Source organism: Actinomyces sp. 432 (assembly GCF_009930875.1).
Classification (GTDB): domain Bacteria; phylum Actinomycetota; class Actinomycetes; order Actinomycetales; family Actinomycetaceae; genus Actinomyces.
In genome coordinates, this window is sequence record NZ_CP025249.1 from 692,058 (window position 1) to 749,728 (window position 57,671).

Sequence of the window (57,671 nt, forward strand, 5' to 3'; positions counted from 1 at the left end):
TCCTCGGCGCGGGCCCGCCACTGGGCCGCCTCGGCGCGCAGGGCGGCGGCCTCGTCGCGACCGCCGGCGCGAGCCGCGGCCGAGCGGGCTACGGCTAGGGCGTAGCCGGACACCGCACCAACTAGCAGGCCGATGAGCAGGAGCAGGACGGGGAGCGCTGTGGACATGGGACCACCATGGCACGGGGCACCGACATTAATGCCGAGCGCTTAGCCGGTCCGCGAGGCGCCCGGGGGCCGGTGGCGCCCGTCGTGCCGGGCGGACTCATCTACACTCGCCCCGTGGCACTCACTATCGGAATCGTTGGACTGCCCAACGTCGGCAAGTCGACCCTGTTCAACGCCCTGACCCGGGCGACCGTTCTCGCGGCGAACTACCCTTTCGCCACGATCGAGCCGAACGTCGGCGTCGTCCCCCTGCCGGATCCGCGGCTGGACGCCCTGGCGCAGATGTTCAGCTCCCAGAAGGTCGTGCCCGCCACCGTCTCCTTCGTGGACATCGCCGGGATCGTGCGCGGCGCCAGCGAGGGGGAGGGGCTGGGTAACCAGTTCCTCGCCAACATCCGTGAGGCCGACGCCATCTGCATCGTCACCCGCGCCTTCGATGACCCGGACGTGGTCCACGTAGCCGGGAAGGTGGACCCCGCCTCGGATATTGAGACCATCTCAACCGAGCTGATCCTGGCCGACATGCAGACCCTGGAGAAGACGATCCCGCGCCTGGAGAAGGAGGTGCGGGGCAAGAAGACCGACGCCGCCGTGCTGGAGGCCGCTCAGGCTGCGCTGAAGGTGCTGGAGGCGGGTGAGCTGCTCTCGGCCGCAGCGGCGGGCAAGGCGCTGGACGCCGAAATCCTGCGCGAGTTCCAGCTGATGACCACCAAGCCCTTCATCTACGTGTTCAACCTGGACGACGCCGGCATGCACGACGCCGCCCGCCAGCAGGAGCTGGGTGCGCTGGTGGCGCCCGCGGAGGCGGTGTTCCTGGACGCCCAGTTCGAGGCGGAGCTGGTGGAGCTGGAGCCCGAAGAGGCCGCCGAGATGCTGCGCGAGAACGGTCAGGAGGAGTCCGGTCTGGACAAGCTGGCGCGGGTGGGTTTCGACACCCTCGGCCTGCAGACCTTCCTGACGGCGGGGGAGAAGGAGTCGCGCGCCTGGACGATCCACAAGGGCTGGACCGCGCCGCAGGCGGCGGGCGTGATTCACACCGACTTTGAGAAGGGCTTCATCAAGGCGGAGATCGTCTCCTACGACGACCTCATGGAGTACGGCTCCCTGGCCGAGGTCCGCGCCCACGGCAAGGTCCGTATGGAAGGCAAGGACTACGTCATGGCCGACGGCGACGTGGTCGAGTTCCGCACGGGACTTACGTCTGGGAGTAAGAAGTGAGCGAGCAGGCCGCAGTGACAGTCCCCAGCGACGACGAAGCGCCGGACGGCAAGGTCGTCGACTATATCTCCGGCATCCAGGTGCCTGCCAAGCCTGAAGAGATGCTCGCGGTCCAGCCGTTCGCCCGCCAACTCGTCGAGGACTACGGCTACCCCAAGGTGCACATCCGCACAAGGCCCCAGTGGCACGTGAAGGCGCGCCCGTCGGACCGGGCGAAGACTTATCCGGTCGACATCGCCGTCTTTAGCGGCGACCAGCATCGCGACGAAGACTTGTTCCTCGTGGTCGAGTGCAAGAAGCCGGACCGCCGCGATGGCCGGGACCAGTTGGAGGACTACCTCCGCCTCTCCCGCGCTTACCTCGGCGTCTGGACCAATGGGGACGAGCGCCTCTTCCTACGAAAGCGGGAGGCCAACGGTAAGGTCACCTTCGACGAGATCCCTAACATCCCGCGCTACGGGCAGCGCGTCGAGGACATCGGCCTGTTCAAGCGCGAGGATCTACGACCGACCCATAACCTCAAGGCCGTCTTCCGCTCGATCCGTAACTACCTGGCGGCGAACGCCGTCGGCATGACGCGCGACGAGCCCCTAGCTCAGCAGATCATGAACCTCATCTTCTGCAAGATCTACGACGAGCGATTCACGCGACGCGACGCTGTCGTCACCTTCCGGGCGGGCGTGGACGAACCCGTTGCCGACGTGGCGGCGCGCGTGAAGGAGTCCTTCGCTCACGTGGTCAAGCAGTACAGCGATGTCTTCGACGACACGGACAAGATCGAACTCGACGACCGCTCCATCGCCTACGTTGTAGGCGAGCTCCAGCAGTACTGCCTGATCGAGTGCGAACGCGACGTCGTCGGCGACGCCTTCGAGACGTTCATCGGACCCTCCCTCAAGGGCGGCCAGGGGCAGTTCTTCACGCCGCGCAATGTCACGCACCTGGTGCGGGCACTTGTGCGCCCGAAGATCCAGGACATGGTGCTCGACCCAGCCTGCGGCTCGGGCGGCTTCCTCGTCGAGGCCCTGCGTGGCCTGTGGGACCTCGTCGATGACCGTGCCGACGAGCTGCAGTGGCCCGACAGCGAGCGCGAGAGCGAGAAGCAGAAGGTCGCAATCCGCCAGCTGCGGGGGATCGACAAGGATGAGTTCCTCAGCAAGGTGGCCAAGGCCTACATGGCGCTACTCGGTGATGGTCGCGGTGGGATCTTCTGTGAGAACTCGCTGGTGCCGATGAGGGACTGGGGGCTCAAGGCTCGCCAGGAAGTCTCCGTCGGCGAGTTCGACGTCATCATGACTAACCCGCCGTTCGGTCAGAAACTCAAGGTTACCGAACGCACGACCCTGGCCCAGTACGACCTCGGCTCCAAGTGGCGCAAGGCCAAGGGTGGTGTCGGCTACGAGAAGACGGATAAGGTCGCGGACTCGCAGACCCCGCAGATCCTCTTCATTGAGCGCTGTCTCGACCTGCTCAAGGATGGCGGCCGCATGGGCATCGTCCTGCCGGAGTCGATGCTGTGCAATCCGTCTCACCGCTACATCATGCAGTACGTACTGAGCCGGGCGACGATCCACGCGGTCATTTCCGTGCACGAGAACCTCTTCCAGCCGTACACCCACGCCAAGACCGCCGTCGTGCTCTTGGAGAAGGGTGCTGAGCCCTCTGGCGAGTCGCACGACGTGTTCATGGCCGTCGCCCGCTGGTGCGGGCACGATTCACGAGGCCACTCAATCCCGTTCGACGACCTGCCCAAGATCGTCGAACGCTGGGAGAAGTATGCGGACGGTGAGGCGCTGGACTTCGACCACCTCGGCTTCGTCGTTGACTCCGCGCAGATCACGGACATGATCTACCTCCCCAAGTACTACAACCCCGAGGTCCGCGAGTCGGTTGAGCGCCTATCGAAGACCCATGACCTCGTGCGCCTGGGTGATCTGGTCACCCAAGGCGTGCTGTCAGTCTCGACCGGCGACGAGGTGGGCAAGCTGGCCTACGGCACGGGCTCGATCCCGTTCATCCGCACCAGCGACATTGCAAACTGGCAAATCAAGGGCGACCCCAAGCACGGCCTCAGTGAAGCTCTATACGAGTCGCTGGCGGATAAGCAAAATGTCGCCCCTGGCGACATCCTCATGGTCAGGGACGGCACCTACCTCGTCGGCACCTGTGCCATCGTGACTGACCTGGACTGGAAGATCGTCTACCAGAGCCACATCCTCAAGTTCAAGGTCCTCGACGAGAGCAGGATGGACCCCCACATGCTGCTCGCTCTGCTGTCGTCACCTGTGGTCAAGTCTCAGATCTTCGCCAAGCGCTTCACGCAGGACATCATCGACACCCTGGGTGGTCGCTGGGCTGAGCTGGTCCTGCCGGTGCCTAAGGACTCCAAGCGGTGCAAGGAGATCACCGACTCAGTGAAGAAGGCGATCCTGTTGCGGCGCGAGGCCTCCGAGCTTTCGTGGCAGGCCGTCCAGAAGGTCGCGCCGAAGGTGGAAGGGGACCTCGAGCTGCTCGACGACGAGGCGGGGTACGGCTTCGGTATCCTGAACCAGTAGTTCAGATATCGTCTGAACTCGGGGTCGAGTTCCGGTTCAACGTGTAGCGAGTCGGCTTAGTCGTTGTACGCCCTGCCGCGGCGTCCGATCGGGAAGACCTCGATCGTGCCGATGTCGTCGTGGATGAGCGCGAGGATCCGGTAGGAGCCCACGCGGTAACGATTCGTCCGAGCGGTTCGCAGTCAGCCCCTTGCCAAGGCGGGGATCGGCGCACCCATCGAGGTTGTTCTTGATCCAGGTGGCGAGGATCCTGGCGTCAAACCGGTCCATCTTCTTCAGTTGTTTGTGGGCCCGCATGGTCAACTCGACTCGGTACGGGCTGGAACTGGCGGCGCAGGGCGCGCTGCCGGTGACCTGGACATGATCAAGCCCATCCAGGTGGCATGGGTGCCAACGGTGTGATGGCGGTGGCTTACGATCACTCCTGAGAGCCGATGGCATCGGCCGCGACGTAGTGCCCCCGGCGGCAGGCTAGGCGGGCCTCGACGGGACTGCCGCAGTCCACGTGCACCGGATCTGGCGCAATCGGTGCCACGTTCGGCAGATACTTGAGCCCCCATTGCTGCAGCGCCGCCAGCACGAGGGCGAGGTCGCGTCCCTTGGCGCTGAGAGTGTAGGCGTGCCGTTGCCTTCGTCCCGGCTCCTGGTAGGGCTCGACTTGCAGCACGCCATGCTCCACGAGCTTCCTGAGCCGCGCCGACAGGATTGAGCGCGGGCACCCGAGGCTCTCCTCCAGGTCGCTGAACCGGTGTATGCCCTGGAAAACATCGCGAAGGATCAGCAGGGTCCACTTCTCGCCCAGCAGCTCCAGGCTGGCCGCGATGGGGCAGGTGGTTTGCGGTCCCGTCATGGTGTCTGACACTCCCTGATCCTTTGCGGCTGCCGACGGCGCCGGGGCGCTGCGCGTGCACGCGGTGCCCACGATGTGCTTATGTGTGTGGCGTCGATGCGGGCGGAACAGGTTCGTCGGCTCGCCCGCAGGCGCAGCCGCACCCGTGCGCGCTCGCCGACGAAGCCGACGCGACTCTGAGTTCATTTTTGATACCTAATGATCGTAGCACCGAGGCCCGCGGCTCGCGACCAGGATGTGAAGGCTGCGCATGAGGAAAGAGGTATGGCTGGGAGGTATGGCTGGACTGTCCGGTTGACAGTGAAGTCGGCGCAGGCTAGGTTCGGTATCTGGACTTAGATGGTCTGCTCCTTCTCGGCGGCTTCCTCGCCGGGAGCATGACCGGGACAGGAGCACACGTGATGAAGGCCTACGCGCTTACCTCTTACCGCAACGGCGGGACGCTCGAGTGGATTGAAGTGCCCGAGCCGGTGGCCGGCCCGGGGCAGGTGGTGGTTGATATCCGTGCGGCGGGCCTCAACCCGCTGGACCGCATGATCGCAGCCGGGCAGTTCCGGCAGCTCATCAGCTACCGGCTGCCGCAAGTGCTGGGACAGGAGCTCGCCGGCGTGGTCACCGAGGTAGGCCCCGGCGTGGAGAACTTCACGGTGGGCGATCACGTGTTCGGGCGTCCGGGCATCAACCGGATCGGCACCTTCACGCAGTCCATCGCAGTCGACGCCGACGACCTCGCCCCCATGCCCGCCGAACTCGGCTTCGCCGAGGCGGCCTCACTACCGCTCGTGCTGCTCACGGCCGCGCAGGCCTTCATGGAGAAAGCGCGAGTCAAGCCGGGGGACAAGGTCTTCATCCAGGGCGGCACCGGGGGCCTCGGCTCAATCGCCATCCAGCTGGCCAAGCACCTCGGCGCCACAGTGGCAACCACGGTGAGCACCAAGAACGTCGACCTGGCCCGCGAGCTGGGGGCCGACGTCGTCGTGGACTACCGGACCCAGCGGTACGAGGACCATGTCAAGGACTACGACGTCGTCCTGGACACCCTGGGAAAGGAAGAGACGCTGCGATCCATGAAGGTGCTTCGGCCGGGAGGCACCATGGTCTCGGTGGTCGGCGCGCCTGACTCCGAGTTCGCGGCACAACTGGGTAAGCCGATCCTGAAGCCGGTCATGTGGATGATGAGCCGCGGGGTGCGCCGCGCCGCCAAGCGGCAGGGAGTCGCGTACAAGTTCCTCTTCATGCGCGCCGACGGCAGCCGCCTGGCACAGCTCACCCCCGCCATTGAGGACGGCAGCATCAAGCCGCTGGTGGGACACACCTTCGAGCTGGGTGAACTGGAGCAGGCCATGGAGCTGTCCGCCTCCGGGAAGGCCGCCCCGGGCAAGATCGTGGTGGAGGGCGGAGCGTGAGCACGGTGAAGTACTTCGACGGTTCGTACGTGGACGCGCCGGTCGAGGGCATGACCACACCCCAAGGCGCGTACTTCGCGTACCGGGCGGTCGGCTCCGACAGCGGGGTGCCACTGCTGCTCCTGAATCACCTGGCGGCCACCCTCGACGGCTGGGACCCGCGGCTGGTCGACCAATTTGTGCAGGACCGCCCGGTCATCGCGGTGGACTACCCCGGCATGGGCGGCTCCTCCGGCTCGGCGCCCACCACCGTTGCGGGAATGGCCGACGGTGTGATCGAGTTCCTCGTTGCCGCAGGGCTGGAGCAAGTAGACGTCCTTGGTCTCTCGCTGGGCGGATTTGTCACCCAGCAGCTGCTGCTGACCCACCCGGAACGTTTCCGCATGGCCGTGCTCGCCGGCACCGGCCCGGCGGGAGGCGCCGGCATCACCCGGGTACCGGGCCTGACCTTCCGGGCCATGGCGCAGGCGGCCGTGACCCGCAAGGACGCCCGTCACTACCTGTTCTTCCCCGTGGCCGCCTGGGACAGGGCGGATGAGTTCCTGGGCCGTGTGGCTGCCTTCAAGCATCCCGACAGGGCCGCGCGCGTGCCCGGCCTCCTGCGCCAGCTCAAGGCCGTGCGCAGCTGGGGCCGGCAGGAGCCGCAGGACCTGTCCCGGATCGGCCACCCGGTCCTGGTGGTGAACGGCGACAACGACCTCATGGTCCCCAGCTCCAACACCTTGGACCTGGGACGGCGTCTGCCTGCCGCCAGGCTCGAGGAGCTCTACCCCGGTGCCGGTCACGGCGCCATCTTCCAGGAGCCCGACCTTTTCGCCTCGCAGGTTCGCGCCTTCCTGGACTGACGGAACCGCTTTGCCTGCACAGATTCCTTCGTCGGAGGGACCCGGTGAGCCTTCCGGTTCACCGGGTCGGACTTAGCTGCCGTCATCGCCGGTGTCTGGCAGCGGGATTATCTGTAACGCCGCTTCCTGGCTTGCAACGCTACTTCGGGGTTAACAACGCCTGTTAACGGCCTGCTGAAGGGCTCTGAGGTATACAGCAGGCCGTTAAGTAGCGTTGTTAACGTCCGTCGGCGCAACAGACACCTCAGCCCCGACACAATCACCACACCCCGAACCGGATGAGCCTTGTCGGTTCTTCGCATTTGCGGGTGTGGTGGAGGCGTGCCCCGGTGGAGGTTCGCAACATGGGCAGGTGATGATGCCTCACGCTCGGCGGCGATGCGTCTGGGTGGGGAACGGCATGAGATGCGAGGGCTGCTTGGTGCGTTGCACGACCTTGGTGCGTGTTGCACTACCCCGGGGTGGTCGTGGAACACGCACCAAGGTCGTGGACAAGCACCAAGGTCGTGGAACGCGGCCCGGGGCGTGCAGTGGGTGCGAAGGTCGTTCAACGCACCGTTTGCCTCTCGCCAGGGGCGCCAGGCATCTGATTCTGATCGTCGAGAACGCCGGCCGCTTCGGCTCGGCGCAGCAGAGGAGTTGGCCGCCGTCAGCCAGCACGCAGACTGCGCCCAAAGCCCCGAGAGCCCGCACCCCGCGGCCACGATTCAACACCTCCACCGGCGCCCCGACCAGTCAACCCCACCAGTGCACTCGCAAACGCGAAGAACCCGTTTGTCTGGGCTCGTGATGCTCATCGGAGAAGATCGCTCATGCCGCTGAGCTCCGCGGCATGGGCGAGCTGACCTACCTCACCGGCTGCGGCGCCGTCGTGCCCGAACAGATCGACGGCATGTTCGTCGGCTGGCCAATTCCAATGCGCTGACGGGCGGAGGAGCAAAAGGGCCGCCCGCGGGTCTCTGAGAACGTTCGCCCGCATCCCTGCCGCGGCAAGCGTCTGCGGCTCTACTCGGCGGGAGGTCTGCGCCGCAGGGTCTTGAGTTCCGCGCGCCGTCGCTTGGCCGCCAGACGACGCCGCTGGGAACCGCGGGTGGGCTTGGTCGCCCGGCGCGCCACCGGCGGCGCGAGTGCGCCCCGCAGCAACCCCGCCAGGCGCTCCCGCGCCGCCATCCGATTGCGGTACTGGGAGCGGTGTTCGGCCGCGGTAACCGTGAGCACCGTCCCGGTCAGGCGCTCGCTCAGGTTCTGCAGGGCTCGCTGGCGCTGCCGCTCGTCAAGCGTCGTCGTCGCCAGGTCCAGGCTCAGCTGGACGCGGGAGTCGGCGGTGTTGACGCCCTGGCCGCCGGGGCCGGACGCGTGCGTGAACTGCTCGCTCAGCTCCGCCGCCGGCACCGTCAGCCCCCGCGGACAGCCGGGGCCGGGCGGGATCAACAGGTCCTTCATGCGACCAGTGTGCGCCGGGCCTACCCTGGGCGCATGCCTCCGGCCCGCCAGCCTCCGCCCGTATTCACCGCCGCGGGCCGGCATGCGCTCGCCCTGGTGGCCCGCGAGGCCCGCGCCGACGGCGTCCGCGAGGTCCTCGCACCCCGCGTGCGCTGCACCGCGATGGTCATCCCCTTCGAACTCGAGGGCCTGCGCGTCACCGACGTCGGCTGCGGCCCCACCGGCCTGCTCGACCCCGGCGCACTCGCCACAGCGCTCGCGGCCTGCACGCGCCCGCCGCTCATCCTGCATGCCGAGACCTTCGGCAACCGGGCCGACGGCGAACTCCGCACCGCGCTCGCGGCCGCCCGCCGCACCGGGGCGCGCATCGTCGTCGACGCCACCCACACGGTGCTGGAGCGTGCCGATGAACTGCTGGCGGACGCCGGAACTACGCACCATCCCGACGCCGACTACCTGGTCGCCAGCCTGCGCAAGCTACTGCCAATCCCTCTCGGCGGCGTGGTCCACGGGCTCACCAGTCCGCCAGAGCTCGCAGACGACCCCCTTAACGCGGACCTGGCTGCCGTCGCCGAGATCGCCGAACGCCGCCCCGCTGTGCCCGTGCTTATGGACGCCGTCGAGGACCTGCTTGACGTCGCCTGGGCACCCGCACCCATGCCGGGCCCTTACCGCGCCAGGCTCGCCCTGCCGGAGTTCAATCCCGAACTCTCCCGCCGTCGCGCTAGCCTGGCGCGCCTGCACGCCGCTGTCGCCGACCTGGACGTCGTCAATCCCGGGGCCGCCCACCCGCCCGTCATCGCCCATCCCCGCGCCGCCGCCATCCGGGCGGAACTCGCACGTGCCGGTTTCTCCCTGCCCCTGCACTGGGATGGAGCCACCGATGGGCTCGTCGCGCTGCCCGACGACCCGCAGGCGATCAAGATAGTGCACCGTTCGGCGGGTTCACGCCGCTCCTGACTCGACGTTCTTGCTCGGCTAGGGGCCACAACGTAGCGGGTACCAATTATTGGTAGAATGGGGCTCATGGCAACGAACACCTCCGTCAGCCTCGACGATCACTTCACCGGATTTATTGCGCACCAGGTCGGATCTGGACGCTACCGGTCCGCGAGCGAGGTCATCCGCGCCGGCCTGCGCCTGTTGGAGGATCGGGAGACGGAACTGGCGGCATTACGTGAAGCGCTTGCGGAAGGCGAGGCCAGTGGGCCTGCTGAGCCCTTCGACTTCGATGCCTTCATCGCCTCCAAAACCTCAAAGACGGCATGAGCATCTATCGGCTGACCCCGGCAGCGCGCTGATCCCAACTGCTACACCCGTAGGACACCGCGCCAGCCGCGCGCACCGTAGTAGGAGTCGGCGCCGTTGTGGTAGACGAAGACCCGGCCGAAGCGCCGGTCGCCGAACAGCGCCCCGCCCAGGGCACGCACGTCCGCCGGCGTCGCCAGCCAGGTCGAGGTCTTCAAGTCGAACTCCCCGAGGCTCTGCAAGTGGCGGTACTCCGCCTCACCCATGAGCCGGGCGCCGAAGGCCGCAGCCTCGCCCGCGGCGCTGCCCCGCGGCGGGTTCCGCTTGCGGGAGCGCAGGGCTTCATCATCCAGGCAGAGGCTGCGCCGGCCGGCGGGGGACTCGGCCGAGCAGTCGTAGAAGACGAATTCGTCCGCCTGCGCGTCATAGTCGACGACGTCGGGCTCCCCACCCGTGTCCTCCATGCGCCTGAGCACGGTCAGCGCCTCGGGACGCGCGGCCAGGCGCGCGGCGACCGCATCCCAGGAGATGCCCTCGTGCCGGTGCGGGTATGCCGCGAAGCGGTCTCTGAGCACGTCGATCATGTCGTTTCCTTCGTTCGGATGTGCCAATGGCCGGACACATTGTCGCTTACGCGGACGGGGCACGGCGGATGCGCCGGCGCGAGCCACTCCTCGGCCCGTCACGCGACGGCAACACGACAGGTCTCTAGGATCGCCCCCGTAGCAAGCACACCAGGAGGAAGCATGATCAGGGTAGCGATCAACGGATACGGCAACCTCGGGCGCGGCGCCGAGCAGGCCATCACCAAGAACGAGGACATGGAGCTCGTCGTAGTCTTCACGCGGCGTGACCCGGCTACGGTCGCCACTCAGGGCGCGCCCGTCGCCCACGTGGACGACATGCCCGCCTGGGCCGACAAGGTGGACGTCTGCCTCAACTGCGGCGGCTCGGCCACCGACCTGATCGAGCAGACTCCGGCTGCCGCCGCGCTGTTCAACACGGTCGACTCCTTTGACACCCACGCCCGCATCCCCGAGCACTTCGCCGCCGTCGACGCCGCCGCCAAGGCTTCCGGGCACGTCGCCCTGATCTCCACCGGCTGGGACCCGGGCCTGTTCTCCATGCTGCGGGTCCTGGGGGAGGCCGTCCTGCCAGACGGCGCCACCACCACCTTCTGGGGTCCCGGCGTCTCCCAGGGGCACTCCGACGCCCTGCGCCGCATTGACGGCGTTGTGGACGCCAAGCAGTACACCCGGCCGGTCGAGGCGACCGTCGCCGCGGTCAAGTCCGGCGATGACGTTGAGCTCACCACTCGCTCCATGCACACGCGCGAGTGCTATGTGGTGGCCGAGGCTGGCGCCGACCTGGCCCGCATTGAGCGGGAGATCAAGGCGATGCCCAACTACTTCGCCGACTACGACACCACCGTCAACTTCATCACCGCCGAGGAACTGGCCGCCGAGCACGCCGGCATCCCGCACGGCGGCACCGTGGTTCGCCGTGGTCACACCTCCGATGGTGTGGCCGAGACCGTGAACTTCGAGCTGCAGCTCGGCTCCAACCCGGAGTTCACCGGTTCCGTGGTGGCCGCCATGGGGCGGGCGGTGGCGAGGATTGCTGCCCGCGGCGAGTCTGGCGCGCGCACCGTTTTTGACGTGACGCTGGCAGACCTGTCCGCCAAGTCCCCGAGGACCTGCGCGCCCACTACCTGTGAGGCGCGATCGGGCGCGGGCGTTCCACCGACTGACTGCTCACGCAGGTGAATCGGCGTGATCGCCCGCGCCCATGGGCCGATAGCAATGGCGGTTGCGAAAGCGTTCGACGTTCCCGACCGTGATGACGTGACCGTCTGGGGCCGAGGGGGCGCCGCGCGCCTTCCTGTGCGTTCACGGGGCGGGTGGCTCGCGGCGCGATGCCGAGGTATTCGCTTCGCGGGCCGCCCAGGACGGCCGGCAGACGGTCGTCTGGGATGTGCCGATGTCGATCATCATGGGGGAGCGGGATGAATTGGTGCCGCGCGAGTCGGCAGAGGACTTCTGCCGTCGCTTCGTCGCTGGCCTGACGGTTGTTCCGGGCACCCACTGGCTGCACGCGCCAGGAGAGGTGGACGCAGTGGCCCAGTGGGAACGGCTGCGGCTCCAGCAGGGCGCAAGGGCGCGTTCGCAGGCTCTCCCTGCTGAGTGAGGTGTCACGGATTGCACCACTTTTACCCCGCGCCGACCTGAACCGCGGAGGCAAACCGCATGATCGCGCTGCTACATCCGGGAAGCATCACCACCGTCGGCTGAAAGTGGTGCAATCCGTGCCATGGTTCACGGGTATCGTCAGGGGGGCCGCTGACCCGGCGATTGTCCGGGATCCGCTACCCGGCAATTGTCGGGGTGCCGCTGATCCGGCGATTGACCGTGGGGTCGTCAGCTCGGGACTCGTAGCTGCGGCGGTCAACGGGCTCATTGCAGCGGTTTGAAGGTGGGGCGGTCGGCGAATGCCGGCAGGAGGTGCGTCTTTGGCCGCGAGTCGAGCGCGCGAGCGAGTGCGCCAGAACCGTTATCTTGGTAGCTTCACAGTCGCAGGCGCTCCCGAGGCGCCGTGCTTCCGTCCCGACAGTAGACAGGATCCAGACATGAAGACTCCTCTCCTGAAGACCACCACCACGGCCGCTGCGCTCGTGCTCGTCCTCGGCCTGGGCGCTTGCGGCAGCAACAGCTCGAGCGACGCCGAGCAGTCCGCCTCCCCGGCAGTCGCGGACTCGGCAACCGCAGCCGAGGGAGGAAACGACTCTGAATCGGATCCGGGTGCGGACGCGCCACTGCCGCTAGAGGACGTCAAGGTCGGGGGCTCTTTCACCGGAACTCTCGACGGCGAGCCATTCGAGATCGAGAATGCCGGGGTGGCCTGCGGCTCACAGGACGGCCAGACCACGATCGGCGTGGGCCCGACGGATTCCGTGATTTCGGACGCGGGGGTGCGCTCGGTGTCCCTGGCTATTGACGACGCCTCAAGCGAGGTACGACTGATCACCATCGTCCCCGGCGATGACGCGTCCCTCAACTACACGAACATTGAGGGATACCGGAGCCAGGCGGGAGACGTGCAGGTCGAGGTAAGCGAAAAGACCTACACCGTCACTGGTGAGGCCGCCCCGAGCGGCTCGACGGAGACGAAGAGCATCGACTTCGTCATCACCTGTCCCTGACGTACCCGGGCGGTGCGGGCACCCGGGGAAAGCGCCGCGCACGCGGAGAGCGTTGCGGCCGCGCATTGCCGCCGCCGGGCGGGGCGCGGATGGAGCTGTGTGCCCGGGGTACCTGCGCAGCTGGATACCGCCGGGGCGCGGCGGCTGGCCGCGTCGCAGCGCGGTTCTCATCTCCCGCCCACGAGGACTGCGCTTGGGGTCGCCTCCCTGAAGCTGACGGAACATGCCGCATCGCCCGGCCGCGGGGACTGCGCCCACGCCGCCTCGCGGCTAGAGTCGGGGCATGACGTCGCTTCCCTGGTCCGCAGGCCACTGGCTGAACCCGCCCGCAGCTGCTGAGGAGAGGGGCGGGGACCTGCTAGTCACCGCCGTGGAGAAGTCCGACGCTTGGAGGCGCACCAGTTACGGATTCATCGTCGACACCGCCCACGCCTTGCTGGCGCCCTTCGAACCGGGCACTGCGGTTGAGGTGGATATGACCGCGGCCTTCACTGAGAACTTCGACCAGGCCGGCATTATGGTGCGCGTCGACCCCGAGAACTGGGTGAAGGCCGGGGTTGAGTTCTCCGACGGCGCCTGCCAACTGGGTGCCGTTGTCACGGCCGGCAACTCCGACTGGTCGGTGAGCCCGGTGCCCGACTGGCAGGGCGAGCGCGTGCGCATTCGGGTCAGCCGCAAAGGTGACGCCCTCACCGTGCGCGCGGGGCTCATAGCGCCCGACGGCGCTGCCGCCCTGCGCATGGTGCGTCTGCTGCCCTTCCCCGAGGACGCCGTCGCGCAGGCCGGCCCCTACCTGTGTGCCCCCAGCCGGGCCGGGCTGACCGTCCCCTTCCATGCCTGGAGGGTCACCGAGGCCGACGCCTCACTTCACTGATTCGCGGCACGGACGGTACTGCCGGGGCTTGCCGCTGGCCGAGCTCATGCGCCGGCTGCCGCGCCTGACCCGAATGGGGTTGCTGCCCGCCATGGGCGACCGCACTGGCGCTGGTGCAGCTTGCCGCTGAACCGGGCTCCGCCGCCTTCGCCTTCTCCAGTACTCGTCCGGGATACTGGCAGCCGACCGCGATGGCTCCGTTGGGCATCAGCCCCGCCGCCGCCTTGATGACGCGCTAAGGGTGGTGGATGCGATGCCCCTCGGTGGTACGGACTGCGCGCTGCCCATGCTGTACGCCGCCGAACACGAGCTGGAAGTGGACACCTTCGTCATCTACACCGACAACGAGACGTGGGCCGATGGCATCCACCCCTTCCAGGCGCTCGGATGCAGTAGAGAACTGGTGGCCCAGATCGTGCGTCGACGGCGCTGATAAGCGCCTGCGTAGCGGTCCTTTAGCAATTCGTGTCATGAGGAACCTGTAGCCTGCCCAAGTCGGCTCCATCTGGCCCTGTGGGGCAGTCCTCCGGGGCGTGTCGGGCATACGCCCAAACGCCCGGTAGCTCAGGGCAATCTCAACCATCTCCGCACCGAAGCCCATGAAGTTCAACAATCACGATCTGGCCCTGCGGGGCATGCTCAGCGTTCTCCCTCCGCATCTGGAGCGTTATCTACGCAACACGCTGGCCAATCGTTGCACACCCGAAACGCTGCGGGCCCTGCTTGCCGGGTCGGGGCCGGTTCCGGAGTTCCCCGACCTGGCGGCCGCGAGCTGGTCGAGCCGTGGCGGTTCACCTGGGATGTGGACGCGCAGCGCGAACTACGGACCAGCAGAGCCTTGAAGCTCCACCCGGGCAACCTGGCACAGGTTGACCAGTCGAGCCCCGCCCACGTGCGCGTGGAATTGAGCACTCGGGAGGGCGTGAAGCTGATCCGCCGGGTTGATGCCCTCGCCGCGTTGTCCCCGCGCCAGTGGCAGCAGGCCGGAGGCGACCTCTGGGCCGGCCCGGCGCTGGCGACCTTCGTCCAGCCCGATCAGTCAGTGGTTCAGGCGTTGGCAGCGCAGGCGCATGCGCGCGCGAGCCTAGGTACGCCGAGCCCGGTCCCCGACGACGTGGCCGACGCGGCCTGCGCGGTACTGCGCAGCCGTGGCCTCGTGGCGGACGTCGGCACTATACGGTGGCAGGAATCATTAACAGTTCGCACCGCGGGCGAGGTTATGGATGCGCGTGCCGGCAGCGAGCTCGACGTCGCAGTCCTGCTCGCAGGCATCCTTGAACGACTCGGGATTAGCCCGATGCTGGCACTGACGTCCACCTCGGTGCTGCTGGGATACGCCAGAAATGGGGCGGTGAGCGTGGGGGACTCTCCGGAGGCGTTCGCCGCAGGGGTGCGGCAGGGCGACATCGGGCTGATAGACCCGTCCGCCGCCCTGCGCTCACCCGCGGGTGTACTGCACGTGCCGGGCGGTGCGGCGCAGCAGATAGTGGAGGCCGCCCTCTCAGAGCTGACCCTCGTGGTTTCGATCGCCGCCGCGCGCTCCAGTGGTGCGGTGCCGCAGCCGGCGCTCGAACGTGATGAGGACGGCGTCGTCGTGGAGCTGCCCCCGTCCGCCGTCCGGGCGGAACAGGACGCGGAGGGTCCGGCTGTTACCGCGCACGCGGACGCGACGCGGTCTGTGGGCGGGCCGGGCACCGACCGGGCAGTGGGGGCGGCGCCGGCGCGCGTGGAGAAGTGGAAACGGTCCCTGCTAGGCCTGTCCCTGCGCAACCCGCTGATCGACCGAACTGCGCGCTCGGCCATCGAACTCAAGGTGCCGCCGGAACTCGTCGGCGACTTAGAGGACATCGTCAACAAGCGCGACAACCTGGCCCTCAGGCCCGCTCGGGGCGCCGCGCAGGCGGCGGATGACGCCACGGAGTTGCTGGAGGCGCACACCGTGGGTGCGGTTCTTGGAAGCAAGGAGTACGTGCGGCGCCTGCAGAGCATGGCCGCATCCGCTCGCACCACCCTGGAGAACTCCGGGGCGAACAACCTGTACCTCGTGATCGGTACGCTTAGCTGGTACGCCGATGGTCGGCGTGTGCGCTCTCCCCTGATCCTTGTTCCCGTGAAGCTGGAACGGGAGGGGGACACATTCGTCGTGTTGCTGGATGAGGCCGGCGTGTCCACCCCCAACTCCTCCCTGCGCGCACGCTTCCAGGCGGATACGGGCATCGACCTGACTGCGTTGCGTGAGCCCGTATACGACGCTCACGGCGTCAACGTTGAGGCCACGCTGGACAACCTGCGTCAACAGCTGCGTACCGCAGGTCGCCGCGACCGCGTCGAGTCCACTGTCCACCTCGGGCTGTTCCGCTTCTCCACCTACCGCATGTGGCGGGACCTGGAGGAGGACTGGCCGACCATAACCGCCAATCCGCTGGTGGCGCGCCTGCTGAAAGACACGCCCGGCGCCGATGCTGAGGACCAAGCCCCCGGAGCCGCGACGGATCTCGATGAGGTGGTGGAGAACTTGCCACTGGTGGCGGACTCCGCCCAGGCCCAGGTGATCGCCGACGCTGTCTCTGGACGCAGCCTGGTGGTTGAGGGGCCTCCCGGCACGGGGAAGTCCCAGACGGTCGCCAACCTCATCTTCCGCTCCCTGGCGCTGGGGCGCACCGTCATGTTCGTGGCGGAGAAGCAGTCCGCGCTCGACGTCGTCGCCCGGAGGCTGGGCGAGGAGACCGGCATCGGGGACCTGCTGCTCAACCTGCACGACAACGGCATGCGACCCAACGACGTCTGTGAGGCGCTACGCGGGGCGCTGAAGCTGCAGGCACCCGGTCATGATGCCGCGGCGCTGGCGGGACTGCGCCGGCAACTGGCGGACTCACGCGGAGAACTGGAGGCGTATCGTGAGCAGCTGCACGCACCGGGGCAGGAGGGCAAGTCCTACTATGCGGCTCGCCAGGAACTGGTGGAGGCCATGGGGGCGGACGCGTCCGCAGCGCCCCATGCGCAGGCACTGTTCAACGCCTGCGCTGCTCGTAGCGGGCTGGACGGTTTCAGCGCGGACCAGCACGAAGCCCGGCTGGACGAGTACCGGCGGTTGCAGAGCCGACTACGCGAACAGCTGCCGTCCGAGCTGCTCGATGCGGTACTGAGCCGTCGTGACCGCGTGCTGCGTGAGGCCGGCGAGCGCGCTGCAGCGCTACGCGACGAGGTTGAGCGTCGCAAGAGCACTTTGAATGTCCGCGCCCTGGTCGACTCCTACTGGGACCTGATCACCGCGATAACCCCGTGCATCCTGGTGTCCCCGGACTCGGTGGCCCGTTTCTTCCCGGCGAATAGGCGCTACGTGGATGTGGTCGTCTTCGACGAGGCCTCCCAGATCACCGTTGCCGACGCCGTCGGCGCCCTGGGACGGGGACGCTCCGCAGTGGTGGTAGGAGACCCCAAGCAGATGCCGCCGACACCCCCGCCGGGCACGGCGGCCGCGTCTGGTCGTGGCACCTCCGGGGAGGATGGCGCGGACTCGATCCTCGATCGCTGCCTGGAACTCGGCCTACCCACCCGCCGCCTGACCTGGCACTACCGCAGCCGGGTCGAGTCACTCATCGCCTTCTCCAACCGGCACTACTACGGCGGAAGGCTGCTGTCCTTCCCGAGCCCACTGGCGATAGCCGCCGCTCCGGATGATGGGCCGGACGGTTACGGCATCTCATTGCGGCGCGTCAACGGCACCTACTACCGTGCTGAAACGGCCAAGCACCGTGGCATCAGGCCCAACACCAATCCGGTGGAGGCTCGGCAGATCGTAGACGAGGTCAGCAGGCGCTTTGAGGCCTCGCCGCAGGCCGCTCCTTCGTTGGGAATCATCACTTTCAACAACCAGCAGTGCGACTTGATCGAGACCGAGCTGCGAAACAGCGGCCGGGAACGCATCATCGAGGCGCTAAATACGCGCGATGGCCTGTTCGTACGCAACTTGAACAACGTTCAGGGGGAGGAGCGCGACACGATCCTGGTGTCGGTTACGTTCTCGGCCAATGAACGTGGGGACTTGCCGCTCAACTTCGGCTCCCTGAGCCACGCCGGCGGTGAGCGTCGGCTGAATGTGGCGATCACCCGGGCCCGCAGGCAGGTGGTCGTATTCTCCAGCTTCGATCCGGAGGACCTGCACGCTGAGCGCTCCACCCACCAGGGGGTGAAGGACCTGCGCGAGTACTTGGGGCGAGCACGCAGCGGCATCGCGCCGCACGGCCGGCCGCGCTCGGTCGCCTCCGTGGACCTGCACCGCGACCAGATCGCTGAACGCTTGCGGGAGACGGGCGTTGAGGTGATGTCCGGCGTCGGGCACTCGGACTTCGAGATCGACCTGGTCGTCACCGGAGCCGGGGGAGCGCGCGTAGCGGTGCTGCTGGACGGGCCGGGCTGGAATCGGCGGGCGAGCGCCACGGACCGTGACCTGCTGCCGGTCGATGTACTGCAGTCCATGGGGTGGGAGCGGATTGAGCGCGTCTGGATGCCCACATGGGTGGCCGACGCGGATGCCGAGGTCGCGCGCCTGCTCGCCGCCTCCGGAGGCGCGCCGGAGCCGGCGGGTTTGCAGGCGGCGGCCAGTGCACCGTCCGCAGTGCCGACAGCATCTGCAGTGCTGACGGCGTCTGCGGCGTCGGGGAAGGCATCGGCGTCGGTGACTTCGGCTCGGCCGCAGCCGGCGGTAGCGGAGACAGAGTCGACGCCGACGCCCACCGAGGCCCTGGCGCCCGAGGCCCCGCACGAGCAGACGCCGGTGGCATCGGATGATGCGGCCGCACCGGAGAGTGCGCCACTCGCCGATACGGAGTACCGGCAGTGACGGCCTGAGGGCGTGTACCCGCTGGAGATACTCGACCGCGCACAGGACAAGAACTCGCCAGAACGTGCACACGTGGTTGAGACAGCCCGTGCCATCTGCGACGTCGAGTCCCCACTCACCCGGCACCGGCTGATCGTCAAGCTCTGCCGCGCCTACGGGCTCACCCGGGTGGTGAAGTCCCGGGAGCAGAAGGTCGATGCGCTGCTGGGCGACGCATTCGCCTACACCGACGACGCAGGCTTCGTGTGGCGGAGCATGGACGCCGCCCGGTTGCCCGTGCGCTACCGGCGTCATGCGCTGGATCACGTGGACTCCATCGAGGAGATCCACCCCCGGGAGCTGGCGGCGCTGATGCGTGAACTCCGTGCTGGCTCAGCCGGCTGGGTCTCCACTGAGGATCTGTGTAACCTGGCGCTCAAACGCCTCAGCGGCAAGAAGCGCAGACTCAGCGCCAGCGGAGTCAAGAAGGCACTGACCGATGCGCTGGCGATGGTTGAGCGGGAGGATGACGGGTGGTAGCCCGGTCGGGCTGAGGCCCTTGGAGGCGCGGCCCCCGGCCGCCCTGCGGCGGTCCAAGCGGTTCGATATGTGTCGGACCCCGCCCGTATGGTGGGGGCATGGCCCGAGAGATAACGCCCGAGGACTGGCCGGCACGAGTAGCCGATGCTGAGATAATAGGCGTGGTCGGCGCGCCGGCCTTCGGACGGGGGCGCCGTTACGCGGAGCAGGGGCGGGTAGCCAACCTCTCCGTTTCGGGCAACGGTGAGATTCTCGCCGCCGCGGTGCGCGGTGCGCAGGGGCGGGTCTACCAGACCATGGTGTTCGCCCGCATCTCCGGCCAGCGCGTGCGCTGGTCCGGCACCTGCTCCTGCCCGGTGGGCGGTAACTGCAAGCACACGGCCGCCCTGGTTCTGACCGCGCGGGGCCAGGCCCAGTCCGCCTCAGCACCTGCCGGTGACATCGACTGGGAACGCCGCCTCAACCAGCTGCTGCGTACTCGGCGTACGGCGTACCGGGCCGTCGCCCTCGAGGTCGCGGACACGGCGACCGCACCCGGCCGCACCGGACGCTTCGGGGCATCCTCCGCCCGGCCGGGGCGCCTGCACCTGCGCCCGTTGATCGCCGGCAAGCGCGGCTGGGTCAAGCAGGGCATCTCCTGGCGCGGCCTGACAACCGGGGAGCTGACCGGTGAAGTCGCCCCGGACGTGCTTTCCGCCCTGGCGGACCTGGCCTCCATGGACCCTTACGGCGACTACTACTACAGCAACGCCGTTATCGACCTGGGCGCGCTGCCGACTCGCGTCTGGGACGCACTGCGGCGCGCCGTCGCCGCCGGGGTGACACTGACGACGGCCCAGCATGCTGGCCATGAGGTGCGCATCCTGCCCGGGCTGCGTGCCGGCGTCGGGGTGAACCGTCAGGCTGACGGCACTGCTCTTGTAGCCGCCGCACTGGATATTGATGCGGTGGAGGGGCTCATGCTCGGCGCAGAATCCGCCAGCGCGCCCCGGCCGCTGGGCAACCCCGTCCACGCATACGCGCTCACAGGCGGCGACGGCGCCCTGAATCTCATGCCGCTGGAGCCGCCGCCCGATGAGGTACTGGGCCGACTGCTGGCGCACAACGAGCAGATCACCGTTCCCGCCGCGGACGTGGGCCGCTTTGAACGCGAGCACCTGGGGCGGCTCGCCGCAGCAGTCCCCATCGTCGACCTCGACCCCACCCTGAACGTGCCGGATGTCGGCGCGCCGGCCGCTGTGCTCCGCATCGAGCTGGACGCTGCCGCTCACCGCGCCGAGACCTCCTGGTCCATCCGCTACCTCACGTCATCCGGGGACAATCGAGGAGAAGCCGAGCTGGGCAGCCTCACGGAGCTTCTCAACGGGCCTGCGCCGCCGAGCTGGGGCCGGGTCCTCGGCACTGCCGCTCAGGCGGGGACGAGCACCGGTTTCCAGCCTCACACGGCGGCAATCACAGAACCCGGTCCGGCGCACTCGGCCAAGTCAGCGCCCGTGGCACGTGACGCCCGCGCCGAGGACCGCCTGGCCCGTAGCATCGTCGAGGCCTGTATGCCGCTGGTGCCGACGCACGGTCCGTTGTGGCAGCGGGGCGTCTTCACCGGTATGAGCACTGCGCGGCTGGTGTCCCAGGCCCTGCCCGCGCTGGAGGCGGTCGACGGCGTCGTCGTCGAGGTGGAGGGCCGCGTGCCCGACTACCGGGAGGCCGAGGACGCCCCGCTGATCACCACCGACGTTGCCGATGACGACGATCGGCCTGACTGGTTCTCCCTGCGGGTGCGCGTGAAAGTGGGGGAGGAGGACGTGCCCGTGGAGCGGCTGATGACCGCGGTCGCCCAGGGCGCCGATGAGGTGCTGCTGGACTCCGGCCAGTGGATCAGCCTTGCCGACCGCCCCGAGATCACGCGCCTGGCCCGGCTCATGGAGGAGGGCCGTGACCTGCGCGATCCCCATGCCCGCAGCGCCGGCGACCTGGCGGTCACCGCCTTCCAGGCGGGCCTGTACGCCGAGTTGGAGCAGCTCGGGGTGATCGGGGAGGCGGCCCGCCGCTGGCGTGAGGGCGTTGAGCGGCTCTTGGCGGTGGCCGCCGCGGCCGAGGACGGTGCGGGGAGCGGGCCGGCGGGCGGTGACCGTGCCGGGACCGCAGACGCCGGCGGTGCCTGCGGGGCGCCGTCGGTTGTGGATGCGCCGGCGCCTGCCGGGCTGCGCGCCGAGCTGCGTCCCTACCAGCTTGATGGTTACCGCTGGCTGGCTCTACTACAGTCCACCGGGCTCGGCGGCATCCTTGCCGATGACATGGGCCTGGGAAAGACCATCCAGGTGCTCGCCGTCGTCCAGCGCATGGCGGAGCAGCGGGCGGCGGGTGTGGACGCCGCCCACAACGGTGCCGAGGTCGGTGAGGCGGCGCAGCCCGGGGCGTTTGACGGCCCGGTGCTGGTGGTGGCGCCCACGAGCGTCGTCGGCGCCTGGGCGGAGCAGGCTGCCCGCTTCTGCCCCGACCTGCGGGTACGCACCATCACCCGCACCCGTGCCAAGCGGGACGAGAATCTGGAGGAGATCCGCTCCGGCGCCGATCTAGTGGTCACCAGCTACACCATCGCCCGCATCGAGGAGGAGGACTTCACCGCCGTAGACTGGTCCTGGGTGGTGCTGGACGAGGCCCAGTTTGTCAAGAACCACAACGCGGTCACCTACAAGACCATGCGGCGCCTGCACACACCGTCGACGGTGGCAATCACGGGCACACCGCTGGAGAACTCGCTGATGGACCTGTGGAGCCTGCTGTCCATCACCGCGCCCGGCCTGCTGCCCGGGCCGGAGCGCTTCGCCGAGCTGTACCGGCGCCCCGTGGAGCACGGTGACGAGTCTGCGCTGGCGGCACTGCGCGCCCGCATCCGCCCTTTCATGCTGCGTCGCACTAAGGAGGCGGTCGCCGCCGACCTGCCCGCCAAGAATGAGCAGGTCATGACCGTGGAGCTGGCCCCGGCGCACCGGCGCGCCTACGACCGCCGCCTTGCGCGCGAACGGCAGAAGGTACTGGGGCTACTGGAGGAGGACACGGCGCAGTCGCGGTTCACCGCGCTGAAGTCCCTGACCACATTGCGGCAGATGGCACTTGATCCGGCGCTGGTTGAAGAATCCGAGGCCGCCGGAAGCGGCAAGTCCGCTCAGAGGCGCAAGCCCGGGGCCAAGGTGGAGGTGCTGCTTGACACGTTGCAGCCGGTGGTGGCTGAGGGGCACAAGGCCCTGGTGTTCAGTCAGTTCACCCGCTACCTGCGTGGGGTGCGAGACGCGCTGGAGGCAGCCGGTATGCGCACCACCTACCTGGAGGGAGCCACCGGTGACAGGCAGGAGGCGATCGACGCCTTCCGCAGTGGTGAGGCCGAGGTGTTCCTGATCTCACTGAAGGCCGGTGGCTTCGGCCTGACACTGACTGAGGCCGATTACGTGTTTCTGCTGGATCCGTGGTGGAACCCGCAGGCCGAGGAGCAGGCCGTGGATCGCGCGCACCGTATCGGGCAGGACAAGCCTGTAATGGTCTACCGGCTGGTATCCGCCGGGACCATCGAGGAGAAGGTCATGACCCTGAAGGAAAAGAAGGCTGATCTGTTCGAGCGTGTGGTGGAGGGAGCCGCGGACGCGGCGGACGCCGCAGCCGACGGGGCAGCGGCGCGCGCCGGGGCTACGCCGTCCAGTCGTGCCCGCCTGACCGCACAGGAGATCCGCGAACTGCTCGGCGGCGAGTAGAGCGGCCCCGTACCCGGGGGCGGCCCGCTCACGATCAGCTGGGCCGGTAGGCGATGACTTTGCCATATTTGAATTCGACGAGGAGTAGGTCGCCGATAGACCTATGTGATGGGCGTTCCTCGGTCGTACCAAGTGGAATTGGTTCTGAGGCGCGTCCGGTGACCATGTCCACCAGCACCAGGGACAGTTTGTATCCATCCCTTTTACTGAATTTCTGCACCTGCCCCTGGCCGGAGTGATACAACGCCTGTAAGGCACTAGTAGAGGCGCACTCCTTCTTGCGGTTCACCCCGAACAGGGCGTTGTCCTTGCCCAGCACGATATCGTTTCCGTTGATGGTGATTGACTTGCAGCTGGTGTCTGTTTCTGAGGCGGAATAGCTTGATGGGGCCCAGGAGGTGTCGAGGTCCTTTAGCCAGAGTTTGGCCTGCTCCCGTGTGAAAGGAGTGGGCGACCACGGGTAGCTGGAGAATGAGGCGGACTCATTGTACTTAAATGACTCACTGAAGGTGCCGTCGGGCTCGTAAAGGTCGATAGTTGACTCCTTGCGTGAACCTCCGCCGGAGCGAACCAGCCAGCCGTCCGCAAGTGGCTGCTGGATGGTGTGCTTGTTAGTGTCCAGCTCGTTCGTGGCGCCGGTGCTCAAGTCAACTACGAAGTGGTCGTAGTCGGACGAGCTGGCGAGTGTGTACCCGTCCACGATTTTAGATGACTGGACTGTCACCGGGCTATCCGTCCCGAAGTCGGTTTCCCACGCCATCTCCGAGGGGCTAGTCCAGTACCGGCAGGTCGAGTCTACGCAGGCGATCGCGCCAGTTGACGTGATGCTCACCCGGGCGTCCGCGTCCCAGGGTGCGACGCTGCGTTCCTGGGAGTAAACGTCGATCAACGTGTTCTCGACGACGATCCGACCGTCCCAGATTGTGGTCCGATCGATGGCTTCGGAAACATCCTGCTGAGTTTCCCACAGCTGCCTGGGGTTGTTTTTGGAGATGTCGAAAACGGCGACAGTCGCAGTTTCGGACGTGCTGGTGATCCGTACCAGTCGGTTGCCGTGGATGCGCGTCGATATCTCCTTGTCGCGGAAGTCCGTGGGTGCCTCAAGGGACCAGGCCTCTTCGAATCCGTCCAGCCAGGCCTGCGACCACTGGTCGGAATTCGTATCGGAGGCCTCGGCGTTGCTGTTCCGTTTGTGCACGATGAGTGCGGTGGTGCCGCCAACGGCAAGGACGAGTGCCAGTACCAGGACTGATATGAGTAACGTTCGGGTCCGCCTCGGTCGCGCTGGATGCGCCGGTGGGGTGGGGGCATGGCCGTATGCGCCCGGTGAGGGCGGTTGGGGTTGAGCCGTGGGTGCGCCCTGCTGAGGCGCCGACTGTGTCACCCAGCTGGGGCCCTGAACCGGTTGTGCCGACTGCCAGGGGATGGGTTGTCCCTGTGGTGGAAGATGGCGGTTGGCAGGGGTGTTGTTGTAGCCGGGGTGCGACGGGGGCGGCATGCTCATGCCGCACAGCATGTCACGAATAGGTCAACTAGGCCAGGCGTTTGGTTCCGGCGGCCCACGCAGCCTTGATGGCTCGTGATGGCGGCCGCAGTCGGCTGGGTGGGCGGCTTGCCGGCGCGGGGGGGTGTGGTCTGGTCCAGGGACGGTGAGGATGGCGGCGCAGTCCGCTATGGCTCGGGGCGCGCATGGTGGGACTTGCGCTCGTGGCCTGCATGTTGGTGATCGCCCGGTACGGCGGGCTTCGTCCCCTCCGGCCAGAGCGGCCGACCGCCATGTATGGCCCTCCCGGCTGACCCGCCGCACCCGCGAATGCGGAGAGCCGTTAGGTGTTCAGGAATCCCCGCGACTACAGCCAGGTGGCATTCATGTTCGTGGGGGTGTGGGTGAGTTGGGCGAATGTGGTGGGTGTCTTCAGGATGTTCTCGGGTGATTCTTGCCCTATTTGCGGCGGTGTCCGCTATAAAGAAAAGCTTGAGGATCCCTGGCAGGTATAGCAATTGTTTCAGAAAGCTGGGAAGATAGCCTTGGTAAATTGCGAGTGTTGGCATATTGCTGCGTTGGAGTGGTATCAAGCACAGCATGGTGATATCCATATGTCAATCGTTGTCAACCGAGAGGAGATTCCGACATGCCACGGCCAGTATTCGACGGTTCCTCCGCGCCGGACCCGGGCAGCAGCGAGCTCAACCCGCTGTTCGCCCGCCCCGGCGAGGCCTATGACCTGCCGAAGTTCCGCTTCCCCGCCGGGGAGGCGCTACCCGATACCGCCTACCAGGTGGTCCACGACGAGGCGATGCTGGACGGCAACGCACGCATGAACCTCGCCACCTTCGTCAGCACGTGGATGGATGACCATGCGGGCCGCCTCTACCTGGAGGCGGCCGACAAGAACATGATCGACAAGGATGAGTACCCGCGCACCGCGGAGATCGAGACCCGCTGCTGGACCATGCTCGCAGACCTGTGGCACGCCCCGGACCCCCGTCACACCATCGGCACCTCCACCATCGGCTCCTCAGAGGCCTGCATGCTGGGCGGGCTGGCGCTCAAGCGCCGCTGGCGCAACGCCCGCCGCGCCGCCGGCAAGCCCGCCGACCGGCCCAACCTGGTCATGTCCAGCGCCGTGCAGGTGTGCTGGGAGAAGTTCTGCAACTACTTCGACGTCGAGCCCAGGTATGTGCCCATCAGCGAGGAGCACAAGGTCCTGGACGGCCACGGCCTGGAGGACTACGTGGATGAGAACACCATCGGCGTGGTGGCCATCATGGGGGTGACCTACACCGGCATGTACGAGCCCGTCGCCCAGATCGCCCGCGCACTGGACGCCATCCAGGAGCGCACCGGCCTGGACGTTCCCATCCACGTCGACGGCGCCTCCGGGGCCATGATCGCCCCCTTCATCCAGCCCGAGCTGGAGTGGGACTTCCGCATCGAGCGGGTTGCCTCCATCTCCACCTCCGGCCACAAGTACGGGCTGGTCTACCCCGGCATCGGCTGGGTGGTGTGGCGCGAGGAGGCCGCCCTGCCCGAGGAGCTGATCTTCGAGGTCTCCTACCTGGGCGGGCAGATGCCCACCTTCGCCCTGAACTTCTCTCGCCCCGGCGCACAGGTGCTGCTGCAGTACTACATGTTCCTGCGGCTCGGCTTCGACGGCTACCGGCGGGTGCAGGCCAACAGCCGCGACGTCGCCCGCTACCTGGCCGACCAGATCGCCGCCATGGGCGCCTTCGAGTTGTGGAACGACGGCTCCGACATCCCTGTGTTCGCCTGGAGGCTGCGCGCCGACCACACCGACAAGTGGAACCTGTACGACCTGTCCGACCGGTTGCGCATGAAGGGCTGGCTGGTCCCCGCCTACCCGATGCCCGATGACCTCACCGACGTCACCGTGCAGCGGATCGTCGTCCGCAACGGGCTCAGCCATGACCTTGCCGACGCCCTCCTGGAGGACCTGCGTGCCGAGGTCGCCTACCTCGACCGGCTCGACGGGCCGCTGCCCCAGGAGTCGGACCGCCCCGCCGCCTTCCACCACTGAGGAGCCGAAAATGTCCGTTAGAACCTCCGGCCATGCCGCCGGAACCTCCGTTCCCGCCGACGCCGCTCGGGGCGGTGCGGTGAACGCGCCCAACTCCGTCCATGCCCCCGACTCTTCCGGCACCCGGTCCAGCCGCCCGCCCGCGGGCACGCTCGGAGACCTGCCCACCGCCCACACGATGCCCGGCAACGCGCCCGCCGCCGACGCCGCCGGCATGGACGCCAACCGCCCGCCCGCCTCAATGAGCGTGTTCAACCTGGCCATGCTCACCGTGGTGGCCGTGGCCTCGCTGCGGTCCCTGCCCGCCATGGCCGGCTACGGGCTGGCCTCCATAGTGCTCTACCTGATCCCCGCGGTGCTGTTCATGGTGCCGACGGCGCTGGTAGCCGCAGAGCTCGCCACCGGCTGGAAGGGCGGGGTGTTCATCTGGGTGCGCGAGGCCTTCGGCGAACGCTGGGGCTTCGTGGCCATCTGGCTGCAGTGGGTGCAGAACGTGGTTTGGTACCCCACCCAGATCGCCTTCATCGCCGTGAGCCTGTCCTACGTAGTGGGCGGCGGCTCCCTGGCGAACAACGGCGTGTACGTGGCCGCCGTCATCATCGTCCTGTACTGGGTCTCCACCCTCATCACGCTGGCCGGCGGCAACCTCTTCGCCAAGGTCGGCTCGTGGAGCGGCATCGTCGGCACGCTCCTGCCGGCAGCGCTACTGATCAGCTTCGGCGCCGCCTGGCTGGCGACCGGCACCCCCTCCCAGACGGAACTGACGGCGTCGGCGGTCCTGCCTCCCTGGACGGGCCTGGCCTCCATCGTGCTGATCGTGTCCAACGTGCTCGCCTACGCGGGCATGGAGGTCAACGCCGTTCACGCCAACGATCTGTCCGACCCCGGCCGCGGTTACCCGCGCACGGTCCTGATCTCGGCGGTGGTGATCCTGGCGATCTTCATCCTGCCGACCCTGGCGATCGCCGTCGCGGTCCCCAGGGCGAGCCTGGGCGTGGTGGACGGCATCAACCTGGCCTTCCAGACCTACTTCGACCACTGGCACCTGGCCTGGGGCACTCCGTTGATCTCTCTGCTGATCGCCCTGGGCGCCTTCGCCTCCGTGGTCACCTGGATCGCCGGCCCGTCCAAGGGCCTGCTCACCGCCGCCCGCACCGGCCTGCTGCCGCCGGTCCTGCAGAAGCGCAACCGGGCCGGCGTGCAGCGCTCCATCCTGCTGCTGCAAGGCGTAATCGTGACGATCCTGGCGCTGCTGTTCGTGGTCATCCCCAACGGCAACACCGCCTTCGTCACCCTGATCGACATGGCCGCCGCGCTCTACCTGATCATGTACATGATGCTGTTCGCCGCCGCCCTGCGCCTGCGCGCCACCCGCCCGCAGGTACGGCGCACCTACCGCACCCCCGCCATGGGGCTGGTTGCCGGGATCGGCTTCGCGGCCTGCGCCGCGGCCTTCATCCTGTCCTTCGTGCGCCCGTCGGGGTTCACGGGGCTGAGCAGTGCCGGCTACGCCCTGGTGGTGGGCCTGGTGATTGTCGTACTCGGGGCGCCGCCGCTGGTCTTCTACGCACTGCGCCGCCCCAGCTGGCAGCTGGAGCCCGACCACGCCGTCGGCGAGGCCGTCCTGGTCAACCCGCCCGACCCGGCGGATCCGGACGACGGCGACCACTCGCGCCCCGGCAGGCGCCATCTGCGGCTGGTCTCCAGGCGCCACGGAATCCACTCCGTAGGACGGGCCTCATAGCCCGTTGCGGGGCAGGCCGGGGCCTCCCCGCCACCATGCGATCCGCCACCAGCGGACCGCCACCGCCACCCGCGGGTGCCGCGGCCGTCCTTGAGGCGGCACCGGCACCCGCGGGTGCATGATGGCTCCCATGCGCGTCACCGGCATTGAATACAGGTCCCCGGGCATAACACCGACCACTGCACTGGCGACCCCAGCGAGCATCGGTCCTGTCACCACCGCCGGACGGGAGAAGCGGCATGAGTGAGCGCTCGCGTATCCACATCCGCCCCGCCCGCCCCGACGACGTCGCGCGGGTCGCCCGCCTGCTCGCCCTGCGGGGGATCAGCGTGGAGGAAGCGCTGGACCAGGCGCCGCGCATGATTGCAGCCCTACCGGTTCTACTGCTGGCCTCCCTCCCCGCCGACGACGCCGAGCCCACCGCTGCTGAAGGCGCGGTCGCGCAGGCGGCCGAGGTCGACTTGGCCGCGGTCGATGCGGTCGCCCAGTCGGCCGAAGCCGATGACACGGCCGCCCCGGTCGCCCTTTCCGGCGCCTTCCTCCTGCCCGGTGACATGGAGGGGCGCCCGGAGCACTGGATGGTCTCCGGCCTCATCGTCGACCCCGGTGCCAGACGCCGCGGGATCGGCCGTGCCCTGCTGGCCGCGGTCGGTGCAGCGGTGCAGGAGCTCGAGCCGGGGGAGGACCTGTTCAGCGTCGTCGAGACTGCCAACCACGCCTCCGTCGCTGCGCACTTGGCCGCCGGCTTCCAGGAGGTCGCGCACGTGGACGGCTACGCGGGCCTCGTCTTCGATGACGCCCTGCTGATGCGCCTGCCGGGCACAGCGGATCACTGACTTCGGGTCCTACGAGCAGCCGTCAGCGTTCGCTCGGAACGGGCCGGAAGACCTCAGTCCAGCAGGGGAGCAGGTCCCGCAGGCTGGCGACGACGAGTGCGCCGGGGGCGTCGTCGGGCAGGGTCACGGAGGTGCCCGGACGCACCAGCAGCGCCGCCGGCATCCCCGCCTCCCGTGCGGCTACGACGTCGATCGGCCGGTCCCCAACGCACAGGACCTCCGCCGGGTCAAGACCGTGCCGCTGCGCCAGCAACAGGTTCATGTCAGGACTGGGCTTGCGGGCCACCCCATCCGGGGCGCAGACAACATCGTCCATCTCCAGGTGCAGCCCCTGCAGCAGTGCGGTGGCGGAAACGCGGTCCCGGTGCGTGGCCACCAGGTTCAGGCCACCCAATTCGCTCACCCGCGCCATCACCTCCCGGGCGCCATCCATCACGGGCGCAGGCCGCCGACGCCACCGCTCCTTCAAATCGGCGTACGCCGCCTCCAGCGTCTCCGGTTCCAGGCGCCGCTCGGCGCTGAGCGTGGCGATCGCATGGGCAATGGAGTGACGGGTCAGGCTGGTGACGTGACGCAGGTGCTCGGGCTCCGCGTCCCCGAAGGCCGCCTCGCACAGGACCCGGTCGACTTCCGGGTAGGTGTCCACCAGTGTGCCGCCCATGTCCCAGATAATGTGACGCATGCAGTCATTGTCCCCGCAATCGGCCGACGCGGCAGCCGATTCGCGTCTCGCATCCGTCAGCTCCGATCACGCCATCCCCTGGGCCATGCAGATCGCCGTCCACTACGACAAGGTGCACCCGCCCCGCCGCATCGACGTCGCCGAGGCGGCGGCCCGCGCCGTAGTCGCCCTGCTGGCCGCCCCCGAGGCGGCGCCGGGCGGCCCCTGGCACGACGCCGTCGAGTACTGGCGCGACGGGCGCATCCGCAAGCTGGTGCGCCGCGCTCGCGGCTTACGGTGGGAGGAGATCCAAGAACTACCCGGGGTGACGGTCGCTCAGGAAGGGCCGGAGGGCTGGGGCGTGGCCGAGGCGCGTGCGATAGTCCCCGGCCCGGTGCGCCCGCTGCCGACGCCGCTGGCCAAGACCCAGGTGGAGGGCACGCACTTCCCGCACGGGGACGAGCTGCCCCCGCCGCCCGCGGCGATCACCGCTGCCGTTGCCAAGGACCCCGACGCCGCCCGGGGGATCGCCCTGTCCAGCGAGTCGGCCTCCCGGCAGGCGCTGGTGACTGTGGAGGTGACCCCGCTGGAGGAGATGACCAGCGGGAAGCTGTGCGCGCAGGTCGCGCACGCCGCCCAGTTGGCCTGGCAGAGCCCACAACTGCCCGCCGACCTGCACGAGCGCTGGGCCGCGCAGGGGTACCGGGTGCGCGTCGTCTTCCCGACGGAGTCCTCCTGGGGCTCCCGACCGCGCCCGGTGTCGGTGGTTGACGCCGGCTACACCGAGCTTGACGGGCCCGCGGAGACCACGCGCGCCTTCTGGTGAGAGGCGCCCCGGGGCGCCCTCGCTGCCGATGAGGCGGTGAGGCAGGGGTCAGGCGGCGTCGGCGGTAGGCTCAGGGGTGCCGCGGAATACCCACAGGCGCATCAGCGCGTACAGGTAGATTCCCTCGCAGCAGGCGGAGGCGAACCGCGCCAGCTCGGCGTTGACACCCACCAGGTGCAGCAGGCTGGACAGTCCCAGAATGAAGATGACGTACTGGGAAACCAGGCCGACTGCGTACCGCGATCCCTGGGACGTCAGTGAGCCGTGGGACTGGAAGTTCAGCCACCGGTTCAGCAGTAGCGAGTACACGCCGGCGATTGCGTAGCCGACGGTGACTGCCAGCGGGTAGAACCAGTGCATCCGCTCGTAGAACAGCCACAGGAAAGCGATGTCAATGATGAAGCCGGAGCCGTTGATCAGCGCGTAGCCGATGAAGGTCACCGGGACGCGACGGCGCACGATGCCCGGAAGTAGTCGGTGAATGCGCCTAAGCAGGTTCATGAAGACGCGTGGGGCGCGTCGTGCGGGGTCATCCAGCCGGGCGTTCAGGCGCCGGTGCGCGGTGGTGGCGGCCGTGATGCTGCTCGGTGTCCGGGCGGCAGCGGAGGAGGCGTACGGTCCTTGCATTTGCCTGGACGTCGAGATGCTCGTCATGGTCTTCCTCTCGTGCGCCTCGTCAGTTGCGCCAACAGCACTGAGTTTTGTGCGTCCGGGCGCGGCTCGCAAGCCCGTATGAATGAAATCTGGTTTCCGAAAGTATGAGACTGCCGACTGGCCTGTCCTCCTCAAGAACGATGCGGGTCCGTCAATGCGGAGATGACCTCCTGGCGCAGCAGGGCGCCGCCGGCGTCCGCCGGGTGATGCACGGTGCGGATACCAATCGCTGCGGCTGCGCTCACATTGGTGGCGTTGTCATCAACGAACAGTGCCTCATCCGGATCTGCCCCCGCCAGGTCCAGTACGGCACGGAAGTAGTCCGGGCTGGGCTTGGCTACCCCGAGTGTGCACGAGTAGGCGTCCACGTCGCACAGGCCGTCATAGCCGAGGGCGGCGCGCATCCAGGCGCGGCGCTCGTGCTGCTGATTGGTGGCCAGCACCGTGGTGTACCCGGCGGCCTTGAGGTCGCGCACGGTCTGCCAGGCGAGCGGGTCCGGTGTGGCCTGCCACCATAGTTCCAGAAGCTGCTCCGCGCCGGTGGTGAGCTCCAGCTCGTCAACCAGCCGCTCCAGCAGGGTGCGCAGGCTCTCGCGCCCCTCCAGTGCGGCGGCTTCCTCGGCGAGGAGACGACGGCAGAACTCCGCGCCGCCGCCGGCGGTCAGCGCCTGGTCCCACGGAGTGCCGATGAACTGCAGTACGCCGTCGGCGTCCAGTAGAACGGCCCGCACCGCACTGGTGCCGAGGGCGGGGATGGCGGGCGGGGCGGGGGAGGGCGACGTCATGAGGTGATCGTGGCGTAAGGCGCGCAGTTTCGCCAGTGAGTCCCGGAAAGAGGATGACGAGTACCGCAGCGCGGAGCGCGGCCGCGGACATGATTGGCCAGGGGGCCATACTTGGGCCCATGGCAGATCCCGCAACCCTTACCGCACCCGCCCTGCGTGGCGATGATGCCTACGCCGAGTCCATCATCGACTTCGTCGTCGCCTCGCCCACCAGCTACCACGCAGCCGCGGAGGTCGCGCGCCGACTGGATGCGGTAGGCCTGACGGCAGTGGATGAGCGCGCGCCCTGGGGCGCCGACCTGCCCCGGCGCGGCTACACCATCCGTGACGGCGCGGTGATCGCCTGGCTGCTGCCCGGGCGCACGGGGGCAGATGCGGGCTGGCGGATCGTCGGCGCCCACACCGACTCGCCGGCGCTGCGGCTCAAGCCCCGTGCCGCCATGGTGCGAGAGGGCGTGCAGCTACTGAACGTGGAGGTATACGGGGGGCCGCTGCTGAACTCATTCCTGGACCGGGAGCTGGGACTGGCCGGTCGCCTGGTCACGCATGAGGGCACCGCACATCTGGTGCGCACCGGTCCGATCGCCCGTGTAGCCCAGGTGGCGCCACACCTGGACCGCTCCGTGAACGACTCCCTGCACCTGGACAAGCAGGCCCACCTACTTCCCCTGTGGACCCTGGCCGGCCCGGCGGACGCCCCCGTGGCTGGCGCAGCAGAGGGCGCCGGCCCCGCCCGCGCCGCGACCGCCCCGCCGCGCCCTGACGCGCCAGAGCTCTACCTGTGCGACCTGGCGGGCATCGACCCCGCCGACCTCGCCTTCGCCGACATCCTCACCTACCCCACCGAGCCTCCGGCCCGGTTCGGGCTTCACGGCGAGTTCCTCGCCTCCGCTCGCCTGGACAATCTCTCCTCGGTGCACGCCGCACTCGCCGCCCTCGAGGGTCTGGCGCGCGCCGACGCCGATCTCCCCAACCCGGTCGTATTCGTGGCCAACGACCATGAGGAGGTTGGCAGCGGGACCCGCGCCGGCGCCGCCGGCCCCTTTCTGCAGACCGTCCTGGAGCGCCTGGCACGTGTGCTGGGAGTGTCCGACGAGGCCTACGCTGCCCTGCTGGCCCGCTCGCTGTGCGTCTCAGCCGACGCGGGCCACGCCACCCACCCGAACCATCCCCAGCTGCACGACCCCGCCGTACGCCCCGTCCTCGGCGGTGGGCCGTTGCTGAAGATCAACGCCCAGCAGCGCTACGCGACCGACGCCGCTGCCGTGGCCGCGTGGGCGCGTGCCTGCCGCGCGGCCGCCGTGCCCAGCCAGGACTTCGTGTCCAACAACGCCGTGCCCTGCGGCACCACGATCGGCCCCATCACCGCCACCCGCTTGGGCATTCCCACGGTCGACGTCGGCCAGCCGCTGCTGTCCATGCACTCCCAGCGGGAGATGTGCGCCCTGAGCGACGGCCTTAACCTAGCCCGCGCGATGCGCTCCTACTGGCTGGGAGCCTGAGAACGCAGAGCGGCCGACGCGCGCAGTCCCTCGGTCCGCCGTGCTGCGGCAGCCGCCCAGGCCCCGGCCGAGTACGGCGGGTGCCGGGCGGCCGCCAAGCGCGAGTGCCCGGCAACGCAACCGCCAGCACCAGCCGCGCAGGGTCCCAGCCGGTTTCAGCGCCAGGCGCCGCGCCAGTACTGGACCGGTAGATGAACGGCCTGCCAGTCGTTCACGCCGAGCTCGTGGCTCCAGCGCACCGGCAGGTAGGGGTCACGCAGCGCCGGCCGTCCCGCGGCGACGGCGTCGGCCAGGCCTGCCACCAGGATCTGCTCGGCCTGCAGGCCGGAGTCGATGATGCCCACGGTAACCACCTGCGGTTGCCCGCCACCCGGCGTCGTCATGCCGGCCACGGCCTGCTTGACCTGGGCGGCGTAGGGGACCTGATAGCCGGGCCCCACCGGCACCTTCGTAGGCACGTTCCCGCCGGTGGACACGTGCAGCACGTCAACGCCCGCCTGCACCAGCTGCTGAGCCAGCTCAGCGGTCTGCTCGCCGGTAACCCCGCCCTCGGCCCAGTCGGTCGCGGACAGGCGGATGTCAAGGACCTTGTCGTCCCCAATGGCCTCGCGCACCGCCCGGACCACCTCCAGTGCGAAACGCCTGCGCCCCTCGTCCGAGCCGCCGTAGGCATCGGTGCGCGTGTTGGACAGCGGAGAGAGGAACTGGTGAATCAAGTAGCCATGGGCGCCGTGCAGCTCGATCACGTCGTACCCGGCGGCCACCGCGCGGCGGGCGGCCGCGGCGAAGGCCTGCACCGTATCGGCGATCTCATCCGTGGTCAGGGCGCGCGGCGCGGCGTGCGCCGGATAGGGCGTGGTGGTGGGCGCCACCAGGTCCCAGCCGGGCAGCGTGCCCGAGCGGGCGCCGTCCACGTCGGGCCGCCACGGCGGCGTGCCCGCCTTGCGTCCCCCGTGGCCGAGTTGCACACCCGCCAGTGCGCCGCCGATGTGGATGGCCTTGACGAGATACTCGTGCCCCGCGATCTGGGCGTCATCCCACAGGCCCAGGTCATTGGGGGACAGGCGCCCCTCCGGGGTGACGGCGCTGGCCTCCACGATGATCGTGCCGAAGCCGCCCTGGGCGCGTGTGCCGTAGTGCAGGGCGTGCCAGTTGCCCGGAATGCCGTCCTCAGTGACGACCGAGTACATGCACATGGGAGGAAGCCACAGGCGGTTGCGGGCGGTGAGCCCGCGCAGGGAAAGGGGCTGAAGCAGCATTGGATTCGCCATGGCTTCACGCTACGCGACTCGAGCGCCGCGGGCTAGGGGTGGCGGGCCTCCGGCCGGATGCTCGCCCTCCGGCTGAAAGTGTTGCGGTGGGGATCACGTCCGCGTAGCTCGAGCGGACTCGATAGCCTTTACCCATCATGACCACTGCGACTCCCGCTCCAGCCCGTCCTGTTCCCTACGGCGATCCGGCCCACGCGCCCGCCCCGATCACCCGGCGCGTTGAGGACGTCGCCCTCGTATTCGAGGGGGGTGGCATGCGCGGCACCTACACCGCGGCGCTCGTGCAGGTGCTGCTGGAGGAGGGACTGTTCTTCCCCTGGGTCGGTGGCATCTCCGCGGGGTCAACGAACACGGTCAACATGGTCTCCCGCGACCTGTGGCGCACTCGTGAGGCCTTCGTCGGACTGACCACTGACCCGGAGGCCGGCGGCTGGGGCAGCTTCGCGCGCGGGCGCGGGTACTTCAACTCCGAGCACATCTACCAGCACACCTCTTTGCCGGATGAGCGCTTCCCCTTCGACTGGGACACCTTCAAGGCCTCCAAGGCGACCGTGCGCATCGGCTCCTTCCGCTGCGACACCGGCGAGGAGGTCTACTGGGGCCTGGAGGACATGGACGCCATGGAAGACCTGCTGGTGCGCTGCCAGGCCTCCTCGTCCATGCCGGTGCTAATGCCCACCGTTCACATCGATAAGGTGCCCTACCTCGACGGCGCGCTCGGGCCGACCGGTGGTTTCGCCACCGACGCGGCGGTGGCAGACGGCTACGAGCGCATGCTTGTGGTCTCCACGCGCCCGGCCGGCTACCGCAAGCCCGCTGAGAAGCGTGCGGCCGCTTATCGGCGCATGTTCTACAAGCAGCCGGCGGTCGCCGAGGCCATCATCAACCGGCCCGCCGGCTACAACCGCACCATGGAGGAGCTGGAGCAGGGGCGGCGTGAAGGCCGCGTCTACCTGTTCCAGCCGGATCGCATGCCGATTGAAAACGGTGAGCTGCGCTATGACCGCGTGGTGAGTGCCTACGAGCTCGGCCTGGCGCAGGCCCGGCGGGAGCTGCCCGACATCCTGGACTTCCTGGGCCTGTAGCCGGGTTGCCGGTCGGGTGGTCATCAGCCTGCGGCCCGAACTGCGGGCCGGTTAGTGCCGCGAGTCGGCTGCCTGCAGGGCGCCTGCAGCGTGAACGGACGTAACGCAGGTTACGAGGCTGTGGCGATGTCAACGTTCGGTTTCGCTAGCCCTGGCAGTGGCCGCCGTGTTGAGTTGTGTCCTGCGCCGCCCGGACCCGGGCGGGCTATGGCCTGAAGGGAACAACTCCATGACCAACAAGCCCAAGATCGGGATCGTCCTCGGATCGGTGCGGGAGGTCCGCCTCGGCGAGCAGATCGCCGAGTGGGTGCTTGAGCACGCGCGTGCTCGTGGCGACGCCCACTACTCCATCATCGACGTCAAGTCCTTTGACCTGCCCCTGTTCACCTCTCCGATCCCGCCTGCGGCGGCGAACAAGCAGTATGACGACCCGCGGGTTCAGGCCTGGTCCGAGGCCATCGACTCCCAGGACGGCTTCGTGTTCGTCACCTCCGAGTACGATCACGGCATCCCCGGCGCCTTCAAGAACGCCACCGACCACCTCTTCTCCGAGTTCGCGAACAAGACGGTCGGCTTTGTCGGCTACTCCGGTGACGGCGCGATCCGTGCCGTCGAGCAGTGGCGCACGGTCCTGGGCGGCTGGAGCATGCACACAGTCTTCCCGGCCGTGCAGCTGATGCTGTACATGGACGCCTCGGCTGACATGAGCACCTTCACCCCCGCGGACCTGCGGGACGGTGAGCTGGCGGCCACCCTCGACGCAGTCGTCGCCTCCATCAACTCGCGCAAGGCCTGAGCGGCCTCTGCCCGGGTGCGGTGGTAGACGGGCCCGGGAGAACACTGATGCCGGCGGGGCGCGGACACAGTCCGCGCCCCGCCGGCATCGTCTCGGGCGCGCGATCTGGGTGCGTGCCTCAGCGCGCGGTGAAGCCGAAGGACGTGATTGCCGGGGCGGGCCGCCCGGAGTCGAGCGCCGTCGCCAGGAGCCGCAGCGCTGCTAATTCGTGCGGGGGTATCGGATCGGGCAGGGAGTCCAGCGCGAACCACTCCAGGCCTCCGCACTTAGCGGGCTCCTGGATGGTGGGGGCGCCGTACCAGCGGGTGAGGGTGAAGAAGAAGTCGACGCGCTGCTCCAGTGCCGGCCCGCCGACCGCATTCGAGCGGTGCATGGCGGTCAGCGGCAGCAGCTCACCCGGGTCGATGACGACGCCCATCTCCTCGGCGCCTTCCCGTACGGCAGCCGCGGTCACCGACTCGCCCGGCTCGACGTGTCCCGCGATCCCGGCAGCCCAGTGCCCGTCCATGAACCCGGTGTTGCGGCGCAGCTGTAGCAGGACCTCGGTGTCTGCGGCCGGACCGGGGCGGGGATCGCCGTGGGGGCGATGCTCCCGGCTCACGCGGGTGGCACGTCCATCTAGCGCGGATGCGACGGTGCGCCCGCGCTGGCGTAGCAGCAGCACGTAGGCGGCGGGCACCAGGGCGAAGGGAGCGGGGTCAGGACCGGAAGGACGGGGGAGTGCGGGCATGGGCGCACGCTAATGCATCGCCTGCGGTGCGGCATTCACGCCGGAGCCCTACGGGGGACACAGGCGGCGCACAAGGGGGACGGCCACAGTGGTCGGTGACCAGTAACCCGGCGCTGCGGCGACGGCCGACTCGCGCGCCGTCCGGGCAGCGCCGCACCTAAAGGAGACCCCCATGCGCTTTGGCGCTACTACCGAATACCGTACCGACCGCGAACCCGGCGACGGCAGCCGCCTCCACACGCGGCGCCGTTCCATGCTGCTGGGCGGACTCGGCCTGGCCGCGGCCGGCGCACTGGCCGCCTGCGGCTCCTCCAGCACCTCCACGTCCACCGCCTCGCCCGCTACCGGGGGCGCCACCGCCGCGGCGGACGCCGCCACCGCCGACGAGACGCCCGCTACCGGCCCGGAGTACCACGAGGCATCGGAGTCGAACACGGTCCTGTCCGCAGGCTCCTGGACCGGCACCATCGGTGACAAGGAGATCAGCCTGAGCGGTGCCTACCTGGTGGATGGCATCGAGGCGACTATTGACGGCGGTACCTTCGAGTCCACCAGCGCCGACGAGGCTGTTTTCCTGGTGGTGAATGGAGGCAGCCTCACCATCACCAACGCCCGCATCAACAAGTCCGGCGACGCCTCCACCGACGGCGAGCACGGGGTGGATGACTCCTACAGCTTCTACGGGCTCAACTCCGCCGTGGTGGTGGTTGGCGCGGGCAGCAGCGCCAGCATCGGCCAGACCGCCATGACTACCGATGCCTCCGGCGCCAACGGGGTAGTCGCCACCGGCGGCGCCACCGCCGAGGTCACCGCCAGCGCCATCGCCACTACCGGCGAGTCCTCCCGTGGCCTGCACGCCACCTACGCCGGAGCGATCACCGGCGCCGACCTCACCATCACCACCGAGGGCGCCCACTGCGCGGCTGTCGCCACGGACCGCGGTTCGGGCACCGTGACGGTAGACGGAACCAACAACTTCACCACCGCCGGCGACGGCTCACCCTGCATCTACTCCACCGGCGAGATCACCGTCTCCGGCCTGACCGGCACCGCAGGTCAGGGGCAGGCGATCGTGGTTGAGGGCAAGAACCGCGCCACCGTCTCCGACTCGACCCTCACCACCGACTCGGAGACCGCCGGCGTCATGCTGTACCAGTCCATGTCCGGGGACGCAGCCGACTCCGATGCCGCCACCGAGGCCTCCGCGCTCGCGCTTACGAATGTGTCCCTGACCTGCAGCCGGGACGTACCGATCCTCTACGTCACCAACACCACCGCCGAGGCCACGCTCACCGGCTGCACCCTGGAGACCTCCGGGGGCCTGGCCACGGCCGATGAGGACCGCTGGGGCAACTCCGGCTCCAACGGCGGCAATCTGGCGCTGACTCTGGACGCCACCAGCTTCGGCGGTGCCATCACCGCCGGCAGCAGTTCGTCTATCACTGTCAGCACGACCAACGGTGGTTCTGCTACCGGCACGACCTCCGGTGACGTCACCGTCGCCTGACGCCGCGGCTCGCAGGGCCTCTTGCGGCGTGCTTGGCGCGCCTGAGGCCGACACCTGTCATGGAATGTACCTCTTTCTGCGTCTGCTTCCCGAGGGGTATCCCCGCTCACCGCAGAATCATGCGATTCGATGCGGTGTGCCAGGGGCGGTTGCGGTTGAAAGTGGTGCATTTCGTGACAGGCGTACCTTGCCTAGCGGCCGCGGTGTGCCGCGGACACCGGCGTGGGTGTGTAAGCGGCGGTTACACGGGCGAGTAGGGGAAGGCCCTTGCCGTGTAGCTGGCATTCTGTTTGGCGTTGACGCGCTGACCGAGCTGCGGCACGGCCTTTGGCGGGTGAGCTAGCCAGTAGTAGGGAATTGGAGGAATTCCACAAGTTGCGCTCGCGGATACGGGCGGCAAACGGCGGTGTGTCATGGGCGCAGATGACCCTACGGTGGTGACATGAGCACAAACATGCGCCCTGCTGCCAGCCTCGAAGCCGCCCCTGCCACCGCCGTACCCCTGATCCGCCGCGTGGCCCGCGAGGCCGCGCTCATCGTCGGTGGCGCCGCCGCCATCGCCCTGATCGGTCAGGTCGCCCTGCCGCTGCCCTTCACTCCAGTGCCGGTCACTCTCGGCACCCTTGCCGCCCTTGGCGTGGGCGGAGTCCTCGGTTCTCGCCGCGGCCTGGCCGCCGTGGCCCTGTTCGCCGCCGCAGCCGCCTTCGGCGCACCGGTGCTCGCTGGCTGGAACGGCGGCGTCACCGCCTCCTTCGGCTATGTGCTGGGGTATGGGCTGGCGGCGCTGCTGGCCGGCAGAGCTGGGGCCGTGCTTGTTGACCGTGGTGCAGGCGCTGCGGCCCTGCGCGCGATGGCGTTGCGGGTTGGCCTGATGCTCGCAGCCTCTGCGGTCGTGTACGTCCCCGGGCTCGTCTGGCTCCACGCCGCCACGGGAGCTTCCTGGGGCGTCACCGTTTCCCTGGGTCTCATGCCGTTTATCGTCGGCGACCTGCTGAAGTCCCTGGTTGCCGCACTGCTGCCCCGCCCGGCTGCCCTGCGCTGACTGGTGCTTCTCCCGGATCCTGAGAATGTCTGCTCGCCCGGAGGTGAGTGGCGATAGGACTACAGCGTGAACAGTCCAGCTGACTCCCCAAACCTTTCTCAGCCTGTAGACCCGCGCCCGGCGGGGGCGGGACGCAGCGACGAGGACCGCTCGGCCTATATTGCCGTGACCGTCTTCCCGCTGCTGATCCTGCTGGCCTTTGCCGCCGCGATGCTCGCCCCCGAGGCGCTCAATCCGCTGGCGGCGGGCACCAACTACGCCCTGGGCATCATTATGTTCGGCATGGGCCTGACCCTGACGGTCCCCGACTTCGCCCTGGTGGTGCGTCGGCCCCTGCCGGTTCTGGTGGGAGTGGCCGCCCAGTTCGTGGTCATGCCCATCATCGCCTGGACGCTGACCCGCATCTTCCAGCTGGACCCGGCCCTGGCCGCCGGCGTCATCCTGGTCGGCTGCGCGCCCGGCGGCACCTCCTCCAACGTCATCTCCTACCTCTCGCGCGGTGATGTGGCGCTCTCGGTGACCATGACGTCCATCTCCACCCTGCTGGCCCCGCTGATGACGCCGCTGCTGACCCAGTGGCTCGCCGGGCAGTACATGCCCGTCGACGCCGGCTCCATGGCGCTGTCGATCGTGAAGATCGTGCTGGTGCCGGTCATCGGCGGCCTGGTGATACGCGCTCTCCTGGGGCGGTATGTGGAGCGGCTGCTGCCGGTCATGCCCTGGATCTCGGTCCTCGGCATTTGCTACGTGGTGATCGCGGTCGTCTCCGGCTCGGCCGACAAGATCGCCTCCGTCGGCGTGCTGGTGGCGCTGGTGGTTGTCCTGCACAACTGCCTCGGCTACCTGCTGGGTTACGGGATCGGCTGGATCACCAGCCGCAATGAGAAGGCCTCACGCACCACCGCCATTGAGGTAGGCATGCAGAACTCCGGCCTGGCCGCGGGCCTCGCCGCCCAGTACTTCAGCCCGGAGGCGGCCCTACCCGGTGCGGTCTTCTCCATCTGGCACAACCTCTCCGGCGCCGTGGTAGCCGCCCTGTTCCGCCGCCGGGACGCCCGCGCCGCCGGCTGAGGCATTGCGCGACGACGGCGGGCACCCACCTGCGCGGTGGGGTACCGCACTCGGGCCGAGCGAAGGTGGTGGGTTCTCGCGGATTCTCTGAAGCGAGCGGCGGGTTCGCGCGTGAGTAGCCCAGATCTGGGACCTGCTTCCGACCCGGTGGCGAGAATGTGGTATAGGTTACTTGTGCGGCCGGAAGTGGCCGGTTCTGCGCCGTCCATCGTTGGACATAACCCCCGGCTTTGACGTCCGGGGTGTCAGGCGCGTTTCGAAATGCGGGTATCGTGAGACGGTCCGTTCGGTCCCAAGGTCGCCCGCGGGTGGCTGTGTCTGGGCGGCACTGTCCGTAGCCGCACCGGAATCGGCTCCCACGCGGAGTCCGGGCCTCCGGCGGCCCGCCAAAGAGAAGACCGCATGTTTCCGTACCTAATGCGCAGGCTTGCGAACTACGCGATCCTGTTGTTCATAGCGACGTCGCTGGCGTACTTGTTGGCGTCGGCGTCCTTGGACCCCGCCAACAACTGGAACCGCGAGGACCCGTCGCTGAACTGGGATGCGATCAACGCTGCTCTCGTCCAGTACAACATCAGCTCGGACATGCCCGTGTGGGGCCGATACGTCACCTGGCTCCGTGAGGTGGTCACTTCCTGGGACTGGGGCGTCACCCCAAAGGGTGAATCGATCAACGCGTTGCTGGGAACGAAGATCGCCGTGTCGGTACGGTTGGTGTTCCTGGGCGCCATGATCGGCATGGTCGGTGGCGTGGCCCTGGGCGCCTGGACGGCGACCCGCCAGTACAAGTTCTCAGACCGGGCGATCTCCCTGCTCGCGATGATCGTGATCTCCACGCCGGCGATGGTGCTGGCGATTCTCCTGCAAGTGCTCGCCGTCCACATCAACCGGACCACCGGCTACCAGATCTTCGAGTTCACCGGTGAGGGCGAGGGTTTCCTGGGGCGGGCCCAGCACCTGCTGCTGCCGACGCTCTCAATGTCGCTGGGGTCAATCGCCTCTTACTCGCGTTACCAGCGCAACCTCATGCTCGATACGCTCGGCGCTGACTATGTGCGCACCGCCCGCGCCAAGGGGCTGCGCAAGCATCAGGCCGCCACTCGCCACGCCCTGCGCACCGCTCTGATCCCCATGGCCACCTACTTCGCCTTCGCCTTGGCCGGCCTGTTCACAGGTGCGGCGATCACCGAGCGCGTCTACGGCTGGCACGGCATGGGTGAGTACTCAATCAACTCGATCTCGAGCTACGACATCAACGGGGTGACCGCCGTGGTCGCGTTCTCAGGCCTGTGCACATTGGCCGGTGCGTTGCTGTCCGATGTCTTTGTCGCGATCGTTGACCCACGGGTGAGAGTGAGCTGACCGACATGCATGGCTCGACTAACGAACCAGACGGCGCCGTACAGCCCGATACGGAATCGACCGCCAACTTGAGTGGCACAGGGCAGTCCGCCATGGACCAGCCGGGACAGGCACCGGTAACCGTCGCGGACGGCGGCAACCTTCTGGACAACAACCCCAAGGAATCTAGGCGGCTTACCCGCGGGCGCATCATTCTGCGCCGCTTCCTGCGCAACAAGACCGCCGTATTCGGAGCTGTTGGCATCCTGGCCCTCGCACTGATGGCGATCTTCGGCAACCGTGTTGGTCAGTGGTCCTACACGGACGTCGACTCGAAGGCATTCCTGCAGCCGCCCAGCGCCGACCACTGGTTCGGCACCACCCAGGGCGGACGCGACGTCTTCGCCATGGTGGTGGAGGGCACCCGCAAGTCGATGATGATCGGAGTGTTCGTGGCCCTCCTGCAGACCAGTATCGCCGCGATCATCGGTTCCTCCGCCGCCTATTTCGGCGGCTGGTGGGAGAAGGTCGCCCTGTGGGCCACCGACCTGCTGCTGGTGGTGCCGTCGTTCCTGATCATCGCGATCCTGTCCCAGAAGGCGGGGGCTGCCAAGGGATCGACCGCCCTTTTGATTGTGCTGCTGGGCGGATTCGGCTGGATGCTCACGGCACGCGTGGTGCGCTCGCTGACCCTCAGCGTCAAGAACCTCGACTACGTCAATGCGGCACGATTCATGAACGTACCCAGCCCCGTCATCATCGTCCGCCACATCATCCCCAACATCGCCTCACTACTGATCGTCGATGCCACGCTCAACGTCGCCTACGCGGTGCTCAGCGAGACGACGCTGTCCTACTTCGGTTTCGGTGTGCAGGCGCCGAACACCTCCCTGGGCACATTGATCGCGGAGGGACAGCGCTCCGCAACCACCTACCCCTGGATCTTCTTGGCGCCCGCCGCGGTGTTGGTGTTCATGCTCGTATGCGTCAACTTCATGGGAGATGGGCTGCGTGACGCCATCGACCCCTCGTCCAAATCCGGAGGCAAGGCATGAGAGCGACACGGCGCAACCGGGATACGGCCGCCAAGGCACAGGACTTGCCGGATCGGGAGGCTGATGCCCCGCTGCTGGAAATTGCAGATCTGCACGTCTCCTTCCCCTCCGAGAACGGCCGGGTCCACGCGGTGCGCGGCATCGACCTGACAGTTAGGCGCGGGGAGGTGCTCGCCCTCGTGGGTGAATCGGGCTCCGGCAAGTCGGTTACGTCCACGGCTGTCATGGGACTGCTTGACGAGACCGCGGATATTTCCGGGTCGGTGCGGCTGTACGGCACCGAGCTGCTCGGGCGCAGCGACGAGTACATGTCCAAGATCAGGGGCGCCCAGGTCTCTATGGTTTTCCAGGACCCGCTGTCCGCCCTCACGCCCGTGTACACGGTTGGGGATCAGATCGTCGAGGCGCTGAAGGTCCACAACCCGGACATGCCCGACGCCGATGCCAACAAGCGGGCGGTCGAGCTGCTGGATCTGGTGGGCATCCCCAATCCGGAGGTGCGTTTTAAGGCCTATCCGCACGAGTTCTCCGGAGGCATGAGGCAGCGCGCCGTGATCGCCATCGCGATCGCCAACAACCCCGATCTGATCATCGCCGATGAGCCCACCACGGCGCTGGACGTGACCATTCAGGCGCAGATCCTCGATGTTCTGCGCACGGCGCAGAAGGAGACCGGCGCCGGCGTCATCATGATTACTCACGACCTGGGGGTCGTGGCCGGCATGGCCGACCGGGTCGCCGTCATGTACGCGGGGCGGGTTGTCGAGACCGGTAACGTCGACGACATCTTCTACCGCTCGCGCATGCCGTACACGATCGGGCTGCTCGGGTCGCTTCCCCGCCTCGACGCCAAGAAGGACTCCGCCCTGGCAACCCTTGAAGGCGCGCCGCCCTCGCTGCTGGAGGCGCCCACCGGCTGCCCATTTGCGCCGCGGTGCCCCATGGCGGTGGCGGAGTGCCTGGACGGCGAACCCGATCTGGTCCCGGTCCGCGACGACGCCTTGCCATCTGACTCCACTGCCGCTGAGCAGCAAAAGTCCGCCTGCCGTCGCTTCCCGGAGATCGAGAAGAACAACCTCGACTACACGGACATCTTCCCGGTCCCCTCCCTCAAGACCGCCGATGTCATGAACCTGCCCCACTCACAGCGCCCCGAGGTGCTGCGGGTAGGCGGCCTGGTGAAGGAATTCCCGCTGATGAAGGGTGCAGTGTTCAAGCGGCGCGTCGGCACCGTGCACGCGGTGGACGGCATCTCCTTCGATGTGCGCCAGGGCGAGACGCTGGCAATTGTTGGCGAGTCGGGCTGTGGCAAGACCACCACGCTTATGGAGGTGCTCAATCTGCAGGCGCCGCAGGACGGCAAAATCGTTGTCTTGGGCAGGGATACTGCTGCGATCAGCCGCGCTGAACGCAAGCAGATCCGCCGCGATTTGCAGGTCGTCTTCCAGGACCCCATGGCGTCCCTGGACCCGCGTCTGCCCATCTACGACATCATCGCGGAGCCACTGCGCGCCAATGGCTGGAGCAAGCAGCAGGTCGGTCCGCGCGTCGAGGAGCTCATGAAACTGGTGGGGCTCGAACCGAGCCACGCCAACCGCTATCCCCGCAACTTCTCCGGCGGGCAGCGCCAGCGCATAGGCATCGCCCGGGCTCTGGCCCTGGAGCCGAAGCTGCTCGTACTGGACGAGCCGGTCTCTGCTCTGGACGTGTCCATTCAGGCCGGCGTCATCAACCTGCTCGACGAGTTGCGTGCGACCCTGGGGCTCAGCTACCTGTTCGTGGCCCACGACCTGTCCGTGGTGCGGCACATAGCCGATCGCGTGGCCGTCATGTACCTGGGCAAGATCGTCGAGATCGGTGACGTCGATGCGGTGTTCTCCGCGCCGGCTCACCCGTATACGCAGGCACTGCTCTCGGCCATTCCGATTCCGGATCCGGCGAAGGAGCGCACGCGCAGCCGCATCATCCTGGAGGGCGACCTGCCGTCCCCGGCCAGTCCCCCCTCGGGCTGCCGCTTCCGCACTCGCTGCCCCAAGTTCGCGAACGAGCTGAATGAGGAGCAGAGAAAGGCCTGCCTGGAACGAATGCCGGACTTCACCGGCGAGGGTGAGGACCACGAGGTCGCCTGCTACTACCCGGAGCGTACCGCTGTGTTCTGACGTCATCAGCGAGTACCTAGCCCGGAGCAAGGTAGTAGTGACCAAGAACTACGAAACTGCAGGTCACACGATGCCGCAAGCAGGATGCGACTGCTGCAGATGAACGTATGATGTACACCATGCCCACGGCTTGACTGCGGCGGCAGCGTAGCGCCGCCCTGTCCAACCATCCGGATCCATCTCGAATCGGAGCTTTGATATGAACATCAACCGCCGCTTGTTCCTTGCCGGCTCGGCCTCCGCGGCAGTCATGGCCGCCCTGGCCGCCTGCGCCAAGAACACCGAGTCCAACTCGAACTCATCTGCCGATGCAAACGCCGAGATCGACTTCGACCAGGCGATGAATCGCCAAGAGCGCTCCTCCCTGCAACAGGGCGGCACCCTCAACTTCGCCATTTCCAACACCATTGCCAATTGGAACTATCATCACGCCAACGGCGTTAACGTCAATCTGCGTAATATTCTGGACTTCGTCTCCCCCTACCTCCTCGACTGGGCGGATGACGGCACCCCGACCGCGAACCCCAACTTCTACACCACCTTCGAGGCTGAGGATGTGGATGGCAAGACCGTCGCCACTGTGGCCCTAAATGAGAATGCCGTCTGGGGCAATGGGCGTCACATGGACTCCGAAGACATTGAGGCCTTCTTCGCTCACGCCGATGACCCCGAGTATCAGTGGGCCTCAACGGATGGTATCGCCGACGTTGAGTCTGTCGACATTATCGACGATCTGACCGCTAAAGTGACCTTCAAGTCGATTTTCCCCGACTGGACCAATCCGCTATCGTCCCTCTTTCCGAAAGAGCTATTCGTGGACGCCAAGACCTTCAACGAGTCGATGGCGGGCGCCGGCGCTTTCAACAACGACTACTTCGCCGGCCCCTTCAAGGTGGACTCCTACAACGAGTCCCAGCAGCTGGTGACCCTGGTCCCCAACGACCTGTGGTGGGGCGAGGCCCCACTGCTGGATAAGGTAACCTTCCGCGTCCTGGACCCTGCAGCCGAAGCGACCTCATTCGCGAACAAGGCGATCGACGTTATCGACTACATCATCTCGGCAGACGTTTACAACCAGGCCGCCGGGCGGGAGGATGCCGAGATCCGTCAGAACTTCGGCCTGCAGTGGCGGCATTTCACCATCAATGCGGCATCCGGTCCACTGGCGGACAAGGCTGTGCGTCAGGCGGTCCTGCGTGCCTGTGATCGAGCCGCTATTGCCTCCTCCGACCTGGCGGGACTGCCGATCGAGGTCGATGACGTGTTGCTTGGTAACCATTTCTTCATGCCGCCTCAGGAGGGCTACCAGGACAACTCGGGTGACTGGTCCTACGACCCCGACGCCGCCAAGCAGCTGTTGGATGACGCCGGCTGGGTAGAGGGGGCTGATGGCGTACGCGAAAAGGACGGTCAGCGCCTTAGCTTCACCTTTACGGTTCCCTCTGGGACTCAGACTACGGAGAATGAGGCCAACCTGCTGCAGAGTCAGCTCAGCGAGGTTGGTATTGAGATGAAGTTGGACCCGGTTGACGCCAATAGCTATTTCCCCGAGTACATCAACGCCAAGAACTATGAGATGACCGCCTTCACCTGGGAGGGTACTCAGTACCCTATGGCCAACATCGGTCAGATATACGGCTCGAGTTCTTTGAGTAACTACACGTCCCAGTCGATCCCGGAGATCGACGACTATGCTGCAAAGATTGCGTCGACTCCGGATCATGATGAGCGTATCCGCATGACCAATGAGTGCGACGTGCTCATCTGGGAGAACGTCATGAATTTCCCCATCTACGAGCGCATGCAGTTCACGGCCGTCCCGAAGAACCTTGCGAACTTCGGGGCCAAGGGCCTGGCCTACTTCCGTTCCGAGAACGTCGGTTACATCTCCGAGTAAGGGAGCCACGGGGCATTGCCCACGGTCGTGATCCGCTCACTGACAGGTCGTGCTGGCACCCTGCTGACGGGTGCCGGCACGACCTGGGCCGTCATTACGGTTTGGCTCGCCGACGGCACCCGCAACGGGCTGCAGGCCCTGGGCTGCGGCCTGTTCCTGATGCTTGCGGTTTGGTGCTTGTGGTGGGCGCCGCAGCTCACCATCGCGGACGCCGGCATCACTGTGCGTAACGCATGGCGCACGCATACTGTCGGCTGGGATGAGGTGGAATCTTGCCGCACCCGCTGGGGACTGGAGATCATCACCGGATCCGGTCATACGGTCAAGGCCTCCGCCGCGCAGCGTGCAGGTGGGTTGTCGACATCCTTCCGCAGACGCCAGGAGTTGCGGGAGCGCGAACTGCTTGGAAGGGGCGGCCGCACGGGGCGGTACGCCTCCGCGCGCCGGACGGTGCCAGAGGAGTACCTAGCGGAGGGTGATTCCGTGTATCGCACCCGGATGGACGCCGATGCGGCGGGCGATCTCATCGCCGCATACCAAGAGGCCATTCTGGCCCGCAACAGCCGCCCCGAGCGGAAACAGTCCGAGACCAGGCAGATGAGCTCGCGGTGGAACCGCGCCCCCGTGGTGGCAGCGACCATCGCCGCCGTAATACTGCTGACGGGAGTGCTCTGAGCCGCCCCGGTCGCCGCCAGATCACGGGTCAACAGAGGTGAGCGGCCGCACAGGCCGCATGTCGCGCCTGTCATGGCCTGTCCGGCCGCAGTAGCGGTACCCTGCCTGAGTTTGTGCGCCCGCGGGCGCTTACCAAATGGAGGAAAGAGCCCACATGACTGTGCGCCAGGACCTGCGCAACGTCGCCATCGTCGCTCACGTCGACCACGGCAAGACCACCCTAGTCGACGCGATGCTCTGGGAGGCCGGCGCCTTCGGCAACCGCGCCACCGAGGAGAACACGACCGAGCGCGTCATGGACTCCGGTGAGCTGGAGCGCGAGAAGGGCATCACGATCCTCGCCAAGAACACTGCCGTCCACTACGCCGGTCCCGCGGCCATCGATGCGGGTCTTCCCGCCGGTATCACCATCAACGTCATCGACACCCCCGGCCACGCCGACTTCGGCGGCGAGGTCGAGCGCGGGCTGTCCATGGTTGACGGCGTCCTCCTGCTCGTGGACGCCTCCGAGGGCCCCCTGCCTCAGACCCGCTTCGTGCTGCGCAAGGCCCTGGCCGCCTCCCTGCCGGTCATCCTGGTGGTCAACAAGGTGGACCGCCCCGACTCTCGCCTGGACGAGGTCGTGTCCGAGACCACCGACCTGCTGCTCTCGCTCGCCTCCGACCTGGCCGATGAGCACCCGGACATCGACCTGGACGCCGTGCTGGACGTGCCTGTGGTGTACGCGTCCGCCAAGGCCCGCCGCGCGGACACCGTCAAGCCCGCCGACGGCGAGCTGCCCGCATCCAAGAACCTCGAGCCCCTGTTCCGCACCCTTATTGATCGCATCCCCGGCCCCTCCTACGACGAGTCCGCCCCCCTGCAGGCGCACGTGACCAACCTCGACGCCTCCCCGTTCCTGGGGCGGCTCGCGCTGCTGCGCATCCACTCCGGCACCCTGCGCAAGGGCCAGACCGTCGCCTGGGCCCGCCACGACGGCTCCCTCACCTCCGCCCGCGTCTCCGAGCTGCTGGTAACCGAGGGCCTGGAGCGCAAGCCCGCCGAGGAGGCCCACGCCGGTGACATCGTCGCCGTCGCCGGTATTGAGGACATCACCATCGGCGAGTCCCTGGTCGACCCTGAGGACCCGCGGCCCCTGCCACTGATCAAGGTAGACGATCCCGCCATCTCCATGACCATCGGTATCAACACCTCGCCGATGGCCGGCCGCACCAAGGGCGCCAAGGTCACCGCCCGGCAGGTCAAGGACCGCCTGGACCGCGAGCTGGTCGGCAATGTCTCCCTGCGCGTGCTACCTACCACCCGCCCCGACGCCTGGGAGGTGCAGGGCCGCGGTGAGCTGGCGCTGGCGATCCTGGTGGAGCAGATGCGCCGCGAGGGCTTCGAGCTGACCGTAGGCAAGCCGCAGGTGGTTACCAAGATGGTCGACGGCAAGCGCCACGAGCCGGTCGAGCGCATGACCATCGATGTGCCCGAGGAGCACCTGGGCGCCGTCACCCAGCTCATGGCCGCCCGCAAGGGCCGCATGGAGACAATGGCAAACCACGGCACCGGCTGGATCCGCATGGAGTTCCTGGTGCCCGCCCGTGGCCTGATCGGCTGGCGCACCCAGTTCCTCACGGAGACCCGCGGCACCGGCATCGCCTCGTCCATCTCCGAGGGCTACGAGCCGTGGGCGGGCCAGATCACCGCCCGCACCTCCGGCTCCCTGGTCTCCGACCGCGCCGGCGCCGTCACCGCCTACGCGCTGATCCGCCTGCAGGACCGCGGCACGTTCTTCGTCGAGCCCGGTCAGGAGACCTACGAGGGGCAGGTCGTGGGGGAGAACCCCCGCGATGAGGACATGGACGTCAACGTGGTGCGGGAGAAGCAGCAGACCAACATGCGCTCCTCTACTGCCGACGTCTACGAGGCGCTCACGCCGCCGCGACGCCTCACCCTGGAGGAGGCCCTGGAGTTCGCCTCCGAGGACGAGTGCGTGGAGGTGACTCCGGATGCCGTGCGCATCCGCAAGGTCATCCTCGACTCCCAGGAGCGTTTCAAGGACGCTGCCCGACGCCGTCGCGCCGGTGCCTGAGGTGCCGGGATCTCACTGCTCCACCAGGAGATGCGCCTCATGAGCCAGACCCCGCCCGACGTCGGCGCCCGCGCCTCAGCGGGCCCGCACGCCGACGCTGTCCCCGACTCCGCCGAACCGGTCGCGGCACTCGGCGGGACCGCTGCCCGGGGCACCCGTGCGATCGTGCGTCCACTGCTGGCCGCACTCGGCGCCACCCTGGCGATCGCCTGGCTGGGACTGGCCTGGGCGACCACCCGGACCCTGGCCCCGGGCTCGTCGGTGTCCGGCGTGGACGTCTCCGGCATGACTCGTGCCCAGGCTGTGGCTGCCGTGGATACCGCCATCGGCGCCCAGCTTGAGCAGCCTGTCACGCTCACCGTCGACGAAGCCACCGACACGCTCATCCCCGCCAGCTCCGGCGTGAGCGTGGACGCCGCCGCCAGCGTCGACCGGCTCACCGGCCCCACCCTCAACCCGCTCACGCTGGTAAGGAGGCTAGCGGGCACCGCCGTCGACGCCGTCACCCGGGTCGACTCCGACGCGCTCACCCGCGCCCTCAACGCCCGCCTGGGCACGCTGGCCACCGGCACCGCCGACGCCGTCGTCACCCTGGACGGCACCACCCCCGTGCTCACGCCCGGGTCGGTAGGCACCGGGCTGAACGTGGCGGAGAGCGTGAGCGCCCTGACCGGCGCCTGGCCGCTGGAGGAGACCACCATCGCCCTGGCCGCTGGCACCGCCAACCCTGCCGTCACCGACGCCGAGGCCCAGGAGTTCATCGACACTGTCCTGACCCCGCTGCTGAGTGACGACATCACCGTCACCACCGCCGGCGCCGGCACGGACGCCGCCGGCACCAGCATCCTGGCCCCAGAGGCGCTCGCTGCCCTGACCGACATCGACTCCACCGACGGCGTCCTGACTGCCACTCTCGACGCCGAGGCGCTGCACGCCGCGGTCCTCGCCGACCTGGGCGGGGACATTGAGGCGCCCGCCACCGACGCGACCTGGACCATCGACGGCAACCCCGATACCGCCGTGGACGCCACCCCCGTCTACCACCCCTCAGCCACTGGCACGGGAATCGACCCCAGCACTCTGGCTGAGGCAGTCCTAGCCGCCGGCACCGAGGCCGACGGGGATCGCACCGCCACCGCGACCGTGGTCGTCCTGCAGCCGGAGGTGACCATGCCGGAGGAGGAGTGGGGGATCGTCGAGATCGTCGGCGAGTTCTCCACCCCCTACGTCTCCCAGTACGGGCGCGACCAGAACCTCCAGCGCGGCACCGAGATGATCAACGGCACCCTGGTGCCGCCGGGGGAGACCTTCTCCACCACCGACGCCCTCGGTCCGGTAGACCTCGAGCACGGCTATACCTACGCCGGCGTAGTCACCGATGGGCAGCACACCGACGCCATGGGCGGCGGCCTGTCCCAGGTGGGCACCACCGTGTTCAATGCCGGCTTCGAGGCCGGCATGGACGATGTGGAGCACTGGCCCCACACCTACTGGTTCACCCGCTACCCGGCCGGGCGCGAGGCCACCATCTGGACCGGCGTCAAGGACGTCAAATGGCGCAACTCCACCCCGTACACGGTGCTGGTGCAGGCCTGGGCCGGCGACGGCGAGGTACACGTGCGACTGTGGTCCACCCCCTACTACGAGGTCACCATCACCGAGGGTGAGCACACCAACTACCGGCCCTACGCCACTGTGTACGGCTCCGGGCCGGGATGCGAGCCCTACGGCGGGGGCACGCAGGGATTCGACGTCACCGTTACCCGCACCCGCAGCCACGATGGCGAGAGCCTGCCCGACGACGTCCTGACCACTGCCTACGACTCCGACAACCCCGTGGTGTGTCGCTGAGCTCAGCTGCGGGTGGCCGGCGGACGGGGCCGCGGCGGCACCGAGGACGGCGGGATCGGCGTCGGTGCCCGCAATTCGCACACGGCGCGTGACGCAATACGACTCGGGCGAGTAGAACAATCCGGCGGACTTGCTGACACCTTGCGCGGCTGTTGGGCGCAGCGCCACCGCGGGGAGATACTTGGATACGCAGATGCGCCCGCGGCCCCGCGCGGCACGCCTGGAGACAGAGAGGAAGCAGTCAATGACCTATGTCATCGCTCAGCCCTGCGTGGACGTCAAGGATCGTGCGTGCGTGGACGAGTGTCCGGTCGACTGCATCTACGAGGGTGAGCGCAGCCTGTACATCAACGCCGACGAGTGCGTTGACTGCGGCGCCTGCGAGCCGGTGTGCCCCACCGAGGCGATCTTCTACGAGGACGACGTCCCCGAGGAGTGGGAGGACTACACCCGGGCCAACATCGACTTCTTCTCCCTCAAGGGCCTGGGCTCACCGGGCGGCGCGCAGAACGTCGGCCCGCAGGACTACGACGATCCCATGATCGCCGCCCTGGAGCCCCAGAACGAGGAGTGGAAGGCCGCCAACGGCTACTGAGCCCGCACCCTTCACCGAGACCGGCACCAGTAACACACCGAGACCGGCACTAATGACGTGCCGAGACCGGTAGAACTGGCTCCGCGAGCGGCACTTGTAACCTGTTGCCGAGACGGAGCGTAAGATACGTTTGCAACGTTGCTGGCAGCTCCCTGAACCTTAGTAGGTGACATGTTCGAGGTTCGTCCGACCGTGAGAACACTCAAGGCACTGCCTGCGGAGTCATACAGCGGCCCAATCCCGGATGCGATTCGTCGTTCTCGATGGAAGGACCTCGCCGATGTGGATATCAGCCAACTGCCGCACCCGTTGATCGACGCCGGCAAGAAGGCGCTAGCCCGCGGAACGGACCGGCATATCAAGGCGAGTGCCGCTGCGGGAAGGCCGGTCTTGGAGCTACGTACCCGTGAAGGTGCGGCGTGGCGCGGGGCAATGATCGTCGACGACGATGGGATCGGCTGGATTGTCTATGCGCAACGGCATGATCGGTTCCACTCCGCTGTCGCAGGCCAGCTGGAGGCCGCTCGCGCGCACGACTGGATGCCAAGGCCGGTGGATCGCACTCTTCGAAGACGGGAACAGGCTCGAGCCGAGATTCGTCGGTGGCGCATACAGACGCTAGCGGCAATCATCGGGGCGGTTGGCGCTGCGGTGGTGGCTGATGACCACAGCAGTGAGCTCTTGGTGCAGCGGGAAGAACCCAGACTAGACGCATCCGCGCGTTCAAGTACCTTCTCGTCGACGATAACGGTGTCAGTTGCGGCAGACCTGCCTGAGGTCGATGCGGCTCCAGGCTTGCGAGGCGAGGCGCTCCTGGACGTGGTAGTCGTGACAAGGCGGGCGGAGGATAAATTGCTGAGCACCACCATTGCCGAGGCGGTGACGCTTTTGGCCGGTCATCGACGTCCTGACGCCGTTGCGCTCCCGGACGGCTCAGGTGTCTACTACGATTTCATCGTCCCGGCGTCTCGGTTGCAGTGGCTTGTGGCGGTGGAGTCCGCAGATGAAGTGGGCGAGCTGGCGGAGACGGCCCTTGGTGAGCGTCTTCGGCCTACGCATCTTCATTACACCCGCAAGGAACTGGTTGCTGAGAGCGCGGTGGAAGGGCGAGCTGTGCGGGCCCTGTGCGGCGAGTGGTTCGTTGTCAGGCGTGACGAGGGCCTACCGGTGTGCGAGGCCTGCGAGACGAGGCTGCCAGTTGCTCGCCTTGTGGCCGAACGGCTGCGCTAGCTGTTCGGCCACAAGGCGAGCAGATCAGGCCTCCTCGAGCTCGGCGAGGTCCTCGGCGGACAGCGGCGCGATCGCATCCACGGCCTGCTTGATGGTGCGGTCGCGGTTGGCCAGGTCTTCCGCCAGCTGCGCACTAGCGCGTTCGCGACGGTCGAGGTAGTCGACCAGGGCTGTTGCCGGAATACGGCGGTCCTTGCCGACGTAGTGGAACTTCAAGAGGCCGGAGTCCATGAGCTTGTACACGCTCGGACGGCTCATGCCGAGAGCTGCTGCCGCCTGATTTGGGGTGACTGGACGGTCGAGGCTGAGTGCTGCGACGTCGACGCCGCTGCGCAGGGAAGCCAGTATGTTCTCCAGCAGGATTGCCAGTGGCGATCCCTGGGGGAGGCTGTGTGCGGCGCCGAGCAGGACGTCCATGCTCTGCTCATTAACGGAGGCGGCGTTAACGGTTGTTACGGTGTTGGTCTTAGTGGCCATCGGGGTCTCCTTGGACGAGCAGCAGGCGCTGCGTCGCCTGCGATAAATGTAGCAGATGCATCAGGTGTAGCAAGTGCTTGGGGGGGGTATCGGACGATGAGACGCCTCACGCTGTCGCCCGCTAGATCGCTGCTACGGAGGCGAGAACGCGACACAATGGCGGCGTGAACGCCTCCACGCCCGCCGTCCCCGACCCCGCTGCCTCTGCTCCGGCCGCCCTGCCCCGCCCGCTCGCCCTGCCCGACTTTCCCTGGCACTCCCTGCGCCCCTACCGGCAGCGCGCCTCCCAGCACCCCGACGGCGTCGTCGACCTGTCTATTGGCACGCCCGTCGACCCCACCCCGACCGTAGCCCGCGAGGCACTCGCCGCCGCCGTGAACGCCCCCGGCTACCCGCCCGCCGACGGCACGCCCCAGGTGCGTGCCGCCATCATCGACTGGATGCGTCGCCGCCGCGGCGTGCCCGGCCTGAGCGACGCCGCCGTGATCCCCACCATCGGCTCCAAGGAGTCCGTGGCCCAGCTGCCGCTCCAGCTCGGCGCCCGCCCCGGCGACCTCATCGCCCACCCGCGCGCCGCCTACCCCACCTACGACGTCGGTGCCCGCCTGGCCGGCGCCACCCCCGTCCCCGTCGACACCGCCGCCAACCCCGACACCTGGGAGCTGTCCGAAGGCCGCCTCGCCGCCATCTGGCTCAACAGTCCCGGCAACCCAGACGGGCACGTCCTCGGCGTCGAGCAGCTCGCGTGCATTGTCACCTGGGCGCGGGCGCGCGGCGTCGTCGTCCTGTCCGACGAGTGCTACGCCGAACTCGCCTGGGAGGAGCCCTGGGCCACCGTCGGCGTCCCCAGTCTCCTGGACCCGCGCGTGACCGGCACCGGCCCCGACGGCGCGCCGGACTTCACGGGGTTGCTCGCCCTGTACTCCCTGTCCAAGCAGTCCAACCTCGCCGGCTACCGGGCCGCCTTCCTCGCCGGCGACCCGAACCTGGTGGCACCCGTCACCGAGGTGCGCCGCCATACCGGTATGCTCCCTCCCGCCCCCGTGCAGAATGCCCTGGCCGCCACCCTGGCCGACGACGCGCACGTGGCGGCCCAGCGGGCGGTCTACCGGGCCCGGCGCGAGGCCCTGCTGGAGGCGACCGCCGCCGTCGGCCTGGTCAATGACCCCGAATCCGTGGCGGGCCTGTACCTGTGGCTGAGCGGGCCTGCATCCATGAGCGCGTGGGACCTGGTGGGTGCCTTTGCCGAAATGGGGATCGTCGTCGCCCCCGGAGACTTCTACGGAGCGGCCGGCGCCGGGCACGTGCGCATGTCACTAACCGACACCGACGAGCGGGTTGCCGCCGCCGTACGCCGCCTGCGCGCTCCCGAGGCGGCCGCGCGGTTCGCGGGCTGACGGGCGGGGAGTCCCGGAACTGCCGGTTCTCGCCCGGGTGAACTGACCGGGGCGACGACGGCGCCCGCGGGCCGGTAAGGTTCCCGGCAGACAGGTCCGGGGCCGCGCCCGCAGCCCCGCCGTCGCCAGCAAGGAGACACTTATGACCGAAACGCCCACTGACCTCCGCGCCCAGGACGCCCCCGGGATGCTTACCGTCGGAGAGACCAGCCTGGAACTGCCGCGCGCGCTGGCAACCGAGGGCTCCGCCGGGCTCGCCATCGGCAAGCTGCTGGGGGCCACGGGCCTGGTCACACTCGACCCCGGCTTCACCAACACCGCCGCCTGCACCTCTGACATCACCTACATCGACGGCGCCGCCGGCATCCTGCGCTACCGCGGCTACCCGATCGAGGAGCTGGCCAAGTCCTCCACCTTCCTGGAGGTCGCCTACCTGCTGATCAACGGGGAACTGCCCGACCCGGAGACCTTCGAGCGCTTCCAACGGCGCATCGGCCGTCACCGGCTGCTGCACGAGGACTTCCGCAGCTTCTTCACCTCCTTCCCCTCCTCCGGGCACCCCATGGCGATCCTCCAGGCGGGCATCGCCGGCCTGGCCACCTACTACGAGGACACCCTCAACCCGCACGACCCCTACGAGACCGAGCTGGCCACCGTCCTGCTGCTGAGCAAGATGCCGACGATGATCAGCTACATCGCGCGCCGCGCCATCGGGCTGCCGCTGCTGTACCCCGACCCCAAGCGCGGTTACGTCGAGGACTTCCTGAACATGACCTTCGGCATGCCCTACCAGGCCAGCGACATCGATCCCACCGTGGTGCGTGCCCTGGACATGCTGCTGATCCTGCACGCTGACCACGAGCAGAACTGCTCCACCTCTACCGTGCGCCTGGTGGGTTCCTCGGACGCCAATATGTACGCCTCCGTGGCTGCCGGCGTCGGCGCCCTGTCCGGGCCGCTGCACGGCGGCGCCAACGAGGCCGTGCTGCGCATGCTGGACACCATTCAGTCTGAGGGCATGAGCACCTCCGAGTTCGTCCGCAAGGTGAAGAACAAGGAGGACGGCGTGCGCCTAATGGGCTTCGGGCACCGCGTCTACAAGAACTACGACCCACGCGCTGCCCTGGTGAAGGAGACCGCGCACGAGGTGCTCACACGCCTGGGTTCCAAGGACGGGGACCGCAAGCTGGAGATCGCCATGGAGCTGGAGGAGGTCGCCCTGTCCGACGACTACTTCATTTCCCGCAGCCTGTACCCGAACGTTGACTTCTACACCGGCCTGATCTACCAGGCGATGGGCTTCCCCACGAAGATGTTCACCCCCCTGTTCGCGCTCGGGCGCCTGCCCGGCTGGATCGCCCAGTACCGGGAGATGATGAATGACCCGGCCAAGCGCATCGGTCGCCCGCGCCAGGTGTACACCGGCGAGGTGGAGCGCCACTACGTGGCCATGCACCGCCGCAAGCGCGTGCGCGAGTACCTCGACACCCGCGTCGGCGAGCCCACCCTGGACCGCGTCCCGCGCGTGTGAGGGCCTTACGCCTCCTAACGTGCTAGCTGGGTTCGTCAGCGGCAACGCTGGAGCTGACAACAAAGTTTGCGTCGGTAGCAAACGGGATCTTCGCGTTTGAGGGTTCGGTGGACGGGTGGATCGGCGGTGCTTCGGCGAGTGGTGGATGGCGTGCGTGTTCCGGCGGCGCGGCGGGTGGGGAGTGTGGTGTGGCGATCTTGCTCGAGGGCCGTTCTCGGGCTAATGAGGTCGTACTCGCCGTGCGGAGGTCGTTCTCGGGTTGGCGAGGTCGTGCTCGGTCGGGCGCAGGGGGTCGTTTTTGGGTTGGCGAGGTCGTATTCGGGCGTGTGAGGTCGTAGTCGACTACCCGACGCCGGCCGAATACGACCCGCGCTGTTGGGCGTGGTGGCCGCCGTGTCGTACTCGGCCACCTGATGGGCCGGTT

General features: G+C 67.9%; 46 protein-coding genes and 2 pseudogenes (1 of these 48 only partly in view). 36 read left to right on the top strand and 12 right to left on the bottom strand.

The features are described 5' to 3' along the window. Positions 1-167 (bottom strand): annotated as a pseudogene (locus CWT12_RS02800) (DNA recombination protein RmuC); it reaches 1,168 nt to the left of the window's first position. 114 nt (positions 168-281) lie between these two features. Between CWT12_RS02800 and ychF the strand changes: the two are divergent. Both ychF and CWT12_RS02810 read left to right on the top strand, forming a co-directional pair. Further along, entirely contained in the window at positions 282-1,385 is a 1,104-nt protein-coding gene (ychF, locus tag CWT12_RS02805) for a redox-regulated ATPase YchF (RefSeq protein ID WP_161923622.1), read from the top strand. Further along, positions 1,382-3,940 carry an N-6 DNA methylase gene (locus CWT12_RS02810; RefSeq protein ID WP_202616253.1) on the top strand — a complete coding sequence of 853 codons (2,559 nt, stop codon included), beginning with the start codon at positions 1,382-1,384 and terminating at the stop codon, positions 3,938-3,940. The genes ychF and CWT12_RS02810 overlap by 4 nt, the downstream gene beginning before the upstream one ends. Before the next feature lie 56 nt (positions 3,941-3,996). Here CWT12_RS02810 and CWT12_RS14640 read toward each other — a convergent pair whose 3' ends face one another. Together CWT12_RS14640 and CWT12_RS02820 are read right to left on the bottom strand one after the other, a co-directional pair. After that, entirely contained in the window at positions 3,997-4,092 is a 96-nt protein-coding gene (locus CWT12_RS14640) for a type II toxin-antitoxin system RelE family toxin (RefSeq protein ID WP_442862542.1), read from the bottom strand. Between the two features lie 266 nt (positions 4,093-4,358). Beyond that, positions 4,359-4,802 carry a winged helix-turn-helix transcriptional regulator gene (locus CWT12_RS02820; protein ID WP_202616254.1) on the bottom strand — a complete coding sequence of 148 codons (444 nt, stop codon included), beginning with the start codon at positions 4,800-4,802 and terminating at the stop codon, positions 4,359-4,361. 389 nt (positions 4,803-5,191) lie between these two features. Between CWT12_RS02820 and CWT12_RS02825 the strand changes: the two genes are divergently transcribed. After that, positions 5,192-6,196, top strand: a complete 1,005-nt coding sequence (locus CWT12_RS02825; protein ID WP_161923623.1) for an NADP-dependent oxidoreductase — start codon at positions 5,192-5,194, stop codon at positions 6,194-6,196. Beyond that, positions 6,193-7,041: an alpha/beta fold hydrolase gene (locus CWT12_RS02830; RefSeq protein ID WP_161923624.1), complete on the top strand. Its 849-nt coding sequence runs from the start codon at positions 6,193-6,195 to the stop codon at positions 7,039-7,041. Before CWT12_RS02825 ends, CWT12_RS02830 begins: the two co-directional genes overlap by 4 nt. 1,005 nt (positions 7,042-8,046) lie before the next feature. Here the strand turns inward: CWT12_RS02830 and arfB are convergent. After that, complete coding sequence (gene arfB / locus CWT12_RS02835; RefSeq protein WP_161923625.1) at positions 8,047-8,484, bottom strand: alternative ribosome rescue aminoacyl-tRNA hydrolase ArfB; 438 nt, start codon at positions 8,482-8,484, stop codon at positions 8,047-8,049. A 33-nt stretch (positions 8,485-8,517) separates the two neighbouring features. Between arfB and CWT12_RS02840 the strand changes: the two genes are divergently transcribed. Both CWT12_RS02840 and CWT12_RS02845 read left to right on the top strand, forming a co-directional pair. Next, positions 8,518-9,444, top strand: a complete 927-nt coding sequence (locus tag CWT12_RS02840) for a hypothetical protein (RefSeq protein ID WP_161923626.1) — start codon at positions 8,518-8,520, stop codon at positions 9,442-9,444. A gap of 66 nt (positions 9,445-9,510) precedes the next feature. Further along, positions 9,511-9,753: a type II toxin-antitoxin system ParD family antitoxin gene (locus tag CWT12_RS02845; RefSeq protein ID WP_161923627.1), complete on the top strand. Its 243-nt coding sequence runs from the start codon at positions 9,511-9,513 to the stop codon at positions 9,751-9,753. A gap of 41 nt (positions 9,754-9,794) precedes the next feature. Here CWT12_RS02845 and CWT12_RS02850 read toward each other — a convergent pair whose 3' ends face one another. Further along, positions 9,795-10,316 carry a DUF4256 domain-containing protein gene (locus CWT12_RS02850; protein ID WP_161923628.1) on the bottom strand — a complete coding sequence of 174 codons (522 nt, stop codon included), beginning with the start codon at positions 10,314-10,316 and terminating at the stop codon, positions 9,795-9,797. Positions 10,317-10,478: 162 nt separating this feature from the next. Between CWT12_RS02850 and CWT12_RS02855 the strand changes: the two are divergent. The 9 genes and pseudogenes from CWT12_RS02855 (at position 10,479) to CWT12_RS02890 (ending at position 22,913) form a co-directional block, all read left to right on the top strand. Then, positions 10,479-11,449, top strand: a pseudogene (locus tag CWT12_RS02855) (diaminopimelate dehydrogenase). A gap of 263 nt (positions 11,450-11,712) precedes the next feature. After that, a complete protein-coding gene (locus CWT12_RS02860) occupies positions 11,713-11,919 on the top strand; it encodes a hypothetical protein (RefSeq protein ID WP_161923629.1) in 207 nt (68 codons plus the stop codon). A gap of 439 nt (positions 11,920-12,358) precedes the next feature. After that, positions 12,359-12,931, top strand: coding sequence for a lipoprotein LpqH (locus CWT12_RS02865; RefSeq protein WP_161923630.1), 573 nt, complete (start codon positions 12,359-12,361; stop codon positions 12,929-12,931). Between the two features lie 283 nt (positions 12,932-13,214). Further along, a complete protein-coding gene (locus CWT12_RS02870) occupies positions 13,215-13,805 on the top strand; it encodes a DUF1349 domain-containing protein (protein ID WP_161923631.1) in 591 nt (196 codons plus the stop codon). A 253-nt stretch (positions 13,806-14,058) separates the two neighbouring features. Then, the gene (locus CWT12_RS02875; RefSeq protein WP_161923632.1) at positions 14,059-14,238 is read left to right on the top strand and encodes a hypothetical protein; all 180 of its coding nucleotides are present in this window, start codon (positions 14,059-14,061) and stop codon (positions 14,236-14,238) included. Between the two features lie 166 nt (positions 14,239-14,404). Next, complete coding sequence (locus tag CWT12_RS02880; RefSeq protein WP_161923633.1) at positions 14,405-14,647, top strand: hypothetical protein; 243 nt, start codon at positions 14,405-14,407, stop codon at positions 14,645-14,647. Further along, a complete protein-coding gene (locus tag CWT12_RS02885; RefSeq protein ID WP_237564283.1) occupies positions 14,644-18,648 on the top strand; it encodes a DUF4011 domain-containing protein in 4,005 nt (1,334 codons plus the stop codon). The genes CWT12_RS02880 and CWT12_RS02885 overlap by 4 nt, the downstream gene beginning before the upstream one ends. A gap of 72 nt (positions 18,649-18,720) precedes the next feature. Next, positions 18,721-19,167, top strand: a complete 447-nt coding sequence (locus CWT12_RS13760; RefSeq protein ID WP_237564284.1) for a hypothetical protein — start codon at positions 18,721-18,723, stop codon at positions 19,165-19,167. A gap of 98 nt (positions 19,168-19,265) precedes the next feature. Then, positions 19,266-22,913: a DEAD/DEAH box helicase gene (locus tag CWT12_RS02890; RefSeq protein ID WP_161923634.1), complete on the top strand. Its 3,648-nt coding sequence runs from the start codon at positions 19,266-19,268 to the stop codon at positions 22,911-22,913. 34 nt (positions 22,914-22,947) lie between these two features. Here the strand turns inward: CWT12_RS02890 and CWT12_RS02895 are convergent, their stop codons facing one another. Next, on the bottom strand, positions 22,948-24,111 hold the full coding sequence (locus CWT12_RS02895; RefSeq protein WP_161923635.1) for a hypothetical protein: 1,164 nt from the start codon (positions 24,109-24,111) through the stop codon (positions 22,948-22,950). Positions 24,112-25,045: 934 nt separating this feature from the next. Between CWT12_RS02895 and CWT12_RS02900 the strand changes: the two genes are divergently transcribed. From CWT12_RS02900 to CWT12_RS02910, 3 genes are all read left to right on the top strand, one after another. Next, on the top strand, positions 25,046-26,452 hold the full coding sequence (locus tag CWT12_RS02900) for a glutamate decarboxylase (RefSeq protein ID WP_161923636.1): 1,407 nt from the start codon (positions 25,046-25,048) through the stop codon (positions 26,450-26,452). A 10-nt stretch (positions 26,453-26,462) separates the two neighbouring features. Further along, positions 26,463-28,196, top strand: a complete 1,734-nt coding sequence (locus CWT12_RS02905; RefSeq protein WP_202616256.1) for an amino acid permease — start codon at positions 26,463-26,465, stop codon at positions 28,194-28,196. 239 nt (positions 28,197-28,435) lie between these two features. After that, positions 28,436-29,032, top strand: a complete 597-nt coding sequence (locus CWT12_RS02910) for a GNAT family N-acetyltransferase (protein WP_161923637.1) — start codon at positions 28,436-28,438, stop codon at positions 29,030-29,032. Positions 29,033-29,054: 22 nt separating this feature from the next. On the opposite strand, the gene CWT12_RS02915 is transcribed toward CWT12_RS02910, so the two are convergent. Further along, the gene (locus CWT12_RS02915) at positions 29,055-29,714 is read right to left on the bottom strand and encodes an HAD family hydrolase (RefSeq protein WP_161923638.1); all 660 of its coding nucleotides are present in this window, start codon (positions 29,712-29,714) and stop codon (positions 29,055-29,057) included. Positions 29,715-29,799: 85 nt separating this feature from the next. On the opposite strand from CWT12_RS02915, the gene CWT12_RS02920 reads away from it, so the two are divergent. Next, positions 29,800-30,519, top strand: coding sequence for a peptidyl-tRNA hydrolase (locus CWT12_RS02920; protein ID WP_161925255.1), 720 nt, complete (start codon positions 29,800-29,802; stop codon positions 30,517-30,519). A 48-nt stretch (positions 30,520-30,567) separates the two neighbouring features. On the opposite strand, the gene CWT12_RS02925 is transcribed toward CWT12_RS02920, so the two are convergent. Next, the gene (locus tag CWT12_RS02925) at positions 30,568-31,173 is read right to left on the bottom strand and encodes a GtrA family protein (protein WP_237564285.1); all 606 of its coding nucleotides are present in this window, start codon (positions 31,171-31,173) and stop codon (positions 30,568-30,570) included. A gap of 131 nt (positions 31,174-31,304) precedes the next feature. Continuing rightward, a complete protein-coding gene (locus tag CWT12_RS02930) occupies positions 31,305-31,958 on the bottom strand; it encodes an HAD family hydrolase (protein ID WP_161923639.1) in 654 nt (217 codons plus the stop codon). A 119-nt stretch (positions 31,959-32,077) separates the two neighbouring features. On the opposite strand from CWT12_RS02930, the gene CWT12_RS02935 reads away from it, so the two are divergent. Then, the gene (locus CWT12_RS02935) at positions 32,078-33,460 is read left to right on the top strand and encodes a M18 family aminopeptidase (RefSeq protein WP_161923640.1); all 1,383 of its coding nucleotides are present in this window, start codon (positions 32,078-32,080) and stop codon (positions 33,458-33,460) included. Positions 33,461-33,615: 155 nt separating this feature from the next. Here CWT12_RS02935 and CWT12_RS02940 read toward each other — a convergent pair whose 3' ends face one another. Then, on the bottom strand, positions 33,616-34,731 hold the full coding sequence (locus CWT12_RS02940) for an NADH:flavin oxidoreductase/NADH oxidase (protein WP_161923641.1): 1,116 nt from the start codon (positions 34,729-34,731) through the stop codon (positions 33,616-33,618). Positions 34,732-34,868: 137 nt separating this feature from the next. Between CWT12_RS02940 and CWT12_RS02945 the strand changes: the two genes are divergently transcribed. Continuing rightward, positions 34,869-35,816, top strand: coding sequence for a patatin-like phospholipase family protein (locus CWT12_RS02945; protein WP_161923642.1), 948 nt, complete (start codon positions 34,869-34,871; stop codon positions 35,814-35,816). Positions 35,817-36,045: 229 nt separating this feature from the next. Next, a complete protein-coding gene (locus CWT12_RS02950) occupies positions 36,046-36,612 on the top strand; it encodes an NADPH-dependent FMN reductase (RefSeq protein ID WP_161923643.1) in 567 nt (188 codons plus the stop codon). Between the two features lie 118 nt (positions 36,613-36,730). Here CWT12_RS02950 and CWT12_RS02955 read toward each other — a convergent pair whose 3' ends face one another. Next, complete coding sequence (locus CWT12_RS02955; protein ID WP_161923644.1) at positions 36,731-37,342, bottom strand: NUDIX domain-containing protein; 612 nt, start codon at positions 37,340-37,342, stop codon at positions 36,731-36,733. A 172-nt stretch (positions 37,343-37,514) separates the two neighbouring features. On the opposite strand from CWT12_RS02955, the gene CWT12_RS02960 reads away from it, so the two are divergent. The 12 genes from CWT12_RS02960 (at position 37,515) to CWT12_RS03015 (ending at position 53,842) form a co-directional block, all read left to right on the top strand. After that, the gene (locus CWT12_RS02960) at positions 37,515-38,849 is read left to right on the top strand and encodes a hypothetical protein (protein ID WP_202616257.1); all 1,335 of its coding nucleotides are present in this window, start codon (positions 37,515-37,517) and stop codon (positions 38,847-38,849) included. Positions 38,850-39,291: 442 nt separating this feature from the next. Continuing rightward, positions 39,292-39,891: a biotin transporter BioY gene (locus CWT12_RS02965; RefSeq protein WP_161923645.1), complete on the top strand. Its 600-nt coding sequence runs from the start codon at positions 39,292-39,294 to the stop codon at positions 39,889-39,891. Between the two features lie 159 nt (positions 39,892-40,050). Continuing rightward, positions 40,051-40,962, top strand: a complete 912-nt coding sequence (locus CWT12_RS02970; protein ID WP_237564356.1) for a bile acid:sodium symporter family protein — start codon at positions 40,051-40,053, stop codon at positions 40,960-40,962. A gap of 402 nt (positions 40,963-41,364) precedes the next feature. Beyond that, the gene (locus tag CWT12_RS02975; protein WP_161923646.1) at positions 41,365-42,324 is read left to right on the top strand and encodes an ABC transporter permease; all 960 of its coding nucleotides are present in this window, start codon (positions 41,365-41,367) and stop codon (positions 42,322-42,324) included. A 92-nt stretch (positions 42,325-42,416) separates the two neighbouring features. After that, complete coding sequence (locus CWT12_RS02980; RefSeq protein ID WP_202616258.1) at positions 42,417-43,358, top strand: ABC transporter permease; 942 nt, start codon at positions 42,417-42,419, stop codon at positions 43,356-43,358. Further along, positions 43,355-45,517 (top strand): dipeptide ABC transporter ATP-binding protein, encoded by a 2,163-nt coding sequence (locus CWT12_RS02985; protein WP_161923648.1) that lies wholly within the window; start codon positions 43,355-43,357, stop codon positions 45,515-45,517. The genes CWT12_RS02980 and CWT12_RS02985 overlap by 4 nt, the downstream gene beginning before the upstream one ends. Positions 45,518-45,716: 199 nt before the next feature. Continuing rightward, the gene (locus CWT12_RS02990) at positions 45,717-47,414 is read left to right on the top strand and encodes an ABC transporter family substrate-binding protein (protein WP_161923649.1); all 1,698 of its coding nucleotides are present in this window, start codon (positions 45,717-45,719) and stop codon (positions 47,412-47,414) included. A 15-nt stretch (positions 47,415-47,429) separates the two neighbouring features. Further along, complete coding sequence (locus CWT12_RS02995) at positions 47,430-48,089, top strand: PH domain-containing protein (RefSeq protein WP_161923650.1); 660 nt, start codon at positions 47,430-47,432, stop codon at positions 48,087-48,089. A 154-nt stretch (positions 48,090-48,243) separates the two neighbouring features. Next, on the top strand, positions 48,244-50,166 hold the full coding sequence (typA, locus tag CWT12_RS03000; protein ID WP_161923651.1) for a translational GTPase TypA: 1,923 nt from the start codon (positions 48,244-48,246) through the stop codon (positions 50,164-50,166). Positions 50,167-50,205: 39 nt separating this feature from the next. Beyond that, positions 50,206-52,017: a VanW family protein gene (locus tag CWT12_RS03005; RefSeq protein WP_161923652.1), complete on the top strand. Its 1,812-nt coding sequence runs from the start codon at positions 50,206-50,208 to the stop codon at positions 52,015-52,017. 244 nt (positions 52,018-52,261) lie between these two features. Beyond that, positions 52,262-52,612 (top strand): ferredoxin, encoded by a 351-nt coding sequence (gene fdxA / locus CWT12_RS03010; protein ID WP_161923653.1) that lies wholly within the window; start codon positions 52,262-52,264, stop codon positions 52,610-52,612. A gap of 171 nt (positions 52,613-52,783) precedes the next feature. Continuing rightward, positions 52,784-53,842 (top strand): DUF3039 domain-containing protein, encoded by a 1,059-nt coding sequence (locus tag CWT12_RS03015; protein WP_202616259.1) that lies wholly within the window; start codon positions 52,784-52,786, stop codon positions 53,840-53,842. Between the two features lie 24 nt (positions 53,843-53,866). Here the strand turns inward: CWT12_RS03015 and CWT12_RS03020 are convergent, their stop codons facing one another. Beyond that, positions 53,867-54,319, bottom strand: coding sequence for a helix-turn-helix domain-containing protein (locus CWT12_RS03020; RefSeq protein ID WP_161923654.1), 453 nt, complete (start codon positions 54,317-54,319; stop codon positions 53,867-53,869). Positions 54,320-54,483: 164 nt separating this feature from the next. Between CWT12_RS03020 and dapC the strand changes: the two genes are divergently transcribed. Beyond that, positions 54,484-55,716, top strand: a complete 1,233-nt coding sequence (gene dapC, locus CWT12_RS03025) for a succinyldiaminopimelate transaminase (protein ID WP_161923655.1) — start codon at positions 54,484-54,486, stop codon at positions 55,714-55,716. A gap of 142 nt (positions 55,717-55,858) precedes the next feature. Further along, on the top strand, positions 55,859-57,247 hold the full coding sequence (locus CWT12_RS03030; protein ID WP_161923656.1) for a citrate synthase: 1,389 nt from the start codon (positions 55,859-55,861) through the stop codon (positions 57,245-57,247). Positions 57,248-57,671 lie beyond the last annotated feature (424 nt).

Coding starts and splice junctions, on each gene's coding strand:
- CWT12_RS02985 (WP_161923648.1), top strand. CDS start 43,355: ATGAGAGCGACACGGCGCAACCGGGATACGGCCGCCAAGGCACAGGAC.
- CWT12_RS02850 (WP_161923628.1), bottom strand. CDS start 10,316: ATGATCGACGTGCTCAGAGACCGCTTCGCGGCATACCCGCACCGGCAC.
- CWT12_RS02910 (WP_161923637.1), top strand. CDS start 28,436: ATGAGTGAGCGCTCGCGTATCCACATCCGCCCCGCCCGCCCCGACGAC.
- CWT12_RS02980 (WP_202616258.1), top strand. CDS start 42,417: ATGGACCAGCCGGGACAGGCACCGGTAACCGTCGCGGACGGCGGCAAC.
- CWT12_RS02935 (WP_161923640.1), top strand. CDS start 32,078: ATGGCAGATCCCGCAACCCTTACCGCACCCGCCCTGCGTGGCGATGAT.
- CWT12_RS02860 (WP_161923629.1), top strand. CDS start 11,713: ATGTCGATCATCATGGGGGAGCGGGATGAATTGGTGCCGCGCGAGTCG.
- CWT12_RS02900 (WP_161923636.1), top strand. CDS start 25,046: ATGCCACGGCCAGTATTCGACGGTTCCTCCGCGCCGGACCCGGGCAGC.
- CWT12_RS02990 (WP_161923649.1), top strand. CDS start 45,717: ATGAACATCAACCGCCGCTTGTTCCTTGCCGGCTCGGCCTCCGCGGCA.
- CWT12_RS03020 (WP_161923654.1), bottom strand. CDS start 54,319: ATGGCCACTAAGACCAACACCGTAACAACCGTTAACGCCGCCTCCGTT.
- CWT12_RS02890 (WP_161923634.1), top strand. CDS start 19,266: ATGGCCCGAGAGATAACGCCCGAGGACTGGCCGGCACGAGTAGCCGAT.
- CWT12_RS02925 (WP_237564285.1), bottom strand. CDS start 31,173: ATGACGAGCATCTCGACGTCCAGGCAAATGCAAGGACCGTACGCCTCC.
- arfB (WP_161923625.1), bottom strand. CDS start 8,484: ATGAAGGACCTGTTGATCCCGCCCGGCCCCGGCTGTCCGCGGGGGCTG.
- CWT12_RS02940 (WP_161923641.1), bottom strand. CDS start 34,731: ATGGCGAATCCAATGCTGCTTCAGCCCCTTTCCCTGCGCGGGCTCACC.
- CWT12_RS03005 (WP_161923652.1), top strand. CDS start 50,206: ATGAGCCAGACCCCGCCCGACGTCGGCGCCCGCGCCTCAGCGGGCCCG.
- CWT12_RS02965 (WP_161923645.1), top strand. CDS start 39,292: ATGAGCACAAACATGCGCCCTGCTGCCAGCCTCGAAGCCGCCCCTGCC.
- CWT12_RS02920 (WP_161925255.1), top strand. CDS start 29,800: ATGCAGATCGCCGTCCACTACGACAAGGTGCACCCGCCCCGCCGCATC.
- CWT12_RS02930 (WP_161923639.1), bottom strand. CDS start 31,958: ATGACGTCGCCCTCCCCCGCCCCGCCCGCCATCCCCGCCCTCGGCACC.
- CWT12_RS02875 (WP_161923632.1), top strand. CDS start 14,059: ATGCCCCTCGGTGGTACGGACTGCGCGCTGCCCATGCTGTACGCCGCC.
- CWT12_RS03030 (WP_161923656.1), top strand. CDS start 55,859: ATGACCGAAACGCCCACTGACCTCCGCGCCCAGGACGCCCCCGGGATG.
- CWT12_RS02915 (WP_161923638.1), bottom strand. CDS start 29,714: ATGCGTCACATTATCTGGGACATGGGCGGCACACTGGTGGACACCTAC.
- CWT12_RS02975 (WP_161923646.1), top strand. CDS start 41,365: ATGTTTCCGTACCTAATGCGCAGGCTTGCGAACTACGCGATCCTGTTG.
- CWT12_RS02880 (WP_161923633.1), top strand. CDS start 14,405: ATGAAGTTCAACAATCACGATCTGGCCCTGCGGGGCATGCTCAGCGTT.
- CWT12_RS02905 (WP_202616256.1), top strand. CDS start 26,463: ATGTCCGTTAGAACCTCCGGCCATGCCGCCGGAACCTCCGTTCCCGCC.
- CWT12_RS02955 (WP_161923644.1), bottom strand. CDS start 37,342: ATGCCCGCACTCCCCCGTCCTTCCGGTCCTGACCCCGCTCCCTTCGCC.
- CWT12_RS02945 (WP_161923642.1), top strand. CDS start 34,869: ATGACCACTGCGACTCCCGCTCCAGCCCGTCCTGTTCCCTACGGCGAT.
- CWT12_RS02865 (WP_161923630.1), top strand. CDS start 12,359: ATGAAGACTCCTCTCCTGAAGACCACCACCACGGCCGCTGCGCTCGTG.
- CWT12_RS02845 (WP_161923627.1), top strand. CDS start 9,511: ATGGCAACGAACACCTCCGTCAGCCTCGACGATCACTTCACCGGATTT.
- CWT12_RS02825 (WP_161923623.1), top strand. CDS start 5,192: ATGAAGGCCTACGCGCTTACCTCTTACCGCAACGGCGGGACGCTCGAG.
- CWT12_RS02840 (WP_161923626.1), top strand. CDS start 8,518: ATGCCTCCGGCCCGCCAGCCTCCGCCCGTATTCACCGCCGCGGGCCGG.
- CWT12_RS02870 (WP_161923631.1), top strand. CDS start 13,215: ATGACGTCGCTTCCCTGGTCCGCAGGCCACTGGCTGAACCCGCCCGCA.
- CWT12_RS02960 (WP_202616257.1), top strand. CDS start 37,515: ATGCGCTTTGGCGCTACTACCGAATACCGTACCGACCGCGAACCCGGC.
- typA (WP_161923651.1), top strand. CDS start 48,244: ATGACTGTGCGCCAGGACCTGCGCAACGTCGCCATCGTCGCTCACGTC.
- CWT12_RS03015 (WP_202616259.1), top strand. CDS start 52,784: ATGTTCGAGGTTCGTCCGACCGTGAGAACACTCAAGGCACTGCCTGCG.
- fdxA (WP_161923653.1), top strand. CDS start 52,262: ATGACCTATGTCATCGCTCAGCCCTGCGTGGACGTCAAGGATCGTGCG.
- CWT12_RS02950 (WP_161923643.1), top strand. CDS start 36,046: ATGACCAACAAGCCCAAGATCGGGATCGTCCTCGGATCGGTGCGGGAG.